The 57013-nt window shown below is 34.5% G+C and carries 63 protein-coding genes (2 of these 63 only partly in view); 24 read left to right on the top strand and 39 right to left on the bottom strand.

Annotated features, from left to right (window positions below; genetic code table 11):
• The 5 genes from ACM55H_RS16260 to ACM55H_RS16240 form a co-directional block, all read right to left on the bottom strand.
• Nucleotides 1–556 carry the 5' portion of a hypothetical protein gene (locus ACM55H_RS16260; RefSeq protein WP_416837512.1) on the bottom strand. 146 nt of this gene lie to the left of the window's left edge, so only the first 556 of its 702 coding nucleotides appear in the window; it begins with the start codon at nt 554–556; its stop codon lies off the left edge, out of view.
• A 56-nt stretch (nt 557–612) separates the two neighbouring features.
• Entirely contained in the window at nt 613–2439 is a 1827-nt protein-coding gene (locus tag ACM55H_RS16255) for an ABC transporter ATP-binding protein (protein ID WP_416837511.1), read from the bottom strand.
• A gap of 80 nt (nt 2440–2519) precedes the next feature.
• A complete protein-coding gene (locus tag ACM55H_RS16250; protein ID WP_416837510.1) occupies nt 2520–4247 on the bottom strand; it encodes a phospho-sugar mutase in 1728 nt (575 codons plus the stop codon).
• Nucleotides 4248–4517: 270 nt separating this feature from the next.
• Nucleotides 4518–5477, bottom strand: a complete 960-nt coding sequence (locus tag ACM55H_RS16245) for a glycosyltransferase family 2 protein (RefSeq protein WP_039109116.1) — start codon at nt 5475–5477, stop codon at nt 4518–4520.
• A gap of 6 nt (nt 5478–5483) precedes the next feature.
• A complete protein-coding gene (locus ACM55H_RS16240; protein ID WP_416837509.1) occupies nt 5484–6017 on the bottom strand; it encodes a DUF4199 domain-containing protein in 534 nt (177 codons plus the stop codon).
• 241 nt (nt 6018–6258) lie between these two features.
• On the opposite strand from ACM55H_RS16240, the gene ACM55H_RS16235 reads away from it, so the two are divergent.
• Nucleotides 6259–6510 (top strand): type B 50S ribosomal protein L31, encoded by a 252-nt coding sequence (locus ACM55H_RS16235; RefSeq protein WP_039109118.1) that lies wholly within the window; start codon nt 6259–6261, stop codon nt 6508–6510.
• Nucleotides 6511–6675: 165 nt separating this feature from the next.
• Nucleotides 6676–7851 (top strand): GlmU family protein, encoded by a 1176-nt coding sequence (locus tag ACM55H_RS16230; protein WP_416837508.1) that lies wholly within the window; start codon nt 6676–6678, stop codon nt 7849–7851.
• Nucleotides 7852–7899: 48 nt separating this feature from the next.
• Here the strand turns inward: ACM55H_RS16230 and ACM55H_RS16225 are convergent, their stop codons facing one another.
• The gene (locus tag ACM55H_RS16225) at nt 7900–8433 is read right to left on the bottom strand and encodes a murein L,D-transpeptidase catalytic domain family protein (RefSeq protein WP_416837507.1); all 534 of its coding nucleotides are present in this window, start codon (nt 8431–8433) and stop codon (nt 7900–7902) included.
• Nucleotides 8434–8828: 395 nt separating this feature from the next.
• On the opposite strand from ACM55H_RS16225, the gene ACM55H_RS16220 reads away from it, so the two are divergent.
• On the top strand, nt 8829–10463 hold the full coding sequence (locus ACM55H_RS16220) for an ABC-F family ATP-binding cassette domain-containing protein (RefSeq protein ID WP_416837506.1): 1635 nt from the start codon (nt 8829–8831) through the stop codon (nt 10461–10463).
• Between the two features lie 228 nt (nt 10464–10691).
• Nucleotides 10692–12020, top strand: coding sequence for a hypothetical protein (locus ACM55H_RS16215; RefSeq protein ID WP_416837505.1), 1329 nt, complete (start codon nt 10692–10694; stop codon nt 12018–12020).
• 71 nt (nt 12021–12091) lie between these two features.
• On the opposite strand, the gene ACM55H_RS16210 is transcribed toward ACM55H_RS16215, so the two are convergent.
• Together ACM55H_RS16210 and ACM55H_RS16205 are read right to left on the bottom strand one after the other, a co-directional pair.
• On the bottom strand, nt 12092–12376 hold the full coding sequence (locus tag ACM55H_RS16210) for a GNAT family N-acetyltransferase (protein ID WP_416837531.1): 285 nt from the start codon (nt 12374–12376) through the stop codon (nt 12092–12094).
• 24 nt (nt 12377–12400) lie between these two features.
• A complete protein-coding gene (locus tag ACM55H_RS16205) occupies nt 12401–13123 on the bottom strand; it encodes a pirin family protein (RefSeq protein WP_416837504.1) in 723 nt (240 codons plus the stop codon).
• Between the two features lie 112 nt (nt 13124–13235).
• On the opposite strand from ACM55H_RS16205, the gene ACM55H_RS16200 reads away from it, so the two are divergent.
• Entirely contained in the window at nt 13236–13919 is a 684-nt protein-coding gene (locus tag ACM55H_RS16200; protein ID WP_416837503.1) for an alpha/beta hydrolase, read from the top strand.
• 28 nt (nt 13920–13947) lie between these two features.
• Nucleotides 13948–14841, top strand: a complete 894-nt coding sequence (locus tag ACM55H_RS16195) for a lytic transglycosylase domain-containing protein (protein ID WP_416837502.1) — start codon at nt 13948–13950, stop codon at nt 14839–14841.
• 62 nt (nt 14842–14903) lie between these two features.
• On the opposite strand, the gene ACM55H_RS16190 is transcribed toward ACM55H_RS16195, so the two are convergent.
• On the bottom strand, nt 14904–15419 hold the full coding sequence (locus ACM55H_RS16190) for a hypothetical protein (protein ID WP_039109123.1): 516 nt from the start codon (nt 15417–15419) through the stop codon (nt 14904–14906).
• A gap of 164 nt (nt 15420–15583) precedes the next feature.
• Here ACM55H_RS16190 and rpmH point away from each other — a divergent pair, with 164 nt between their 5' ends.
• A complete protein-coding gene (gene rpmH, locus ACM55H_RS16185; RefSeq protein WP_007136275.1) occupies nt 15584–15745 on the top strand; it encodes a 50S ribosomal protein L34 in 162 nt (53 codons plus the stop codon).
• Between the two features lie 154 nt (nt 15746–15899).
• Nucleotides 15900–18752 carry a carbamoyl-phosphate synthase large subunit gene (gene carB, locus ACM55H_RS16180; RefSeq protein WP_416837501.1) on the top strand — a complete coding sequence of 951 codons (2853 nt, stop codon included), beginning with the start codon at nt 15900–15902 and terminating at the stop codon, nt 18750–18752.
• A gap of 118 nt (nt 18753–18870) precedes the next feature.
• Here carB and ACM55H_RS16175 read toward each other — a convergent pair whose 3' ends face one another.
• From ACM55H_RS16175 to ACM55H_RS16130, 10 genes are all read right to left on the bottom strand, one after another.
• Nucleotides 18871–19515, bottom strand: a complete 645-nt coding sequence (locus tag ACM55H_RS16175; RefSeq protein ID WP_416837500.1) for a hypothetical protein — start codon at nt 19513–19515, stop codon at nt 18871–18873.
• Nucleotides 19516–19922: 407 nt separating this feature from the next.
• Nucleotides 19923–20678 carry a hypothetical protein gene (locus ACM55H_RS16170; protein ID WP_416837499.1) on the bottom strand — a complete coding sequence of 252 codons (756 nt, stop codon included), beginning with the start codon at nt 20676–20678 and terminating at the stop codon, nt 19923–19925.
• A 371-nt stretch (nt 20679–21049) separates the two neighbouring features.
• On the bottom strand, nt 21050–21943 hold the full coding sequence (locus tag ACM55H_RS16165; protein WP_416837498.1) for a dienelactone hydrolase family protein: 894 nt from the start codon (nt 21941–21943) through the stop codon (nt 21050–21052).
• Between the two features lie 77 nt (nt 21944–22020).
• The gene (locus ACM55H_RS16160; RefSeq protein ID WP_416837497.1) at nt 22021–22629 is read right to left on the bottom strand and encodes a YkgJ family cysteine cluster protein; all 609 of its coding nucleotides are present in this window, start codon (nt 22627–22629) and stop codon (nt 22021–22023) included.
• A gap of 126 nt (nt 22630–22755) precedes the next feature.
• Nucleotides 22756–23712, bottom strand: coding sequence for a DUF6695 family protein (locus ACM55H_RS16155; RefSeq protein ID WP_416837496.1), 957 nt, complete (start codon nt 23710–23712; stop codon nt 22756–22758).
• Between the two features lie 17 nt (nt 23713–23729).
• Nucleotides 23730–24338 carry a sterol desaturase family protein gene (locus ACM55H_RS16150; protein ID WP_416837495.1) on the bottom strand — a complete coding sequence of 203 codons (609 nt, stop codon included), beginning with the start codon at nt 24336–24338 and terminating at the stop codon, nt 23730–23732.
• A gap of 86 nt (nt 24339–24424) precedes the next feature.
• Nucleotides 24425–24862: a VOC family protein gene (locus tag ACM55H_RS16145; protein ID WP_416837494.1), complete on the bottom strand. Its 438-nt coding sequence runs from the start codon at nt 24860–24862 to the stop codon at nt 24425–24427.
• Between the two features lie 74 nt (nt 24863–24936).
• Entirely contained in the window at nt 24937–25347 is a 411-nt protein-coding gene (locus tag ACM55H_RS16140; protein ID WP_416837493.1) for a hypothetical protein, read from the bottom strand.
• A 161-nt stretch (nt 25348–25508) separates the two neighbouring features.
• The gene (locus ACM55H_RS16135; RefSeq protein WP_416837492.1) at nt 25509–26153 is read right to left on the bottom strand and encodes a dienelactone hydrolase family protein; all 645 of its coding nucleotides are present in this window, start codon (nt 26151–26153) and stop codon (nt 25509–25511) included.
• Nucleotides 26154–26195: 42 nt separating this feature from the next.
• A complete protein-coding gene (locus ACM55H_RS16130; RefSeq protein ID WP_416837491.1) occupies nt 26196–26831 on the bottom strand; it encodes a phosphoribosyltransferase in 636 nt (211 codons plus the stop codon).
• 272 nt (nt 26832–27103) lie between these two features.
• On the opposite strand from ACM55H_RS16130, the gene ACM55H_RS16125 reads away from it, so the two are divergent.
• From ACM55H_RS16125 to ACM55H_RS16095, 7 genes are all read left to right on the top strand, one after another.
• Nucleotides 27104–28066 carry an ion channel gene (locus ACM55H_RS16125; RefSeq protein ID WP_416837490.1) on the top strand — a complete coding sequence of 321 codons (963 nt, stop codon included), beginning with the start codon at nt 27104–27106 and terminating at the stop codon, nt 28064–28066.
• A 74-nt stretch (nt 28067–28140) separates the two neighbouring features.
• Nucleotides 28141–29037, top strand: a complete 897-nt coding sequence (locus ACM55H_RS16120; RefSeq protein ID WP_416837530.1) for a MerR family transcriptional regulator — start codon at nt 28141–28143, stop codon at nt 29035–29037.
• Between the two features lie 36 nt (nt 29038–29073).
• On the top strand, nt 29074–30543 hold the full coding sequence (locus ACM55H_RS16115; protein WP_416837489.1) for a phytoene desaturase family protein: 1470 nt from the start codon (nt 29074–29076) through the stop codon (nt 30541–30543).
• A gap of 2 nt (nt 30544–30545) precedes the next feature.
• On the top strand, nt 30546–31385 hold the full coding sequence (locus tag ACM55H_RS16110) for a phytoene/squalene synthase family protein (RefSeq protein WP_416837488.1): 840 nt from the start codon (nt 30546–30548) through the stop codon (nt 31383–31385).
• Nucleotides 31386–31432: 47 nt separating this feature from the next.
• A complete protein-coding gene (locus ACM55H_RS16105; protein WP_416837487.1) occupies nt 31433–31873 on the top strand; it encodes a sterol desaturase family protein in 441 nt (146 codons plus the stop codon).
• 163 nt (nt 31874–32036) lie between these two features.
• Nucleotides 32037–32498, top strand: a complete 462-nt coding sequence (locus tag ACM55H_RS16100) for an SRPBCC family protein (RefSeq protein WP_416837486.1) — start codon at nt 32037–32039, stop codon at nt 32496–32498.
• A complete protein-coding gene (locus tag ACM55H_RS16095; RefSeq protein ID WP_416837485.1) occupies nt 32498–33793 on the top strand; it encodes a cryptochrome/photolyase family protein in 1296 nt (431 codons plus the stop codon). The genes ACM55H_RS16100 and ACM55H_RS16095 overlap by 1 nt, the downstream gene beginning before the upstream one ends.
• 83 nt (nt 33794–33876) lie before the next feature.
• Here the strand turns inward: ACM55H_RS16095 and ACM55H_RS16090 are convergent, their stop codons facing one another.
• The 9 genes from ACM55H_RS16090 to ACM55H_RS16050 form a co-directional block, all read right to left on the bottom strand.
• The gene (locus tag ACM55H_RS16090) at nt 33877–35295 is read right to left on the bottom strand and encodes an SDR family oxidoreductase (RefSeq protein WP_416837484.1); all 1419 of its coding nucleotides are present in this window, start codon (nt 35293–35295) and stop codon (nt 33877–33879) included.
• Nucleotides 35296–35494: 199 nt separating this feature from the next.
• Nucleotides 35495–36094, bottom strand: coding sequence for a GTP cyclohydrolase I FolE (folE, locus tag ACM55H_RS16085; protein WP_416837529.1), 600 nt, complete (start codon nt 36092–36094; stop codon nt 35495–35497).
• Nucleotides 36095–36147: 53 nt separating this feature from the next.
• Complete coding sequence (locus tag ACM55H_RS16080; protein WP_416837483.1) at nt 36148–36831, bottom strand: SDR family NAD(P)-dependent oxidoreductase; 684 nt, start codon at nt 36829–36831, stop codon at nt 36148–36150.
• A 50-nt stretch (nt 36832–36881) separates the two neighbouring features.
• A complete protein-coding gene (locus ACM55H_RS16075; protein WP_416837482.1) occupies nt 36882–37166 on the bottom strand; it encodes a TIGR03643 family protein in 285 nt (94 codons plus the stop codon).
• A gap of 55 nt (nt 37167–37221) precedes the next feature.
• Nucleotides 37222–38706 carry a cryptochrome/deoxyribodipyrimidine photo-lyase family protein gene (locus ACM55H_RS16070; RefSeq protein ID WP_416837481.1) on the bottom strand — a complete coding sequence of 495 codons (1485 nt, stop codon included), beginning with the start codon at nt 38704–38706 and terminating at the stop codon, nt 37222–37224.
• A gap of 7 nt (nt 38707–38713) precedes the next feature.
• Complete coding sequence (locus tag ACM55H_RS16065) at nt 38714–40018, bottom strand: DASH family cryptochrome (RefSeq protein ID WP_416837480.1); 1305 nt, start codon at nt 40016–40018, stop codon at nt 38714–38716.
• On the bottom strand, nt 39994–40128 hold the full coding sequence (locus ACM55H_RS16060; RefSeq protein ID WP_082014130.1) for a DUF2256 domain-containing protein: 135 nt from the start codon (nt 40126–40128) through the stop codon (nt 39994–39996). The genes ACM55H_RS16065 and ACM55H_RS16060 overlap by 25 nt, the downstream gene beginning before the upstream one ends.
• The gene (locus ACM55H_RS16055; protein ID WP_416837479.1) at nt 40128–41435 is read right to left on the bottom strand and encodes an ABC1 kinase family protein; all 1308 of its coding nucleotides are present in this window, start codon (nt 41433–41435) and stop codon (nt 40128–40130) included. Before ACM55H_RS16055 ends, ACM55H_RS16060 begins: the two co-directional genes overlap by 1 nt.
• A complete protein-coding gene (locus ACM55H_RS16050) occupies nt 41435–42094 on the bottom strand; it encodes a TetR family transcriptional regulator C-terminal domain-containing protein (RefSeq protein WP_416837478.1) in 660 nt (219 codons plus the stop codon). Before ACM55H_RS16050 ends, ACM55H_RS16055 begins: the two co-directional genes overlap by 1 nt.
• Nucleotides 42095–42213: 119 nt before the next feature.
• Here ACM55H_RS16050 and ACM55H_RS16045 point away from each other — a divergent pair, with 119 nt between their 5' ends.
• Complete coding sequence (locus ACM55H_RS16045) at nt 42214–43128, top strand: TIGR01777 family oxidoreductase (protein WP_416837477.1); 915 nt, start codon at nt 42214–42216, stop codon at nt 43126–43128.
• Between the two features lie 2 nt (nt 43129–43130).
• Here ACM55H_RS16045 and ACM55H_RS16040 read toward each other — a convergent pair whose 3' ends face one another.
• The 4 genes from ACM55H_RS16040 to ACM55H_RS16025 form a co-directional block, all read right to left on the bottom strand.
• Entirely contained in the window at nt 43131–43670 is a 540-nt protein-coding gene (locus ACM55H_RS16040) for a YceI family protein (protein ID WP_416837476.1), read from the bottom strand.
• A 188-nt stretch (nt 43671–43858) separates the two neighbouring features.
• Nucleotides 43859–44407, bottom strand: coding sequence for an acyl-CoA thioesterase (locus ACM55H_RS16035; protein ID WP_416837475.1), 549 nt, complete (start codon nt 44405–44407; stop codon nt 43859–43861).
• Nucleotides 44408–44412: 5 nt separating this feature from the next.
• A complete protein-coding gene (locus ACM55H_RS16030; protein ID WP_416837474.1) occupies nt 44413–44778 on the bottom strand; it encodes a 6-phosphogluconate dehydrogenase in 366 nt (121 codons plus the stop codon).
• Entirely contained in the window at nt 44775–46154 is a 1380-nt protein-coding gene (locus ACM55H_RS16025) for a DNA recombination protein RmuC (protein WP_416837473.1), read from the bottom strand. The genes ACM55H_RS16030 and ACM55H_RS16025 overlap by 4 nt, the downstream gene beginning before the upstream one ends.
• 137 nt (nt 46155–46291) lie before the next feature.
• Here ACM55H_RS16025 and ACM55H_RS16020 point away from each other — a divergent pair, with 137 nt between their 5' ends.
• Nucleotides 46292–46933 carry a Pr6Pr family membrane protein gene (locus tag ACM55H_RS16020; protein WP_416837472.1) on the top strand — a complete coding sequence of 214 codons (642 nt, stop codon included), beginning with the start codon at nt 46292–46294 and terminating at the stop codon, nt 46931–46933.
• Between the two features lie 33 nt (nt 46934–46966).
• On the opposite strand, the gene ACM55H_RS16015 is transcribed toward ACM55H_RS16020, so the two are convergent.
• Nucleotides 46967–47332, bottom strand: coding sequence for a hypothetical protein (locus ACM55H_RS16015; protein WP_416837471.1), 366 nt, complete (start codon nt 47330–47332; stop codon nt 46967–46969).
• Nucleotides 47333–47503: 171 nt separating this feature from the next.
• Here ACM55H_RS16015 and ACM55H_RS16010 point away from each other — a divergent pair, with 171 nt between their 5' ends.
• The 3 genes from ACM55H_RS16010 to ACM55H_RS16000 all read left to right on the top strand — a co-directional run bounded on the left by ACM55H_RS16010 (nt 47504) and on the right by ACM55H_RS16000 (nt 50355).
• On the top strand, nt 47504–48079 hold the full coding sequence (locus ACM55H_RS16010; protein ID WP_416837470.1) for a pseudouridine synthase: 576 nt from the start codon (nt 47504–47506) through the stop codon (nt 48077–48079).
• Between the two features lie 58 nt (nt 48080–48137).
• Entirely contained in the window at nt 48138–48587 is a 450-nt protein-coding gene (locus ACM55H_RS16005; RefSeq protein ID WP_416837469.1) for a tRNA (cytidine(34)-2'-O)-methyltransferase, read from the top strand.
• A 157-nt stretch (nt 48588–48744) separates the two neighbouring features.
• A complete protein-coding gene (locus ACM55H_RS16000; protein WP_416837468.1) occupies nt 48745–50355 on the top strand; it encodes a class I SAM-dependent methyltransferase in 1611 nt (536 codons plus the stop codon).
• Nucleotides 50356–50411: 56 nt separating this feature from the next.
• Here ACM55H_RS16000 and ACM55H_RS15995 read toward each other — a convergent pair whose 3' ends face one another.
• From ACM55H_RS15995 to ACM55H_RS15970, 6 genes are all read right to left on the bottom strand, one after another.
• Nucleotides 50412–51089 carry a hypothetical protein gene (locus ACM55H_RS15995; protein ID WP_416837467.1) on the bottom strand — a complete coding sequence of 226 codons (678 nt, stop codon included), beginning with the start codon at nt 51087–51089 and terminating at the stop codon, nt 50412–50414.
• On the bottom strand, nt 51058–51267 hold the full coding sequence (locus ACM55H_RS15990) for a hypothetical protein (RefSeq protein WP_416837466.1): 210 nt from the start codon (nt 51265–51267) through the stop codon (nt 51058–51060). The genes ACM55H_RS15995 and ACM55H_RS15990 overlap by 32 nt, the downstream gene beginning before the upstream one ends.
• Before the next feature lie 247 nt (nt 51268–51514).
• A complete protein-coding gene (locus ACM55H_RS15985; RefSeq protein WP_416837465.1) occupies nt 51515–52297 on the bottom strand; it encodes an ABC transporter ATP-binding protein in 783 nt (260 codons plus the stop codon).
• Nucleotides 52297–53328: an iron chelate uptake ABC transporter family permease subunit gene (locus tag ACM55H_RS15980; protein WP_416837464.1), complete on the bottom strand. Its 1032-nt coding sequence runs from the start codon at nt 53326–53328 to the stop codon at nt 52297–52299. Before ACM55H_RS15980 ends, ACM55H_RS15985 begins: the two co-directional genes overlap by 1 nt.
• A gap of 104 nt (nt 53329–53432) precedes the next feature.
• Complete coding sequence (locus tag ACM55H_RS15975) at nt 53433–54575, bottom strand: ABC transporter substrate-binding protein (RefSeq protein ID WP_416837463.1); 1143 nt, start codon at nt 54573–54575, stop codon at nt 53433–53435.
• 90 nt (nt 54576–54665) lie between these two features.
• Nucleotides 54666–54926 carry a hypothetical protein gene (locus tag ACM55H_RS15970; RefSeq protein ID WP_416837533.1) on the bottom strand — a complete coding sequence of 87 codons (261 nt, stop codon included), beginning with the start codon at nt 54924–54926 and terminating at the stop codon, nt 54666–54668.
• Here ACM55H_RS15970 and ACM55H_RS15965 point away from each other — a divergent pair.
• The 4 genes from ACM55H_RS15965 to cobT form a co-directional block, all read left to right on the top strand.
• Nucleotides 54844–55050: a DUF5522 domain-containing protein gene (locus ACM55H_RS15965; RefSeq protein ID WP_416837528.1), complete on the top strand. Its 207-nt coding sequence runs from the start codon at nt 54844–54846 to the stop codon at nt 55048–55050. The genes ACM55H_RS15970 and ACM55H_RS15965 overlap by 83 nt on opposite strands.
• 2 nt (nt 55051–55052) lie before the next feature.
• On the top strand, nt 55053–55568 hold the full coding sequence (gene cobU / locus ACM55H_RS15960) for a bifunctional adenosylcobinamide kinase/adenosylcobinamide-phosphate guanylyltransferase (protein WP_416837462.1): 516 nt from the start codon (nt 55053–55055) through the stop codon (nt 55566–55568).
• On the top strand, nt 55565–56209 hold the full coding sequence (locus tag ACM55H_RS15955; RefSeq protein ID WP_416837461.1) for a Dph6-related ATP pyrophosphatase: 645 nt from the start codon (nt 55565–55567) through the stop codon (nt 56207–56209). The genes cobU and ACM55H_RS15955 overlap by 4 nt, the downstream gene beginning before the upstream one ends.
• Nucleotides 56210–56367: 158 nt before the next feature.
• Nucleotides 56368–57013 carry the 5' end (the start) of a nicotinate-nucleotide--dimethylbenzimidazole phosphoribosyltransferase gene (gene cobT, locus ACM55H_RS15950; RefSeq protein ID WP_416837460.1) on the top strand. Its footprint extends 1037 nt past the window's final position, so 646 of the gene's 1683 nt are visible here — the first part of the coding sequence; it begins with the start codon at nt 56368–56370; the stop codon falls past the right edge of the window.

The following is a 57013-nucleotide window of genomic DNA, read 5'->3' as shown; positions in this document are numbered from 1 at the left end:
CATTGATTTTAAGTCCATCGTTGATTTTAATAGTATTGTCAGCAACATCCGAAATGATACGTACTTCCCGTTCGTATTGAAAACTCTTTCTTTTGAATAAAAAAGGAAAGAACATATCATCAAAGGGGATGTACTCCTTTTTGTAGTCGATATAATTTACTTCTCCAATGTATTGATTGAAATTAACCTCAGGATGAAGTGCATTTTGTAATCTCCCAATCGTGGATTGAATTGCCAATCCTTCGCTGTTTTGCGTGAAAATTTGCCACATCGCAAAGGATTCGTATTCGTTGATATGCCAACTGCTAATGGCTACTTTTTCCCGATGTGTTTTGTAAAAATTGAGAAATTCAGGATTATCAATCGATAGTTTTTTTATTTCTTCAAATGTGGGTTCGCTAAAAGTACCTTCATATTGATCCTCAAATTTATCAGACCGTGACATAAAAAGCTTTTGAGACATTAACAAGTCAAGAAACTTAGACAAGTCAAGGTATTTCCAAACAATAGTATTTGGATCTTCTGGAAGTTTTATGTTTGTGTTATTAAGATACATTTTTTAGCTTTAAGATTTTACGCACATTAAAACATAAAAGTACCATTCTTTAACCACTATTCGAATGATTGCATGGTTACTAATTTGTTATAAGTTCCATTTAACGCAATTAGCTCTTCGTGTTTGCCTTGTTCCACAATTTTTCCTTTTTGCATCACTACAATCAAATCTGCTTTTTGAATGGTAGAAAGACGGTGAGCAATAACAATGGAAGTTCGGTTTTGCATCATGTTTTCCAGAGCCACCTGTACAAACTTCTCGCTTTCAGTATCTAATGCTGAAGTTGCTTCATCCAGAATCATAATTGGAGGGTTTTTCAAAACGGCTCTTGCAATTGATAAACGTTGTTTTTGTCCACCGGAAAGTTTGTTTCCGCTGTCGCCAATGTTAGTGTGAATTCCTAACGGTAGCTCGTTCACAAATTCATATGCATTGGCAATTTTCAGTGCTTCAATGATTTCATCGTCTGTTGCGCTATGTTTGCCAAGGGAAATATTTGCTTTTATGGTATCGTTAAATAAAATGCTGTCTTGGGTAACCAATCCCATTAAGTCACGCAGCGAATGGATATTCATCTCCTTTATATCAACTCCATCAATAGAAATTGTCCCTTCATTTACGTCATAAAAACGAGTTAATAAATTAGCAATGGTACTTTTTCCACTTCCTGATTGACCAACTAATGCTACAGTTTGTCCTTTTTTTACTTCCAATGAAAAATGCTTTAAAACATTCTCGTCTTCGTATTTAAAGTTAATGTCTTTAATAACTATGTTAGTGTCAAACGAATCCTTCTTGATAGCATTTACCTTGCTTTTAATGGTGTTTTCCTGGTCCAGAATTTCCAAAACGCGTTCTGCAGCAGCATTTCCTCTTTTTACAGCATACGAGGCTTTCGATATTGATTTTGCGGGTGTAAGAATGTTATACGCTAATCCCATATAAGCAATAAACGATGCTCCGTTCAAAGTTTTTTCAATCAAAACCATGTGTCCGCCATACCAAAGTAAAATAGCAATTACCATAATTCCCATAAACTCACTGGCTGGAGAAGCTAGATTTTGGCGATTGCCAATGCTATTAGATAATGTAAAAAAGCGTTGCGTCGATTCTTGAAAAATGCGATTGAAATAACGCTCAGAATTGTATCCTTTTACCACTTTCAATCCGCCTAAAGTTTCTTCAATAGTAGATAAAAAGATACCTTGTTCTTGTTGTGCTTTGGTTGATTTCTTTTTCAATTGCTTTCCTATCAATGAAATCACATAACCCGAAACCGGAATGAAAATAAACACAAAAAGTGTCAGTTTCATACTTATGGTAAACATGGTGGTAATGGTAAAAATAATGGTTAGCGGTTCTTTTACAATAAGTTCCAAAATAGAAAGAAAAGAAGTTTGTACCTCATTTACATCTGCTGAAATCCGGGCAATTACGTCTCCTTTTCTTTTCTCTGAAAAAAAGGCTAACGGTAAATCAATGGTTTTTTTGTACATCGCATTTCGCATGTCTCTCAAGACACCATTTCTTAAAAAGGTGATGAAAAACATGGCCATGTAATCACTGAGATTTTTTAGTAAGAAGATTACAATAATCACAGCAACCATAATAGATAGGGTATGGCCTACTCCAAAAGTATCAGTTGTATTGGTAATATAATAGCTTAGATAATCTTCGCCATATTTTTTAAGTTCCCAAATTCCTTTGTAAGTTGGAATTACTGTATTTCTTTTGGTTTGGTCGAATAAAACCTGCATCATAGGAATTAGAGATACAAAAGAAAGTGTACTGAAAAGAGCATATAAAACATTGAAAAATATGTTTAGATACGCATACTTTTTATACGGAATTATAAAAGGGAATATTTTTTTAAAATTGATCATTTATGTTGTTTTTTACCATTAAGACCCGACAAGATTTTTAAAGCCTGTCGGGTCTGTCAGAAAAATTTATTTGCATTCAATTAATTCAATTGCATGGCAGCGATAATGTTTTTTATTTTTTCATTTAAAACAGCTTCCACCTTAGAGAAATTTTCAACAGCATCCAATGCTGTATTTACACTGATATAGAATTTTATTTTAGGTTCAGTTCCACTAGGTCTGGCGCAAATTTTTGACCCGTCTTCCGTATAATAAATCAAAACATCTGCTTTTGGCATATCCATGATTTCTTCTTCGCCGGTTAGTAAGTTTTTGGCAACAGATGATTTGTAATCTTCTAACATGATTACTCTTTGTCCGTTAATTTCTTTTACAGGATTTTCACGTAAAGAAATCATCATCTGATTGATTTCGGCTAAGCCTTCCATTCCTTTTTTAGTGATAGAAATCAAATGTTCCTTGTAAAAACCATGTGCTACATAAAGTTTTAATAATTCTTTATAAACAGTACTTCCTTTGGCTTTGGCCTGAGCCGCAACTTCGCAAATTAATAAAGTTGCTGCTACGGCATCTTTATCACGAACCGCATCGCCAACCATATATCCAAAACTTTCTTCACCACCACCGATGAATTTTAGTTCCGGGAAATCTTTTATCATTTTGGCAATCCATTTAAAACCGGTCAAACCCACTTTAAATTGTACCCCATAAGCCGATGCCAATTCCATAATCATAGGTGTTGAAACGATAGTCGAACCTACAAATTGTTTCCCATTGATTTTTCCTGCTTTTTTCCATTCTTCCAATAAAAAAGCGGTCATCAAAATCATGGTCTGATTTCCGTTCAACAAAGTCATTTGTCCTTCATTATTTCGAACAGCAACACCTAATCGATCGCAATCTGGATCAGTACCAATTACAATATCAGAATTTGTTTTATCCGCTAATGCCAATGCCATTGCCAGTGCTTCCGGTTCTTCTGGATTAGGAGATTTTACTGTTGGAAAATCACCATTTGGAACCCTTTGTTCTTCAACAATATGCACGTTAGGATAACCAGCTTGCGCAAAAGTATCTGGAACAAGTGTAATTGATGTACCGTGCAAAGAAGTAAAAACAATATTTAAGTTTTCTTTGGCTTCAGCTGGAGTGCCAAAACTGGCATTTTCGATAGTTGATTTAATAAAAGCTTCGTCAACTTCGGTATCTATGTATTCTATCAAATCTTCATTTGCAGTAAATTTGATTTGATCGTAATTTAAATTTTCAATAACATTAATGATTCCTTCATCTTCTGGCGGAACAATTTGGCCACCATCTTCCCAGTACACTTTGTAACCATTATATTCCGGTGGGTTGTGAGAAGCAGTAAGAACAATTCCGCATTGGCAGCCTAAATATTTTAGGGCAAATGACAATTCTGGTGTTGGTCTCAAACTAGAAAATAAATAAACATGAATGCCATTTGCAGAGAAAACATCTGCAACTAATTTAGCTAAAGTGTCACTATTATGACGACAATCATAAGCAATAACAGCTTTTATGGGTTGATTAGGAAATGATGTATGCAAATAATCCGAAAGACCTTGTGTGCTTTTTCCTAAGGTGTATTTATTGATGCGATTGTTTCCTACGCCCATTATACCGCGCATTCCACCAGTTCCAAATTCAAGATTTTTATAAAAACTTTCTTCCAGTTCTTTTGGTGAAGTAGTCATTAATTCTTTGATTGCTTCCTGTGTTGCTGTGTCAAATGTTGGAGTAAGCCATTCATTTACTGCATCCAAAATGTTTTGTTTGATATCCATTTTTGTATGTTTTTAGGTTTTAAATTCTTAGTTTAAAATTTTAATATAGTTGCTTCGGTAAATTAAATTAATTTTTTTAGGAGCTATTCCTGCTATCCGCTGTATCTTTTTCTTGAAAAAAGAAAAAGGATGTCGCTGCTATCAGGGCTAGTTTGTGTCCTGATGAGAAATAGTTCACGTAAATTTCAGTAATTCTCCGGATATGCAATTTGCAAAATCAAACAATACAATTTACATTAAATTCGTGTTTTTTTTAATCTTGAGTGAAAATTATAAAAAATTAACTTCAGTTGAAACTTTATAACGCTCTTCATTGTTTTTTGTTCGCAAAATTATTTCGCCAAGAAATCCGGCCAAAAATAATTGGGTACCTAATACCATGGTTGTTAAAGCAATATAGAACCAAGGATTACTGGTTACTAAATTATAGGTCATGCCATTATACATATGGTACAGTTTTGAAACACCAATATAACCCGCCAATAAAAAACCAATTATAAACATTAATGAGCCCATGGCTCCGAATAAGTGCATTGGTCTTTTCCCAAAACGAGAAAGAAACCAAATGGTAATCAAATCGAGAAAACCATTAATGAAACGTTCCATTCCAAATTTAGTTTCACCATATTTTCTGGCTTGATGTTGTACTACTTTTTCGCCAATTTTGCCAAAACCGGCATTTTTTGCCAAAACCGGAATGTATCGGTGCATTTCACCCGAAACTTCAATGTTTTTCACCACTACATTTTTGTAAGCTTTCAGTCCGCAATTAAAATCATTCAATTCAACCCCTGAAGTTTTTCTGGCTGCCCAATTAAATAATTTTGAAGGTAAGTTTTTAGCAACTACGGAGTCGTAACGTTTCTTTTTCCAACCGGAAACCAAATCAAATTTACCATTGACAATCATTTCATACAATCCGGGAATTTCTTCTGGACTGTCTTGTAAGTCGGCATCCATAGTGATGATGACATCGCCTTTGGCTTTTGCAAAACCAGCATGTAGGGCTTGTGATTTTCCAAAATTTTTCATGAAACGAACGCCTTTCACATGAGGGTTTTCATTTGCAAATTGTTCAATAATAGCCCAGGAATCATCCGTACTTCCGTCGTCCAGAAAAATGATTTCATAGGTGTAATTATTCACTTGCATCACTTTAATGATCCAAGTGTAAAGTTCCTTAAGTGATTCCTCTTCGTTAAGAAGTGGTATGAGTATAGATAAATTCATTCCTGTTTATTCTTGTGATGAAGATTTACTTTTAAAAAATGCGGCCATAATCAATCCTAATATAGCGCAAAAAAAGAGGTTGAAAATAGACCCTTTTAATTGTTCAACGATGGAATAAGGATCTGTTTCTTTTAGTTTTAAAATGGTTTCATTTAAAGAAGATGCAGCTACTCCAAATTTTTCAGAAGTGCTAATCAAATATTTTATGGTTAAATCCAGTAAAGCAGTTTTTACTGATGGATCTATGAAATTGAATAAAATGATTTTAAAAGCGAGAGAAATAAGTACCCCAATAGCAGCTGTAATAAAATAGGTAGTAAAAGCTTCTTTAAAAGGGAATATGCCGTTTAATTCTTTTTTTGTTTTAGAAAGCGATAGAATTGGAACAATGATAAAAACAGAAAAGCTTAAAAGGGTAGTCCACCAAGCAATGAATAATTCTATGTCTACTGCATACATTAAAGCAGTAATTAACGATAATATTACTCCTGTAATTATCCCAAATGTAATTCCGTTTCTTTTTATAATTTCATTAACCATTAGTAGCTGTTTATTTATTAATCCACAAATATAGCAATTCCCAATATATTCGAGGATAAAAATCGCTTTTTACGATTATATAAAAAAAGTGATGCAAAGATTTGATTATTGGAAAAAAATTGTAAATTTGCAAACTCAAAATAATAATGTAAAACAAAAAGTTATAATGAGTTTATACCTTTTCTGTTAGAAGAAAAGCTTCAAAACAAGTTGTAATTAACAAATAAAAAAGATTAACAAGATGAAAAAAGGAATTCACCCAGAAAATTACAGATTAGTTGCATTTAAAGACATGTCAAATGACGAAGTTTTTATTACTAAATCTACTGCAGATACAAGAGAAACATTAACAGTTGATGGTGTTGAATACCCAGTTGTAAAAATGGAGATCTCTAGAACTTCACACCCTTTTTACACAGGTAAATCTAAACTTATTGATACTGCAGGACGTATCGATAAATTCAAAACTAAATACGCTAAACACGTTAAATAATTTTAACTTGTTTTCAAATACAGTAAAGCCTTCCATTTGGGAGGCTTTTTTTATTTTTATCTATTTGAAAACTTTGTAACTTTGGTGTCAATATTATTAAAACGGTAGATTGATAAAATTAATTTTCGAATCAACAAATAACCGAATCAACAAATAAACAATTTTATGAATTACATACTTTTTGACGGTCCTGCTCGAAATGCATTATTGCCTTTTACTTTCACGCGTCCCGTTGCGGATATCCTTATTGGAATTATGACTATTCGTCAAAAATGGGAAATGCGTTTGGGTTCTACCACAACTACATTGACAGAGGAATATCTGTCCGAAAAATTTCCAATGGTAGAGTTAGAAGAAAATGTAATGATAAATGCTTCCTTTCTTCCTAACGATGTTTTGGCTGAAATGGTTAGTAATTTAGAATCAAATCAGGCTATTTTCAAAGGTGACGAAGTAATTGCTTTTCATACTAATGAAGATCAGGAAGAAGTAGATTTTGATACGTATGAAATAATAGAATATCAAGATGATTGCTTAACTGTGGAACATACTTGGGATATTTTTTCCAAAAATGATGCAGCAATACGAGAGGATTTTGAATTCTTAACCGAAGATAGAAAATCGCAACCCATTCCAAAAAGCGTTAATGTAATTGCACCGGAAAATATATTTATAGAAGAAGGAGCTAAGTTAGCGTTTGTTACTTTGAATGCTTCTACGGGTCCAATTTATATTGGCAAAGATGCTGAAATTATGGAAGGCACCGTAATTAGAGGTCCATTTGCCTTGTGCGAAAATGCAACAGTAAAAATGGCAGCTAAGATATATGGAGCAACAACTGTAGGTCCGTATTCCAGAATTGGCGGAGAAGTAAATAACGCTGTTTTATTTAGTTATTCGAATAAAGGACACGATGGGTTTTTAGGAAATTCTGTTCTTGGCGAATGGTGTAATATTGGTGCGGACAGTAATAATTCGAACCTGAAAAACAATTACGAAGAAGTGAAATTGTGGAGTTATGAAACCGAAGGTTTTGCTAAAACAGGACTTCAGTTTTGTGGATTGATGATGGGGGATCATAGCAAGTGCGGAATTAATACCATGTTCAATACAGGAACGGTAATAGGGGTAAGCGCCAATATTTTTGGAAGCGGATTTCCTCGTAATTTTGTGCCGAGTTTTTCTTGGGGTGGCGCTTCGGGTTTTACTACTTACATAACCAAAAAAGCTTTTGAAACGGCTCGATTAGTAATGGCTCGAAGAAATGTTGACTTTGATGAAAGAGAAGCAGCTATTTTAGAACATGTTTTTGAGGAATCAAAAAAATGGAGAAAAGACTAATTTTCACATCAGATAAAAATGTAACAAGCCTCAATCTAGAGGCTTTTTTTATTGATAGGCATAAAGGAGTGAACCATTTTTTATCAGGTCAATTAGTTTATTTGCATTACAGTCCGGAACGGAAAAGCATCCCCAACTGAATTTACTGTACATCCTTTTTGATGAATGAACCACAATATTTCTTTTCAAAGCATTGGAGTTCTTGTCGTTTTCTAAACCATCTAGCTTCAAAGAATAGCCCCACATACCATTATAGGTTTGTAAAGTAACGTAACAGCCTAATGAAGTCGCATTGCTTCCAATAGCATTGCTAAATAAATTAGGAGTTAATCCTGTACCTGAGCCAGAACCATGATCAACATTACTGGTCAGCAGTATTTTGCTATTTTTCAAATCAATGACATACAGTCTTGCTTCCTCTATTGATTTTGAAAAATCGATTAGGGTTATAATATCTTTATTTTTGGCTTTAAAACCCCATTTTGTTTCTATTTCTTTTGCCTTCTTTACAATTTCTTCGTTGTTTTGAGCTACAATGAAATTAATCGTGCATAAAAGAATTATTGTTAGTGTTTTTTTCATGAACTAGTTTTTAAAATATTTTTCCGAGCCTAAATAATTCGGGTTTGTAGTTTCATCATCAGTATTATTCTCTAAACTATTCTCGCTTTTTACACTATTTAAGCGATAATTAACATCTTCGGTATTATTTATCTTTTATTGTTGTTAAGATTTTATTCGGTTTAATTACAGTGTCTTTTGTGTATTTAAGCATCTGGATATCAAATACAAAACTATAAAAAAATACTATTATTGTTCTCTGTTTGAATTTTATATTTCATGGATTAAAAACTTAAATTGTTATAAATTATTTCAATTGTCCAATTCTTTAATTAACCTATATTTGCACTTTCAAAAAAATGTTCAATAGCGTATGAAACTTTAAATAGTTGAACATTAAACTTTAAACAAAAACAATGATTACAGTTAATGATATTTCTGTGCAATTTGGTGGTACTACACTTTTTAGTGATGTCTCTTTTGCTATAAATGAAAATGATAAAATAGCCCTTATGGGTAAAAATGGAGCTGGAAAATCGACGCTTCTTAAAATTATTGCGGGTCAAAGTAAGCCTTCAACCGGTAATATTTCGGCGCCAAAAGATGCTGTTGTGGCTTATCTGCCTCAGCATTTATTGACTACGGATGGCGCGACAGTGATGGAAGAAACTTCTAAAGCTTTTGGTGAAGTTTTTGGAATGAAAGCAGAAATAGATGAAATCAATGAGCAATTGACGATTCGTACGGATTATGAAAGCGATGCGTATATGAAATTGATTGAAAGGGTTTCGGACTTAAGCGAGAAATTTTATGCAATCGAAGAAATAAATTATGAAGCTGAAGTAGAGAAGATACTAATTGGTTTGGGTTTTGTTCGAGAAGATTTTAGCCGACAAACTTCTGAATTTTCAGGAGGATGGAGAATGAGAATAGAGTTAGCCAAAATCCTTTTGCAAAAACCAGACTTAATTTTACTGGATGAGCCTACCAATCACATGGATATTGAAAGTATTCAATGGCTGGAAGATTTCTTGATTAATTCAGCCAAAGCGGTTGTGGTAATTTCTCACGATAGAGCTTTTGTAGATAATATTACGAATCGTACTATCGAAGTTACCATGGGACGTATTTATGATTACAAAGCAAAATACTCCCATTATCTTGAATTAAGAAAGGACAGACGTATGCATCAACAAAAAGCATACGATGAGCAACAACGAATGATTGCTGATAATAGGACTTTTATTGACCGTTTTAAAGGGACATTTTCTAAAACTGATGCGGTTCAATCCCGCGTTAAGATGTTAGAGAAATTAGTTATTGTTCAGGTTGATGAGGTTGATACTTCGGCATTAAAATTAAAGTTTCCTCCCGCAGTACGCTCTGGACAATATCCTGTGATTGTGAAAGACTTGTCTAAATCGTATGGAGCTCATGTAGTTTTTAAAGATGCTAATGTTGTTATTGAAAGAGGAGAGAAAGTTGCTTTTGTAGGGAAAAATGGAGAAGGAAAATCGACGATGATTAAAGCAATCATGAAGCAAATTGAGATTGATGGCGGAAGTTTAGAGATCGGTCACAATGCGCAAATTGGTTATTTTGCGCAAAACCAAGCTTCTTTGTTAAATGAAAACGCAACTATTTTTGAAACTATTGATGATATTGCTGTGGGAGACGTCCGTACAAAAATCAAAGATATTTTAGGGGCTTTCATGTTTCATGGAGATGATGTAACCAAGAAAGTGAAAGTACTTTCCGGTGGTGAGAAAACCCGTTTGGCAATGATAAAACTATTATTGGAGCCAGTAAATTTATTGATTCTGGATGAGCCTTCGAATCACTTGGATATGAAAACCAAAGATATTATCAAAGAGGCGTTACGCGATTTTGACGGAACATTGATTTTAGTTTCTCACGATAGGGATTTCTTGGATGGATTAGTAACTAAGGTTTTCGAATTTGGAAACAAGAGAGTAGTGGAACATTTTGAAGATATTGCTGGTTTCTTAGCACATAAGAAAATGGATAGTATGCGAGAGATAGAGAAATAATGTTGAGATAACAAATTTCTATAGAATAAAAAGGTATGCAAATTATTGTATGCCTTTTTTTTTATTCAATTAATTTATAAAAATTATTATTTTTTTCGAAGTAAATAAGTGGTTTGTCTATTTTTTATATTTTTTAAAAAATAGTTAAAGTATTTATAATGAGGTTTTTAGTTTTATTTTTTTGTACCTTGTAGTATGTTTTAGTATCAATGTATAAAATTTAAAACCATGAAAAAATTAATTTTATCATTTGTGTTCTTAATGACATGTACATTAAGTTTGCCTGTGTTTTCTCAAATAGAAAATGAACCTATAGCTTTAGGTTTGCCGGGTGATAACCTAAATTTGTATGCTGTATTAGACATTTTTCAAAGATCAAAAACATTAGAGGAATTTGAAAGAGCGCTTAACAGCAAAGATACAAATATCAATAATCTGGATTTGAACAATGATAATTTTATAGATTATATTCGGGTAGTTAGTTACAGAGATGGTGACTCTTATTCTATTGTGCTTCGTGTGGCGATAAATAATTCTCAATATCAGGATGTTGCTGTTATAGAAGTTAATAAAGACAGATTTGGAAAGGTTCTTATTCAAATTATTGGTGATGAAGAGCTGTATGGCAAAAATTATATTGTAGAACCTGGTTCAGGAAATACTTCAACTCCAAATCCGGGTTATGCGGGTAATAGAAGAGTTATAGTTGATAATTATGGAAATGATATTTTTTATGTTAATGATTGGCCAATCATTATTCATTTATTTTCTCCATCATTTGTGATTTACATTTCTCCATGGCGTTGGGGATTTTATCCATCTTATTGGCGTCCTTGGACTCCAGTTTTTTATTATAATTATTGGGGGTATCACCGTCATTATTATGATGATTATTCTTATCGCAGAGTAACATCTGTAAGATATCCTGTTCCTTATTCTTATTATTATTCCAGAAGAAATAGCTCTCCAATAGTAAGAAGTAATAGGAATAATGATACGTATAGACGGACTTATGAAGGAAGAACTTTTAGAAGACCAGATGTACCTGTACTTCCAAGAACTCGTCAAGCAATGCCAAGAACTCGCCAAGAAAATCTTCCGGCAACGCACCCAGTTCAACCAAATCAACAACGGAATGAACGACCTACTGCACCAAGAACTCACCAAGAAAATCTTCCGGAAACGCGCCCTGTTCAGCCAAATCAACAACGGAATGAACGGTCCAATGCGCCAAGAACTCGACAAGAAAGTCTTCCGACAACACGTCCGGTTCAACCTAATCCACAACGGAATGAACAACCTAATGTGCCAAGAACTCGCCAAGAAAATCTTCCGGCAACGCGCCCAGTTCAGCCTAACCCGCAACGCAATGAACGGCCTAATGCGCCAAGAAACCACCAAGAAAGTCCTTCGGCTCGTCCAGCTCAGCCTGCAACGCCAACGAATCGTCAGCAAATGCCAGGAAACCGTCCCGTTCATCCTACGGTTCCTATGAATCGTCAACCTATACCAGGAAATAATAATCCAGGGCATGGTAGAGAAAGAGAGAGAAATTAATTTAAGAAATGCTTTATTTTGATTTTAAATATAAAAAAACGAGGCACTGTTTATTGACGATGCCTCGTTTTTTATAATCGTATTCCGGGAGGGAGTAATTCTTTATAAACAGGATTTTTTTTGAAAAACACCACTATTTTAGGAAGGATAGGAACAACTTTTAATTTTCGTTCAATGGCAATTTCCATGATGTTTTTTAGAAAATTAGAAATGAATTCTTCATCATCGAATGATTCGGGAGTATTGATTTTTGTCAAAAATATTTTTTTCTCCTGGAACGAATATTCAACAGAAACCAACCCTTCTTTCACTTCGGTTTCAAATTGTCTTGCAAAAGTATTGTCTTTGATTTCCATAGTGATTGCTGCCTTCATACTAATTTAACTGTGATTCATTGGTACTTCTACCAAAAGTATTTTTGATTGGGTTATAATCTTGATTTCAAATTGATCGAAATCAGTTATTCCCATGGCATCTCTTGCCTTCAAAATTTGGTTGTTGACTTCTATTTCGCCTTCAATTAAAAATAAATAAACTCCGTTTTGAGGAATTTTAACTTCGTATGTCGTAGTGGTGTTGTTAGCGAAAATACCTAAATAAAAGAAGGTTTTCTGGTAAACCCAAAGCGCATTTCCGTCATTACTGTCTTTTGGCGAAACAATATTTACAAAGGTATTGATTTGATTCTCAATATCAAATGATTTCTGGTCGTATCTTGGTGTAACTTCTTCTTTGTCAGGGAATACCCATAACTGTAATGTTTTGGCATTATCTTTTTGACTGGCATTCATTTCAGAATGTTCCACTCCGGTACCGGCACTCATTACTTGTACTTCTCCAAAACGAATTACGCCTTCATTTCCCATACTATCCTTATGCATCAGTCCGCCTTCAAGTGGGATGGTAATGATTTCCATATTGGCATGTCCGTGTGTACCAAAGCCTGTTCCTCCTGCAATGGTATCGTCATTTAAAACGCGTAACATTCCAAATTGCACCCGTTCCGGATTGTGATAATTTCCAAACGAAAAGGAGAAATTGGCTTTAAGCCAACCAAAATCTGCTTTGCCTCTTGTGTCCGATTTAAATAGTTGTGTAGTCATAAATTATTGATAATATAAAGTGGTAATTCGGGTAGTTTCCGATAAAAAAATTATTTTTATACAAAATTCGCCATAAAAAACGGAATGCTGTTATAAAATCGTTAAAACAATTATGAGTAAAATACCAGTTTATTTAATGCCGGGATTAGCGGCCAGTACTGCAATTTTTGAACGGATTGCACTTCCGTCAGATACCTTTGAGATACATTTATTAGAATGGGAAATCCCAATGGATAATGAATCTTTAACGGATTATGCAAAACGAATTGCCGAGAAAATCCAACATAAGAACCCTGTTTTGATTGGAGTTTCCTTTGGTGGTATTTTAGTTCAGGAAATGGCAAAATATATTGATGCTCGGAAAGTAATTATCATTTCGAGTGTGAGAAGTAATTTGGAATTTCCTCGCAGATTAAAAATTGCCAAAACCACTAAAGCCTATAAACTGATTCCGATGAATCTGATTTTAAATATGGAAAGTTTGGCTAAATTTTCCTTTGGAGAAAAAGTAAATCAAAGATTGAAATTGTATGAAAAATTTCTTTCCGTTCGTGATATTCGTTATTTGAATTGGGCAGTAGAACAAGTTATTCTTTGGGACAGAACAGCTGTTGATGAAAACGTGATTCATATTCATGGCGATATGGATGATGTTTTTCCAATAAAAAATATCAAGAATTGTGTTGTTGTTAAAGGAGGAACGCACATTATGATTTTGAATAAATACAAATGGTTGAATGAAAATTTGCCTTCCATTATATTGGAAACAAAAAAAGAAGCAAACGTACTTTTGTAATTACTCAAAAGACATAAAAAAAGAAAATATGAAATTGATAAATAAGTTTACGCTACTCTTTACCGTAATTTTTGCGAGTGGAATATTTATTTTTGCCACTGCAAATCCGGACGAAGTTAAAGATTTAAAAAGAGAATCAGTGTCAGTTTTTCCAGTAAAATTGGATTTTGCAGGAGAAGAAACACCATTGAAAATATCGGATGTTAAGGAACGTTTGGACAGAGAATTGTTGGTAAATGTAAATCTGCATGCGTCAACCATTTTGGCTATAAAAAGAGCCAATCGTGCTTTCTCTGTAATTGAACCTATTTTGAAAAAAAACGGAATTCCAGATGATTTTAAATATCTGGCGGTTATAGAAAGTGGTTTAGTAAATGTGGTTTCACCAGCAGGAGCTAGAGGCGTTTGGCAATTCATGCCGGACACTGCCAAAGAAAGAAAAATGGAAGTCAATGATAATGTTGATGAACGCTATGATTTAGAAAAATCTACAGAAGCGGCTTGTGGTTATTTTTTGAGTGCCAAAGGTAAATTTGGTAGTTGGACTTTGGCGGCAGCTTCCTATAATGGAGGAATGACAGGTGTAAATAAGCAAATAGACATTCAAAAAGTGTCTAATTATTATGATTTGTTGCTTACGGAAGAAACGTCTCGTTATGTTTTCAGGATTTTAGCGTTGAAAGAGATCATGAAGAATCCGGTAAAATATGGTTTTTCCATTGCTTCGGAAGATTTATATGCAACTTTACCAACTAAGAAAATTGAAATTGACAGTTCGATTACTGATTTGGCCAGTTTTGCAAAAAGTCAGGGGATTAACTACAAGATTTTGAAAATACACAATCCTTGGCTCAGGGAAACGAAATTAATAAATGATACTGGTAAAAAATACCAAATCGAAATTCCTTTAAAGGGATATTAATTTGAAGACAAAAAAAAGGGTCAAATGTGTATCATTTGACCCTTTTTCGATAATTGTAAAAATTATATTTTCTTCATTTGTTCTTTCATCATCGTAATCTGATCTTTCAACATATTCTGTTTGTCTAATTTTTTAGCTTCATTCAATAGGGAGGTAGCTTCTAATTTTCGGCGACGGGTCATGGCAACTCCGGCTAAATTCAATTTGGCTACCGCCAAATCCATATCCATTGATAATCCTAACTCGATTGCTTTCTTGAAATATTTCTCTGCTTGATTGATATTCGTTTGCGAAAGCATGATTCCGTGTAAGTAATTGAAATATCCTTGTTGTTTTTGTACTAAAGCAGTTTCTGGGTTTTTGATGTAAGCCAACCATTTTTTAGCCCCTTCAAAATCCTGTTTTCTTAGTTTTAAGAAGGCAAGTAAGATGAATTCGTTTTTGAAGTAAAGAAAAATAGGAATTGCACTCAATAAAATAAGGAATATTCCGTTGCCGATATTTCCTTCTGTAAATTGCCAAATGCCAGTAGCTATAATAAGTCCGGCGATAATAAGTTTAATATTTCTGTGAAACATAGTGTGTTTATTTTAAGATCACAAATATAGTAAAAGGAATTGAAAATATTTTTACAAAACTGCTTGTGAGAAAAAAAAGTCTTTGTATATTTGCACTCGGTTTTAGAATAACGGTTATTCGAAAATAGGAAGACATATAAATAAGATTTTAAAGATACAAAGCAATGAGCAAAAGAACGTTTCAACCATCGAAAAGAAAAAGAAGAAATAAGCACGGATTTATGGACAGAATGGCTTCTGCTAATGGAAGAAAAGTTCTTGCGCGTAGAAGAGCTAAAGGAAGACATAAATTGACTGTTTCTTGTGAACCAAGACACAAAAAATAATGTTTTTATAAACATACATAAGGCGTTACTTTTTTTAGTATCGCCTTTTTTTATACCTTATCGTTAAAAATGTTAAGTTTTAATGCTAAGGACTTAAAGTTGAGTAACTTTAATCTTTGAAAAAAATAACTACACAACACAATACTACCATACAATGCCAAAAGACACATCCATAAAATCAGTTTTAATAATAGGTTCAGGCCCAATTGTTATTGGTCAAGCATGCGAATTTGATTATGCAGGATCACAATCTGCACGTTCTATTCGTGAAGAAGGAATTGAAGTGATTCTAATCAACTCCAATCCGGCTACGATTATGACCGACCCAAGTATGGCCGATCACGTATATTTGAAACCATTAACGACCAAATCCATTATTGAAATCCTTAAAGCACATCCTCAAATCGATGCCGTTTTGCCTACTATGGGAGGACAAACCGCTTTGAACTTGTGTCTGGAAGCTGATGAAAAAGGAATTTGGGCTGATTTTGGAGTAAGATTAATCGGGGTTGATGTCAATGCCATTAATATTACCGAAGACAGAGAGCAGTTCAAACAATTGCTTGAAAGAATTGGAATTCCTGCCGCACCGGCAAAAACAGCGACTTCTTACCTTGAAGGAAAAGAAATTGCACAAGAATTTGGTTTTCCATTAGTAATCCGTCCTTCCTTTACTTTAGGTGGAACTGGAGCTGCTATTGTTTATAAAAAAGAAGATTTTGATGAGCTTTTAACCAGAGGTTTAGAAGCTTCACCAATTCACGAAGTTTTAATTGATAAAGCTTTAATGGGTTGGAAAGAATACGAATTGGAACTTTTGAGAGATAAAAACGATAATGTTGTGATTATCTGTTCTATCGAAAATATGGATCCAATGGGAATTCATACCGGAGATTCCATCACGGTTGCACCAGCAATGACATTATCTGACACGACTTTCCAAAAAATGCGTGATATGGCAATCTTGATGATGCGTAGCATCGGGAACTTTGCTGGAGGTTGTAACGTGCAGTTTGCCGTTTCACCTGACGATAAAGAAGACATCGTAGCGATTGAAATCAACCCTCGTGTGTCTCGTTCATCTGCTTTGGCATCAAAAGCAACAGGTTATCCTATTGCAAAGATTGCTTCCAAACTGGCTTTGGGCTACAACTTAGATGAATTGCAAAATCAAATTACCAAATCAACTTCGGCTTTGTTCGAACCCACTTTAGATTATGTGATTGTGAAAATTCCACGTTGGAACTTTGATAAATTTGAAGGAGCTGACAGAACTTTGGGGCTTCAAATGAAATCCGTTGGTGAAGTAATGGGAATTGGACGTTCGTTCCAAGAAGCATTGCACAAAGCGACTCAATCATTGGAAATCAAAAGAAATGGTCTAGGAGCTGACGGAAAAGGATATAAAAACTACGAACAAATTATCGAGAAACTGACTTTTGCGAGTTGGGATCGTGTTTTTGTGATTTATGATGCTATCGCGATGGGAATTCCATTGAGCCGCATTCATGAAATTACTAAAATCGATATGTGGTTCTTGAAACAATATGAAGAACTTTATACATTAGAAAAAGAAATTTCTAACTATAAAGTAGAATCTTTACCAAGAGAATTGTTGCTTGAAGCGAAACAAAAAGGTTTTGCCGACAGACAAATCGCACACATGGTAGGTTGCCTAGAAAGCCAAGTTCACAATTTACGTTCAGAAATGAACATCAACCGTGTATTCAAACTGGTTGATACTTGTGCTGCGGAATTCAAAGCAAAAACACCTTACTATTACTCGACTTTTGAAGCCGAAATAGAAAAAGCAAACGGAGAACGTTACGTTGACAACGAAAGTATTGTTACGGATAAAAAGAAAATAATTGTTCTTGGGTCAGGCCCAAATAGAATTGGACAAGGAATCGAATTTGATTATTCTTGCGTTCACGGGGTGCTTGCAGCCAAAGAATGTGGGTACGAAACGATCATGATCAACTGTAATCCAGAAACAGTTTCGACTGATTTTGATACAGCGGATAAATTGTATTTCGAACCAGTTTTCTGGGAACATATCTACGATATTATCCAACATGAAAAACCAGAAGGTGTAATCGTACAATTAGGTGGGCAAACTGCCTTGAAATTGGCCGAAAAACTGTCTAAATACGGAATAAAAATCTTGGGAACCAGTTTTGATGCTTTGGATTTAGCCGAAGACAGAGGACGTTTCTCAGAACTTTTAACCGATTTAAAAATTCCTTTCCCACAGTTTGGAATTGCAGAAACTGCAGATGAAGCTTCTGCTTTGGCTGATACTTTAGACTTTCCATTATTGATTCGTCCTTCTTATGTGTTGGGTGGTCAGGGAATGAAAATTGTAATCAACAAACAAGAATTAGAAGAACACGTAATCAATTTATTGAAAACGATTCCAGGAAATAAATTGCTTTTAGATCATTATTTAGCAGGTGCAATTGAAGCCGAAGCTGATGCGATTTGCGATGGTGAGAATGTGTACATCATAGGAATTATGGAGCACATTGAACCTTGCGGAGTACACTCAGGAGATAGTAACGCGACTTTGCCACCATTTAACTTAGGGGAGTTTGTGATGCAACAGATAAAAGACCATACGAAAAATATTGCGTTGGCTTTGAGAACCGTTGGTTTAATCAACATTCAGTTTGCGATAAAAGACGATCTTGTTTACATCATTGAAGCAAATCCTAGAGCATCTCGTACGGTTCCATTTATTGCGAAAGCTTACGGAGAACCTTATGTGAACTATGCTACCAAAGTAATGTTGGGTCATAATAAAGTAACCGACTTTAATTTCAACCCACAGTTGAAAGGATTTGCCATCAAGCAACCGGTTTTCTCTTTCAGCAAATTCCATAATGTGAACAAAGCATTAGGACCAGAAATGAAATCAACAGGGGAAAGCATCCTGTTTATTGATGACTTGAAAGACGATCAATTCTACGAATTGTACTCTAGAAGAAAAATGTATTTGAGTAAATAAAAACTTGAGTTTGTTATATTTAAAAAGCCCCGTTTGGGGCTTTTTTTGTTTTTAGGGTTTTCGAAGTTGGAAGGTTTTGAGAAATTAAAGTTCTCGAACAGAAGATATAAGTCTGCAATTAATAATTTATAGAAGAAGTAAGTGTTTCAAATTTTTGAGGATTTAAGGATAAACTTCCGGATGCGAGAATATCACAAGGATTGCAATATGGAGGATATCCCGTTTTATATACTACCCAATCAATTTTATTTGTTTCATTACCAAATAACCTGAAATCTATAATTGAATCTTTTGGCGCTTTAAAACTTTTGAAACTTTCAATATTTAATTCTCCCGTAGTTTTTAAGACAAAAAGACTTGTGCTAGGAAAAGTTGTATTTGTTTTGAGTGAAATTTTTGCCCAAGCTTCCGGTTCCATCGCTATTTCTTTTATCCTTATGTTCCTATCCCAGTATTGCGTTTTTTTTGAAATAAATCCTTTGTCAGCTTTTATATATACTTCTTTAGGAATTCTGGTTTCCCCTTTTTCATCAGTGGTAAAAACAGATAAAAATCGTGTTAAACATCCAAACTCAATATCATATTCGCAATAATACAAATTGATTTGTACTCCTTCTAAAGGCAGATTCGTTTTGTATTCTTTTACTTTTATGGTATAAATAGTGTTGTCTTCAGTGTTGTTTTCATGGGAATAGTCAGATGATGAACAAGAAGCAAGTAAAGTAAAAGTGCAAATTAATAGATATAAAGATTGTTTTTTCATAGCAAAATTTTTAAGATTGTGATAAAATGAGGCTATCAAACTACTATTAAAATTACGAAATTATATTGAATTATTAATTTAATTATCTTAAAATCAATGTTTTAGTATGGAGTAAATAAAATGGTTTTGTTTATTGATGACTTGAAAGACAATCAATTCTACGAATTGTACTCTAGAAGAAAAATGTATTTGAGTAAATAAAAACTTGAATTTGTTATATTTAAAAAGCCCCGTTTGGGGCTTTTTTTGTGGGATAGTTTTTTGTGTTAGTGGCTCATTGCTGTGGGTACAGTTTGCAAAACTGCGCTAACGATTGTGTTATATAAACGCTATCGGGCGATTGCCCAAATCCGTTGTAGTAGCTGTTACAAGCAGTAGGTTTTTTACCGCTTTGTGCCGTTTGAATGTCAACTTGGAATTTTAAATTCAATACCAATTTTTGCCCAAAAGTCAATTTTTGTTTTCAAAGGCAATGATTGGGCATCATAAATTTCTTCAAATTGTTTATATTTGTTTTTGAGATTTAAAATCAAAATTGCTTCATAAATTATTGTACAATTTAATGTATGATAAACGTTGTCGTTGATTTTTTGTGGACTTTGGAATAACTCTTTCAGTTGCATTGCTTCAATTTGTTCGCAATGGGCGTAGTTAGAATAAAACTCCCAATTAGAAAAATGAGAATTTTGTTCGAGTCCACTTTCTGAAACAATTTCTTTCCAACTAATTTCTTTAGCCCGACCACTATTGATTATGTTTTTTCTTTTATAATCTGGTAGCGATAGGAAGTATGTGTTTAGTTTTATTCCATTTTCAAGATCGTCAATAGTAGTTTTTTCAGATGCTTTTTTTGCAATGCTGTCAGGATGCGTTGCAATATAATTTTGTCTAGTTTTTAGTCCGCTCCATTCGTATAAAAAATATCGAAAAATTCCTTGTGATTCATCCTTGTAGTTAAAATACAAATAATTTAACAATAAAAATGTTTCAATGGTCGCTCTACTAAGTAAATAAAGAGCAGATACATTATATGTTTTATGTTCGCCATTGTTGTCAGGTCTATTAAAACTTATACCTTCAAATTCTTTTATTAAAGAAGAATTAAGTAATGAGAATTTAAAAAGATGGGTTGCCAAATAGGGTTGCCAAATGGGACATTCCATTTTCTCCGAATGCAATGTGTCAATAAATTTACAAATAAACCATTAAAAGATTTATAGTCTGAAATTGTCGCTTCAATATCTTTTTGATCAATTTGTCTAGCAACCTCTAAAATGATTTTGTTTCTGTCAGTCACTTTTTAACGGGGTGTTTTTGTGTTACGAAATTTCCTATTGCTTGTAACTTGTATATAGTACTGACAACTCAGACATATCATCCCAAAATTAGGTAGATAAGTCTGACAAATGTCAGATTTTATTTATTTTCAAATATAACCAAATTTCTACCGTCTTTATATTTATGCAGTATTTTCTTTAAAAAAATCACAAAAAAAGCCCCAATCACGGGACTTTCTAAATATCAGTATTTAAACTTATTTCTTCTTCAATTTCTCCTTAAAAAAATCAATGGTTCTTGTCCACGATAAAGTGGCGGCGGCTTCATCGTATCTGGGTGTGGTATTATTATGAAAACCATGATTCACTCCGGGATAGAAGTACGCGGTATGTTCTACTTTGTTTTTTTTAAGGATGGCTTCAAAAGTTGGCCAACCTTCATTTACTTTGGTGTCTAAACCTGCATACTGTGCCATGATAGGGGTTTTTATTTTTTCGGCTTCTTCAGCAGTGGGTTGTCCTCCGTAATAAGGAACTACCGCATCTAAAGTAGGAATCTTGACCGCCATCATATTGGCAATCCAACCACCAAAACAAAATCCTACCACGCCAATATGTCCATTACAATCTTTGTGGGATTTTAGGTATTCGTAGGCTGCAATGAAATCTTCGAGCATTTCTTCACGGGTACGTTTTTTTTGTAATTCCCTTCCGGCATCATCATTTCCGGGATATCCGCCCAGAGGCGATAACGCGTCTGGTGCCAAAGTGATAAATCCTTCAATTGCGGCTCTTCTGCCTACATCTTCAATATACGGATTCAGTCCGCGGTTTTCATGAACTACGATGATTCCCGGTAATTTCTTTTTGGTGTCGGTCGGTTGGGATAAAAGCCCTTTAATTTTTCCTCCGCCTTTAGGAGAATCGTAGGTGATAAATTCTGATTTCAACCGTGGATCTCCGGGTTTTATCAAAATAGAATCCACGTAATTCGGCGTCATAAAGCTCAGCAATGATGGAAGTGTAAGACTTCCTACAGCAAATAGCGATAACTTTTCAACAAATTGTCTTCTTTCTATTTTATTATGTGCATAGTCATCGTATAAGTCAAATACTTCCTGACTGATATCTTCTTTGGTTAGCTGTTTCATAAAATTTATTTTAATTCAACTAATTTAAGGAAAAAAGCGATTGTTTTAATCGGTGTATGTGTTACTTGACTTTTATTCTATGCAATATTCTCCAATCCACCTGGAAACGGTCTATAGGCGTAATAATGCAAGACTTCTTCAATGGCTATTTTTAAGGCTTCGTTTATGGGGAGCAAAGTAGTGGCTAGCCTATTGTCAATTTGAGAAAGTTGCATGTAATAATCCGAAAAAATGGGCACGTATAATCCTTTGCTAATGGCTTCTTCTGTATCCTTGTAGTTTTGTTGTTGTTCTTCTTTGATTATTTTGCAAGTTGCCAATCGCAGTTTGCCATATTTGTCCCTGCTCGCGGCATACCCAAAAAGCCTGCAAATCAATCCGCGATAGCGATAGTTGCTACAGCTTCCGTTACTACGGTCCAAGACAGCAAGCGGTCGGTATAAATGACAGTTGCTATTGGATTTATTGTTCAATTCCACTAACATTTCTTCGGCTTTACCGTTTAAAAACAGATACAATGCCCATGGTAAAAATTCTAAAGGAGATGCAACTATGTCTGGAGTAGAACAGCATTTGCCACAGCCAGTGCGACAATGTAAATTAGTTTCTGATTGGAAAGCACTAATTTCATTTTCAAGACGGTCGAATAATTCTTCAACCAGCCGAACCTTATGTTCTATAGACATTGATTTTTGTGTAAGGTAGTCTATTAAAAAGGGGTAACTGTATAATTAAGTTTTTCTTATCGTTTATAATTTATAAGGTTGATTTTCAATTGCAAAGCTATAAAACAGGAAGGAAGTATTAACGAATCATTCTTCTCTTAAAAATTCAAATACTTCATCATCTTGAATGATAGTCACTTTGCTGCAATGAGACAAGTGTGAAAAGGAATAAGGCTTTCTGATATTGAAGAATCCACTGCCGCCTAGCCTGAATTTTCCAGTACATTCTGGAACACCTATTGATGAATACCGATTTATTAAGTATCCTTCGTCAATTGGTTTCAACCAAAACCAACCTCCTGCGACTTCGCCACCCAACCATTGACTGTCTTTGGGAATGTTTTCAGGTCTCGTTGGTGCCGGTAGTGTGCCTTTTACGTTTTCTTTAGTATATACTGTATTGGAGTGATGGTGTTGTCTTTTTGGATTATCAGCAGCAATTTCCGGTATAATGACTTTATCCGAAAGGCAGTTGATATTGGTGATGGGCATGGGTTTGAGACGCCATAAATAGCGCAGTTTAAAACGGTATTTTAGCGCAGGGGCTCCAGCCAAAATTCCGTTTCTAACAAACCGACAACAATTGATTCCATTAATTACAAATGGACCAAAAGGAATCGCTTCTTTATTTTGCAGTTCTTTAATTTTGGATTTGGAAGATTCAATATTTACAGGACAATAGGATGCATATAACGGTCCCATACCAAAAGTCGTTTCGTTGTTTTGTATTTCATTCAAGAGTTCTTTAATATTTGCTATTTTATTATTGATAAAATGAGCTTTGGTATGAATTTCAAGATTTGCATCTGTAGTAATATCCCGAATCCGTCCATGCTGATACGGAGCATGGTATCTGCCACAATCAAAATAAGAACAATTTCCCGAGGCAACATCTACTAATATCAATGAGGCATGACCTACTTTATATTGAAAATTTTTGTTATGACCCAACCAGCGCATTGGGGTATCATACCAGGAACCGGGCTGTTTGCCAATAAATTCAGGCCAGGCAATTGCTATCGCCATTCCGTTATGTTTAGCCATTTTAAAACGTTTTGGGGTTATTCAAGTTTTTTATCTTCCGGCATTGTTCCAAAAATAATGTCCCAAAAGGGAAATGTAAGACCAAAAGCTACCGTTTCATTTTTGTAATGGTGTAGAAGATGGTGTTTCCATAGATAACGAAAAAAGTTTTTGGGAGGTTTGGTTGTATGTATGAAATAATGTAAAGACAGATAGTACGAATACCCCATTAAAAAACCTGGAAAAAATATAAACACATACTTGCCAATAATAAGCCAGAAAATAAATATAAATAAGCCAGCGAGTGGTATGGATAAAGGAAGAGGCAAAACCAATCGTTGTTTATCCCGAGGAGTAGTATGATGCATTCCATGAATTTTGAAGATCAATTTCTTAGGGTTTTTATATTCTGCCGAATGATAAATAAACCGGTGTATTAAATATTCGGCAAGTGTATAAACAAAGGTTCCCGAAAAAAATAAAGCTATATAGCTAAGTATAGATAGCTTTATTTTGATTATACCAAATAGGAGTATGCTCAGCGATATAAGTGCTAAAGTGGCGATTACAAACAAAGCATTGGTTTTTGTAAGACTTTCCAAAATTGGATTTTCAAAAAGTCGTATGGATTCCTTTGATTTTTTCATATTTGTTTGTTTTTAATGCTTCCAGCACTGTAAAATTGAAAATATTCAATGTTTTTATTTTGTCGAAAAGAGTTATGAAATCATTTTCATTCTCCTTGGTTTTTCTCAAAATCTACCATCCAATTCACGCCAAATTTATCAGTAAATGTCCCGAAATAGCCTCCCCAAAAAGCATCTTCCATTGGCATTCCTACTTTTCCACCCGCTGAAAGTGCATTAAACAGTTTGTCAGCTTCCTCTTTACTTTCTGCACCGATGGAAAGCGAAAAATTATTCCCGTAAACGGTTTTAGCTCCAAACGATTCGAAGCTGTCACTTCCCATTATGGCTGTTTCTTTACTAATGGGTAAGGAAATGTGCATTATTTTTTCGGCCTCTCCGGGAGGACAGGTTTTGCCCTCTTGCATGGGCATATCTTTAAATCTTCCAAAATAAGAGAATTCACCTCCAAACACTGATTTGTAAAAATTAAACGCTTCTTCGCAATTCCCATTATAGGTGATGTATGTGTTTACTGTTGCCATGATACTTGTATTTAAATGTTTGATTGTTTGTTTTTTAATTGATTATATAGTTTTAAAAGAGGAATAAGCAGGCATTAAAAAGTGATTTTTACAGATAGTGCCGGTTGTGAGTTTAGAACTAATGAACCTTGCATGGGGTTGAAAACGGGTTGGCTAATTAAAGAAATAGTTGCCGCTTTTCGAGCATTATTTCCAGACATTATAAAAAAAGGAATGCTTCCCAAGCCAGAAACTACACCTCCCAACATAATAAAACCATAGGCATCTGTTGTTGAATTAGAACTACTATACCAGCTATCGCTAAAACCAATTACGCCTACTACTGTCATAATAGTTCCACCTGAAAGCAAAATCCAACCTGTGGTTTTTTGGTTTTTACTTTTCTTCAAGTAATATTCTTTAGAAAATTCATTACTTGGTATTGTCTGACTAAATGCATTTACTGTAAAAAGTAAAAGCATTAGAAAAGTAATCGTCTTTTTCATGATAGTACGTTTTTTTTTGCCTACTCTTTCAATATGCAGTTTTCGGCTTAGCTGTTTTTATATTTAAGTAAATGAAAAAAATATTTAGGATAATTTTAAATCAAAAGAACAATGATAAATGACTGTAATTATTGGAAAGTATAGGTCAAAATTTTACGCTCTTACCAGTCTTTTTTTGTCAAATATCTTTTGTACCAGACAATCGCTAAATCAGCTACTTCCTGTAATTTTCCTGGCTCTTCGAATAAATGGGTCGCTCCCGGAATTATTTTCATTTCTTTTACGGACCCCAATTCATCATAAGCCATTTTATTCATTCCAATAACCGGAACATCTTCACCGCCTACAATTAGTAGTGTAGGAGCGGTTACTAATGGTAATTCGGTTATAGCTAAATCAGGGCGACCGCCTCTCGAAACTACTGCTTTTATTTTGTTTCCAAAATGAGCTGCAGCCCGCAATGCTGATGCAGCTCCAGTGCTGGCTCCAAAGTAGCCTATGGGTACATTTTTTGCTCCTTTATTGGACATAAGCCATAATGTAGTTTCTATCAGTCGAATGGATAATAAATCGATATTAAACCGGTTTTCGTAAATGCGATCTTCTTCTTCCGTTAGTAAGTCAAACAGGAATGTGCCTATTTTTTGTTGCTGAATCAGTTCTGCGACCATTCTGTTTCGGGAACTGAATCTACTGCTGCCGCTTCCGTGTGAAAAAACAATAATCCCAATTGCATTTTCAGGAATTACTAAATCCCCTTTCAACGTGACAGATGACAAAGGGATGTCCAAATCTAATTTCTCCATAATTGATTTTTTTAAAAAATAAACAATAGTAGATTTGTAATGCTATTCAATAGGGCTTGCAACATTCAATATTTTAACTACTTCCTCATCTTCGACTTGATCGAATTCTTCGTAAAATCCTCCAACTCCTCTAAAAGATTTTGAAGCAATCAGATAGATAAATTCATCAGTATTTCTCTCAAACATGGCTACGGTACCATATGGCAATACAGGAACGGCTACGATAATTTTTGCAGGTTTTTGTTTTCGCAACATTTTTATACTGGCAAGCAAGGTATTCCCTGTTGCTATACCGTCATCTACTAAAATTACGTTTTTGCCTTTTATATCCATTGGTTCTCTATTACCCATGTAGAGTTGGTATTTCTCTTTTAATAATTTTCGAAGACGAGTAATTTCTTCATCTATATACACATTGGAAACACCAGGATGCTCATCAATAATCATAGAATCCAGGGATACGGCACCTATAGCAAATTCCTTATTATAAGGATGTCCAATTTTTTTTGAAAGTACAATGTCTAAGGGGAGATGCAATTTTTTTGCTATTTCATGACCAATGGGAACACCGCCTCTGGGAACGGCAAGAATGATTGAATTGCTATTCTGATACGTTTTTAATTTTTCAGCTAGCAATAATCCCGCTTCAATCCGGTCTTTTAATATCTCGTTATACATAACATTCCGTTTTATATAAAAATAGAAAATTTAACATAAAGGTACTGATTTTCAGTTACTTTGATTTATTTTGATAAATTTATTTTATACTTTTTCAAAATATTTCATAGCTTAAATAGGAAGAAATCAATTTAGACTGAATTTTATAGTTTAAAAAGATGGGGTATGAAATTATTTCCAATCAAATTAAAACGGGTCTTTAAAAGACAAAAGGCACATCGTTTTTATAAAAGGATTTTTGCTATTTTTACTTCTTACCTAATGGAGAAAAAATGGCATTGTTAAAAAACATAAATGTAAAGGCTAAAGCGGATAGGAATACTGGTTTTGGAACTAATGCGAATAGTTATGGAGGTCGTTTTGTAAATAAAAATGGAACTGCAAACGTAGAGAAGAAAGGCATGCATATTTTACATCGGATTAGTTGGTATCATACTATGATTAATATGCCACGATGGAAATTTATGCTAATTCTTTTACTGTTTTATGTTGGTATGAATTTTTTATTCGCCTTTGTTTATTATCTCATTGGAATTGAGCATTTGGATGGGATTGATGCCTCCGGGTCGGATTGGGTACAATTTGGACAGGCATATTTCTTTAGTGCGCAAACTTTCACTACAGTGGGTTATGGGCATATTAGTCCCACCGGTTTTATGACCAGTTTAGTTTCGGCTGCTGAAGCCTTAATTGGTTTGTTGAGTTTTGCAATTGCTACGGGTTTATTCTTCGGGCGATTCAGCAAACCCACTGCATTTTTGAAGTTTTCTCAAAATGCCTTGATTGCACCTTATGGAGAAATAAAGGGCTTAATGATTAGAACTACCCCTTTTAAAAATACTAATTTCACTGATGCTGAAGCCAAAATGACTCTTGGAATGAGCATTGAAGAAAATGGTATAATGACTAATAATTTCTACTCTTTGGAATTAGAATTGGATAGAATAAATGCTTTAACCTTAAGCTGGACTTTGGTTCACCCAATTACCGAAAATAGTCCGCTTTATAATTTTACGGCAGCCGATTTTGAGAATACTCATGGTGAAATTCTTGTTTTCATCAAAACCTTTGATGATATGTTCAGTAATACGGTTGCAATCAGAACGTCATATACCTTTAATGAAGTAGTGTATGGAGCCAAGTTTGAACCGATGTACGCCCGAAGTACAGATAATTCTAAAACAATCCTGAATTTAGATAAATTGGATGCATTTGAGAACGTTACTTTAGAATAAAACAATAGTTTTCTGATTATTTCAAATTTATAGGAAAAAATATTTTACATTTGTTTATTAAATTTAGACAAATGATGAACAATATAAAAAGTGTGTTTAGTATAAAAGATCTTGAAAATCTTTCTGGAATAAAAGCACATACCATACGAATTTGGGAGAAAAGATATGACATATTGCAACCCATGCGTACGGATACAAATATTCGTTTGTATGATTTGGCTAGCTTACAAAAGCTTTTAAATATTACTTTGTTGCATGATTACGGGTATAAAATATCCAAAATTGCGACTTATCCCCAAGAAAAAATACCGTCTCTTGTAAGAGAAATTATTTCGACAAAAAACGCTAAAAATCATGCAATCAGCGCGTTTAAGATGGCAATGATGAACTTTGATCAAGAGCTTTTTTTTAATACTTATAATTGGTTAATTGCCGAAAAATCGTTCAAAGAAATCTTTCATCACGTTTTTATTCCTTTGATGAATGAACTTGGATTGTTGTGGCAGTCTGATACGATTACTCCGGCACACGAGCATTTTGTAAGTTATTTAATTAAGCAAAAACTACTGGTAAATACGGAGAAATTGCAGGTTTTGAAACAAACCAAATTTGATAAGGTATTTGTTTTGTCGCTTCCTTTGAATGAGATACATGAATTGGGATTGATGTATTTGAATTATGAAATCCTTTTGAATGGATATAAAACGATTTACTTGGGAGAGAGTATGCCTATTGAAAATTTGAAAGATTTGAAAAAACATTTTAATTCCATCGTTTTTGTGTCCTATATGACCGTTCAGCCTGAACGAGATTCCATAAATGAATACGTGGCTAAAATGACTCATGAATTGATAGACGATAACACAGAGTTATGGCTTACCGGTAGATTGGTCGAATTTATTAATAAGGAAGAACTTTCTGATAAAATATCAATTTTCGATTCCATTTCTGAATTAATAGATCGAATTTAATTTTTTGTTTAATATTTTTGTATATTTGTTAAACAAATGAAGAAAAAAATTACAATTATAGGTTCAGGATTTTCAGCTTTGGCGGCATCCTGTTATTTGGCAAAAAGTGGTCATGAAGTTGTTGTTTTTGAAAAAAATGCGACAATAGGAGGCAGAGCAAGACAATTAAAAAGAGAGGGGTTTACGTTTGACATGGGACCAAGTTGGTATTGGATGCCAGATGTATTTGAACGTTTTTTTGCTGATTTTGATAAAAAAACCACCGATTACTATGAGCTCGTAAAATTATCTCCGGCATACCGAGTGTATTATGGTGTAGATGATTTTATCGCAATTGCAGATAATTTAGCGGATATTATATTTGCTTTTGAAGCCATTGAAAAAGGAAGCGGCAAAATACTAAATGAATTTATGGCCGAAGCCAAAAGCAATTATGATATTGCCATCAAAGATTTAGTATACCGTCCCGGGGTTTCTCCATTGGAATTGGTAACTAAGGAAACCGCTTTGAAAGTGGGACAGTTTTTTAGTAACATCAGTAAAGAGGTCCGCAAGAAATTTAAGAACGAGCGCTTAATTCAGATATTGGAATTTCCGGTATTATTCCTTGGAGCAAAACCATCTGATACGCCATCGTTTTATAGTTTTATGAATTATGCTGATTTTGGTCTTGGAACTTGGCATCCTAAAACTGGAATGTTTGATGTGGTGCGTGCGATAGAAAGTTTAGCAAGAGAATTAGGAGTTACGTTTCACACGAATTCAAATATTGAAAAAATAATCGTCGAGAATAAAACGGCAAAAGCTTTAGTTGTAAACGGAGAAACGATTGCGTCCGATTTGATTTTGAGCGGTGCTGATTACCATCATACGGAAACATTGCTGGATAATGAACATCGAGCGTATTCCGAAAAATATTGGGACAGTCGTGTTTTTGCACCCTCGTCATTATTGTTTTATGTAGGGTTTGATAAAAAAATAGAAAATATTTCACATCATGCCTTGTTTTTTGATGTTGATTTTTATCAGCATGCGAAAGATATTTATGATGAACCGCAGTGGCCAAAGGAACCTTTGTTCTATGCAAACTTTCCTTCGTTGACTGATAAAACTGCCGCTCCGGAAGGAATGGAAAGTGGTTTTTTTCTCGTTCCGTTAGCGCCAGGAATTACAGATACAGAGGAATTAAGAGAAGAATATTTCAATAAAATAATGGATCGTTTTGAAGCCTTAACGCAACAAAGCGTGAAAAAGAATATTATATTTAAGCAGTCGTTCTGTAAAAATGATTTTGTCTCAGAATACAATTCGTATAAAGGAAATGCTTACGGAATGGCGAATACTTTATTGCAAACCGCTTTTTTAAGACCGAAATTAAAAAGTAAAAAAGTAAAGAATCTATATTTCACGGGACAATTAACCGTTCCCGGACCGGGTGTTCCGCCCGCATTGATCTCAGGAAAACTAGTGTCGGAATTAATAAATAAGCAATTTTTAGAACAATAGCCATGAAGCAATTATTCGATGATGTATCTTTCAAATGCAGTAAACTGGTTACCAAAAACTACAGTACCTCATTTTCATTGGCGGTATATATGCTTTCGCCAATCATCAGGGATGCGATATACAGCATCTATGGGTTTGTTCGTTTTGCTGATGAAATTGTCGATTCATTTCACGGTTTCGATAAGGAAGAATTGATTAATGATTTCGAAAAAGAATATTACAAATCGTATAATTCTGGGATAAGTCTGAATCCTATTTTGAATTCTTTTCAGCATACGGTTAAGAAATACAACATTACTGATGACTTGATTCAATCTTTTTTGAAAAGCATGAAATTGGATTTAGTAAAATCAGATTACAACAGCAAAGCCGAATATGAAGAATATATTTATGGCTCTGCAGATGTAGTTGGATTGATGTGTCTCAAAGTTTTTGTCGCTGGAAAAAACCATAAATACGAGCAGTTGAAAGACGAAGCGATGCGATTGGGTTCTGCTTTTCAGAAGGTTAATTTTCTGAGAGATTTGAAGGACGACAATCTGGTTTTGAACCGAAATTATTTTCCGGGAGTCGATTTGAATTCATTCGATGAAAATGCCAAAAAAATGATCATAAAGGAAATTCAGGAAGATTTTAACGTGGCGTATCAAGGAATTCTGAAACTGCCTATCGAAGCTAAATTTGGAGTTTACACTGCATTTGTCTATTATAAAAAACTCTTGAAAAAACTTGAAAACACGCCTTGTCATGAAATTGGGAATGCCAGAATTCGCGTTTCAAATTATACGAAAGCGGGGCTCTTGGCGCAATCTTTTGTAACTTACAAGTTGAAATTAGTATAAAGCAGTGCTTACTTTTAAAACCTATATTTTAAATAAATAACAAAATAATGATTTCCTTTTTAATCTTTTTAGGTGTTTTTCTTTTCATGGAATGTGTAACCTGGCTTACGCATAAGTATGTCATGCACGGTTTGATGTGGTATTTTCATGCCGATCATCACCAACCTAAATATGCCAATGTTTTCGAAAGAAACGACGTTTTCTTTGTGATTTTTGCCATTCCCAGCATCGTTCTTTTTTACTTTGGAGTTGAAGGAGGGATGAACTATTTATTTTTCATTGGACTGGGGATCACATTTTACGGATTCTGTTATTTCATGATTCACGATGTCTTGATCCATCAACGATTTAAGTGGTTCAAAAACACCAATAACAAGTATTTAATAGGCTTGCGAAAAGCCCACAAAGTGCATCACAAACATTTGGGCAAGGAACACGGTGAGTGTTTCGGGATGTTATTTGTGCCTTTCAAATACTATAAAATCTAGCAATTTTATTTGGGCGTGACCCGATGAAAAATCGGGTCGGGCTGTACGTTCCCGCTTTTTTATAGCTGGCAAAAAAAGCCAACTATAAAAAGAGCTCCACTACCATCCCTCACGCAACCCGCAGTTCAATACAATTTCCGATTAAAAACAACAAGTACCACAGATGAAACTTTATAAAAAAGAAACCGTTCAGCATGTAAATGCAAGTTTAGAAGAATGTTGGGCTTTTTTTTCCAGTCCAAGTAATCTTCAAAAAATCACACCGAAAACTATGGGTTTCGAAATCACTGATTTTGATAATAAATCCATGTACGCAGGGCAAATAATACAATACAAAGTGTCTCCACTTTTGGGATTGAAATTGCCTTGGGTAACTGAAATCACATTCGTAAAAGAGAATAGTTATTTTATCGACGAACAACGTTTTGGACCTTACGCGTTGTGGCATCACAAACACTTTTTCGAAGCTACTGAAAACGGAGTGAAAATGACTGATTTGGTTCATTATGCGTTGCCTTTGGGTTTCATTGGTCGCATTATGAATACACTTGTCGTAAAAAATAAATTGAAAACTATTTTTGATCACAGACGTGTTATGGTGGATCAACTATTTAATTCTAAATAATGGCTAAGCAAGAAGTATCTTTTTTTTGGTTCAGACGCGATTTACGTTTAGAAGATAACGTTGGATTATTCCATGCTTTGAAGTCTAAATATCCTGTCATTCCATTGTTTATTTTTGATGATTCCATTTTAGATAGTTTACCAAAAAATGATGCCAGGGTAGGTTTCATTCACGAATCACTTTCGAAAATAAATACGCAATTACAAGAAATAGGAAGTTCTCTTTTGGTAAAAAAAGGAAAAACTATTGACGTTTGGCAATCACTTTTAGAAGAATTCAATGTCGCAGCAGTCTTTTTCAACAAAGATTATGAACCGTACGCCATAAAACGAGACACCATTATTTGTGAAATGTTGGAAGCCAACAATACCATTTCCTATTCTTTTAAAGACCAAGTTATTTTCGAAGAAAAAGAAATCACAAAAGCCGATGGATTGCCTTACACGGTTTACACTCCGTTTAAAAATAAATGGTTAGAAAAATACAAATCAATGGCTCCGGTTCCAGAATACGATGCCACGGATATGTTTTCTAACTTCCATAACAATAGGTTTACTTTTCCATCTTTGGAACAAATAGGTTTCGAAGAAAGTCTAATAAAAGTAAAGCCACACAATTTAAAATTCATTTCAAATTATCAAGATGTAAGGGATTTTCCAGCTTTGGACAAAACCTCCTATCTTTCTCCACATTTGCGTTTTGGAACAGTAAGCATTCGGAAATTAGTCAATTGGGCATTTCATAAAAACGATGTTTTTTTGAGTGAATTGATTTGGAGGGAATTCTTCATGCAAATTTTATTCAGTTTTCCAAAAGTCATTACCCAGAACTTCAAATCTGCGTATGATGGGATTCAATGGCGTAATAATGAAGATGATTTCAAGCGTTGGTGTTCGGGAACAACTGGGTATCCTATGGTTGATGCGGGAATGCGTCAGCTGAATGAAACCGGGTACATGCACAACAGAGTCCGAATGGTGGTAGCGAGTTTTCTCTGCAAGCATTTATTGATTCAATGGCAATGGGGAGAAGCTTATTTTGCTCAAAAATTATTGGATTATGAATTATCTGCCAATGTTGGAAACTGGCAATGGGCGGCAGGGACCGGTTGTGATGCAGCTCCTTATTTCCGTGTTTTCAATCCGGAGATTCAGCAAAAAAAATTCGACGAAAAAGGAATCTACATCCGAAAATGGATACCAGAATTCGATTTAGGATACGGAAAACCAATCGTAGAGCACGCTATGGCTAGGGATAGGGCGATTGCAACTTACAAAGCCGGAATTTTGAAGTAAAAAAGATACAGATTGAACGGATTATGAATCTGTTCAATCTGCATTTCCTTTTTCTAGCAGGTATAGAAAAGGATATTTGTTTACTAATGGATTAATTTCTTCAGCATTCCCTCGAAAATAAATCCATGAAATGGCAAAACAGAATACCAGTATAATTTTCCCCAAATTCCTCTCGGTCTAAAAGTTGCCGCTTGATACAAAGTATTTCCGATAATTTTAAATTCTAACCAAGCTTCACCTGGCAGTTTCATTTCAGCAAATAAGATTAATTTTCCCTCTTCTTTATTGGCATACAAAACGCGCCAAAAATCCAAAGCATCCCCAGAATGAATGTCGTGTCGATTTGTTCTTCCTCTTCGGGAACCTACGCCACCGTATAATTTGTCAATAAAACCACGTAAATCCCACAACCAATCGCCATAATACCAGCCCGTATCACCACCGATGGACCAAATCCTGTTGATGGTAAAATCTCGGTCTAAGATTTCCATTTTACGTCGGTCGATGTAGCAATCCTTTTTTGGAACCTTTAAATATTCCGACATATTACTGCTAAAACGTCCGCTGACCAACGAATCTTTCCAGCTTGAAGCTACTTTGTCCTCGTCTACTTTTATCAAAGCACGGGAAAGCGCTTGTTTGTAGGACATAGGCGTAACATTCAGTAGCGTATTGATTCTGTTATCACTGCAAACGACTTCGACTTTCATGCTGCTGACCAGTGCTGACGCGAGTCTATACGATGTTGAGGTTACAAAATACAGCCAATACGAGGATAATTTTGGCGTCATTATAGGAATGGTAAATATCCATCGCTTTAGTTTTTTAGCCTCCGCAAAACCTAAAAGAATTTCTTTGTATGTTAAAATATCGGGTCCGCCAATGTCAAAACTCAGGTTGTACGTAACGGGGTTTAATAATGATTTAGATAAAAAATCGAGTACATCCGGAATTGCAATCGGCTGGCATTTGGTATTCAGCCATTTTGGGGTAATCATGATGGGAAGTTTATTCACTAAATCCCGAATGATTTCGAACGATGCACTACCAGAGCCCACAATAATTCCCGCTCTTAAAGTTGTCGTGGCAAAAGTTCCAATATTTAAAATTTCTTCTACTTTTTTTCTCGATGATAAATGTTTGGATAGTGATTTGTCATTGATGATTCCACTCAAATAAATAACTTGTTTTGCTTCGGTTTCATTCAAACGCTGTACAAAATTAAGTGCTGATAAACTTTCTAATTCATCAAAATTAGCAGCGGTTCCTGACATGGAATGAATCAGATAATAAGCGGCATCAATAGCATCCGGAATTGCTGTTAATGTTTCTAGTTTTAGAAAATCAACTTCAATCACTGTAACATTTTTTTGAAATTCGACCGGACAATAAAACCTATTTTTATCTCTCACACAACAGATTACTTTATGACCTTGTGCCACCAGAATAGGCATAAGTCGTTTCCCGATATAACCTGTTGCGCCTGTTAAGAGAATTTTCATGATTTTGTATTTAAACAATTATGCTTGTCCGAAATAATACTTAAATTTTTTTTGCCACGAATTACACGAATTAACTCTAATTCCAAATTAATCAATCAAAGGATCTGTAATAATCTGTTTAAGCCGTGTAATCTGTGTAATCTGTGTTCTATTTTTAGCTAATAAAAAACATTTCGAATGAACAAATAAGTAATTAAAATTAACTCAATTTATTAGAAACTAAACTGATAAATTCTTTTCTGGTTTTATCTTTTTCGAAAGCTCCTGTAAAAGAAGAAGTCGTGGTAACCGAATTTTGTTTTTGAATCCCTCGCATTTGCATGCACATGTGTTGGGCTTCAATCACAACCGCTACACCAAGTGGATTCAAAGCTTCCTGAATACAGTTTTTAATCTGGTCTGTCAATCGTTCCTGCACTTGCATTCTTCTGGCAAAAGCATCCACCACCCTTGGGATTTTACTTAAACCTACAATTTTGCCATTTGGAATATAAGCCACGTGTGCTTTACCAAAAAACGGTAACATGTGGTGTTCACACATCGAATATACTTCGATGTCTTTTACCACAATCATTTGTTGGTGATTTTCGGTAAATAGAGCCGATTTTAGTATTTCCAGAGGATCAAGTCCGTAACCATGTGTTAAATATTGCATGGCTTTGGCGACACGTTCCGGTGTTTTTTCAAGGCCCTCTCTGTTAACGTCTTCCCCTAAATTTTCAATTATTACTCTGTAATTATCAGCTAACGATTCTGTTATTTCAGTGTCGTATTGTTCAATTTTCTCGTAACTTTTCATTTCTTTTATCATGGTATGCTGTCTTTCAATTTTAATTATGGCTAATTATTTTTTTAGATTTTAAAAGTCACTATTCCGTAATCCATCTCGAATACTTGACCAGAAATTGATTTTGCATTTTCCGAAATCAGGAAGCCAGTCATACTAGCTACTTCTTCGGGTTTCAAATAGCCTTTCATCGGGTGGCGTTCCACCATATTTTCTTTCATTCGATCATTTCTCAAAATACCAGCTACAAGTGACGTTTCGGTAATCGTGGGAGCAATGGCATTGATGCGTACTACCGATGCTAATTCTGCTCCCAGCGATTTCACTAATCCTTCAATTCCTGCTTTTGCGGTAGCAATACTAGCATGAAACGGCATTCCTAATTTTGCGGCTACCGTGCTAAACAAAACAATCGATGGATTAGTTCCCCTTTTTAAAACAGGTAAATATTTCTGAATGGCTTTTACTGCGCCAATGACATTAATTTCAAAATCATTTCTAAAATCATCGATACTAAGACTTCCTATTGGTTTCAAATTGATGGAACCCGGACAGTAAATCAAGGTATCAATAGTTTCTATTTCCGGAAGTGCATCCTGCAAAACATCTGCAGAAAAGTGTTTCAGATTGGGATGTGTGATATCTGGAGCATTTCTACTGATGTTGTACACCATGTTTGTCTCTAATTGTTGCAACAAAATGGCACTGCCAATTCCCTTACTACCACCTATGATTACTATGTTTTTCATTTTTTATATGTTGTTGTTTTAATAGATTACGGTTCACTAAACCCTAATTTTTATCGCTTAGAAATCTTGTTGTTGTTAATTTGTCTTTGCATCGTACATTTAAAACGTCCTTCTCGAAAATCCCTCAATTTTTCATGTTTTGTTTTGCGGCCTTGCACTCTTTCGCGCCACATTCTAAAACTCGAACGTTTCATTTCGGTACGCATCAAGTCGATTACTTCTTGTTCTTTTAATCCAAATTGCATTAAAATCGCATCAAAAGTGGTTCGGTCTTCCCAAGCCATTTCTATGATTCGGTCTTTGTCTAAATCGGTAAGTTCTTTTTTTACAGTCACAATATTTTATTTATTTGAAATTGCTATTGATTTTTTTGAGATTGCTATTGAAAAATTATTCACTGTCGCCAATATCAGCCATGGTGTGTAATTTTAATATGCGTGAACTTTCCTCTTTTACCAATGGATTTTTCTTCATTTTCCATAAAAAATCACTGGCAAATTTCCTCGTTCGTTCCATATTTACAATTGGTTTCGGATAGCTGATGCCTATTTCGAAATCATTAAATTTCTGGTCTAAATAGGTCATTTTATACGGTTCATGTATAAATCCTCGTGGTAAATTGCGTAATTCCGGCACCCATTTTTTTATAAATTCACCATCAGGATCGTGTTCGTAACTGTTCTTTATTGGATTATATATACGTAGCATATTGATTCCGGTTTCACCAGCCTGCATTTGCAACTGCGGAAAATGAATTCCGGGTTCAAAATCAAGGAACATTTGTGATAAATGTTGTGTGGCTTCTTGCCAAGGCTGCCATAGATTATGTGTAAAAAACGATACTAACATGGCACGCATTCTAAAGTTCAAATAACCGGTTTCATTCAAGCAGCGCATGGAAGCATCTATTAACGGAAATCCTGTTTTTCCTGTTTTCCAAGCTTCAATATAATTTTCATTGACTTTCTTTTTCATCGAATGAAACCCTTTATTGACACTTTCAAACTCCATGATTTCTTCCATTTCAAATTTTTGAATGAAATGTGCCTGCCAAGTCAGTCTGGAGATAAAAGAATCAATTTGCTTTTTATGGCTGCACGTCAATCTGAACGTAGCTGCTTTTTGCAAAACTTGTCTGGATGATAGATTTCCCCAAGCAATGTATGGTGATAATCTGCTGCAACTTTTTCGAGCCAATAAAGGTTTCGAAATATGCGAACTGTAATTGTGATATCGCTCGTCAAAGAAGTTTTGCAAATATTTGCCAGCCATTGTGCTGCCGCCTTTTTGAAAAATAGTATCCGGAATAGTTTCTAAATTTGTCTTTTCTAATGCTTTTTCGAGTTCTGTTATTGCTTCCGTATCGAGAAAATTTTCTGCTTTAGAATCAAAAATAAATTGCGGTTCATTCATGTATTTTTCCCACTTTGAAACCCAGTTTGTTCGGTTTCTCAACGCTCTGAAAATTCCATTATTGGTGTTTTCTACCCAATTGATTTGATTGTTTTTACAAAAACGTTTGAAGGTTTTGTCTCTTTCATAAGTGATTTTTAAACCCGTTTCCTGATGCGAAAAAACCGTGTCTATTTTATATATTTCTTGTATGGTATTGAAAACGGGAAGCACTTCAGAAGACACCGCTAAAATATGTGTATTGGATTGTTCCAGTTGTTTGTTGATGTCTACAAGCGATTGCTTGATGAAATTCCAATGTCTCGGACTGTAATGCGAATCGTTTTCTAAAGATTTTTCGAATACATAAAGTAACAAAGTGGGTGTGTCAGTTTTTGTGGCATTAAAAATCGCTTCGTTATCCTGTAAACGAAGGTCCCTTTTTAACCAAACCACATTGATATGTTTCTTGTTTGTATTCATTTAATTTTTAAAATAATTGTTGTTGCAGCCATAATTTCTGGAATTTTGATTGTCCGTCATAATTGGCAGCTTGTAATTTAATATTGAATTTCCTATCCCTTGGGTCGTTACCAACTCCTGAAACATACATCCAATTCCCGTAATTGCTGTGAACATCGTAATCAATAAGCATCGCTTCAAAATACGCGGCTCCTATGCGCCAGTCTAGCAGAAGATTCTTTGCAAAATAAGACGCTACATTTTGTCTCCCGCGATTGCTCATCCAGCCTGTTTGTTGCAATTCAATCATATTAGCATTTACAAATGGCTCTTGTGTATTACCGTTAATCCAATTGTTTATGGCAGCTAGATTGTTTTTCCAATCGTATTTTTTATCTAAAATTCCTCCAATTTTGAAAAACGAATTCCCGTTTTTCATCGAAACGTATTTAAAATAATCCCTCCAAATCAGTTCAAAAATCAACCAATACGTCGAATCATTTTTCTCGACTTGTTGCTCATATTTAACAATCTCCCAATAAATAGTTTTAGCCGAAATAGAGCCATTAGCTAACCAAGGAGAAAACTTCGAACTAAAATCAGTACCAATTAATCCGTTGCGGGTCAATTTATAAACACTTAGTTTTTTGGTTTCCCAAAAATAATTTTTCAATCGTTTCAGTGCTTCGTTTTCACCACCTCGAAAAGGAAATGCCGTTCTGGAATCCATTTCAAAATCAGTAAATCCCAAAGTTTTCATCGTAGGAATTACAGTTTCGTTTGTGATCCAATTTTCTTTTGGTAGCGGTGTAACTGTAAATTCAGGTCTGACTTTTATTGATTTTTCACACTGATTCCTGAATTGTGTAAAAATATTTGGAATCGATTGAATCTCAAACGGAATAGCTGTAGGATGAAATAAGAACTGATTGTAAGTCGCTTTGAACGATACTGAGTCCGGAACTTTCAATTTTATATTCTCCAAAACTTCCATTTCCTCACTCGTCCATTCTTCTTGGAAGTAAACAGAATTGATTTCATGTTGAGCAATAATTTCCGGAATACAATCTTCTGGTTTTTGGTGATAAACCAAAAGCGGAATATTTAAATTTTCCAGATTTTGTTTCAATGCTGTTACTGATTCAATTATGAATTTGGCTCGGAATTTCTCTGTTTTCTTAAAACCAAATCTTGTTTGTTCAAAGTGTCTTGGATCAAAACAATAGACCGCAATTACAGTGTCATTTTCTTGTATCGCATTTGTCAAAGATTCATTATCATGGACTCTAAGATCATTTCTAAACCAAACTAACCCTTTTTGTTTCTTTTGCATTTTTCGCTACAATATTTGACTTCATCCCAAACTTTTTCCCATTTTTTCCGCCAGCTAAAAGGCCGGTTGCAAACCAAACACATTTTTGAAGGCAGATTTTCCTTTTTCACTAGTTGTATTTTTGATATTCATTGACAACAATTGTCGCTTTCAAATCAAACATTAAATTGTATAACCCAAAGAACGTTCTGTTCATATAAATGAAATGTTTGGAACCTCTATTGCCGTTCATTTTTCTAAGATTGGTGTCTTTTGAGAATCGTTCGCCCAATTGTGCGATGCTTTCAAAAAATGCTGCGTCCGAGAAATCAAAATTTTCGGTTTGAAAAGGTTTTGTGAACAGCGATAATAAATCGTAAAACATTTGAGTGAAATATTCCACTTCCTCTTTGGAGTCATCCACTCTAAGAATTTCTAATTCAAATAATTTTTGACTAAAAAGCTTCTTGTTATCAATCACTTCTTTGTTTATTAATTCGAAATAAGGAATATAGAAGTCATTTGGGATTTGTTTCATACAACCAAAATCCAGTGCCACTAATTGGTTTTTATCGTTCACCAAGAAATTACCCGGATGCGGATCAGCATGTACTTTCCTTAAAATATGAATCTGATACATATAGAAATCCCACAAGGCCTGACCAATTTTGTCCGCTATTTCTTGATTGTCATTTTTATTGGTAAATTCCGAAAGATGGATTCCTGTCATCCAATCCATCGTGATAATCTTCTCGGATGAAAATTTTGGATAGTAATTCGGGAAAACTAAATTGTCAATCTTTTTGCAGGCTTCAACAACTTCTTGGCTTTGTTTTAGTTCCAATAAATAATTGGTTTCCTCAATCAATTTGTCTTCGACTTCCTTGAAATACTTATCAGAATCTTTCCCTTGAAGGTTGAACATTCGAATCGCTATTGGTTTTACCAAAGCCAAATCAGATGAAATGCTATTGGCAACGCCAGGATATTGAATTTTTACCGCCAGTTTTTTGCCGTTTTTTACTGCAACATGAACTTGCCCGATACTTGCAGCATTAACGGAATTCGCATTGAACTCGTCAAAAATTTCATAAGGTGTTTTTCCAAAATTAGTCTTGAACGTTTTCAGTACTAATGGAGCCGAAAGTGGCGGAACAGAAAACTGTGAAAGTGAAAATTTTTCCACATAAGCCTGCGGCAAAAAGCTTTTGTCCATACTTAGCATTTGCGCTACTTTCAGCGCGCTTCCTTTCAAACTTTTCAGTCCGTCGTAGATGTCTTCTGCGTTATCTTCGTTGAGTTTGTCGCGAGTCAAATCAGAGTTTACCATTTTCTCTCCGTAATATTTGAGATAATTTACACCAACTTTTGCTCCAGTTTGCACCAGTTTTGTTGCTCTTTCAATTTTTGACGTAGGGATATAGTCTATGGTTTTCATTATTTGTTGTGTATTTTTTCTTTGAAAATAAATTTCCCAAAGTCTATTAAGCTATCTAGCGGAGTGATGTTCATCAATTCAAATGTGGCTTTTATTGACTTCTCAATATATAAGTCAGTTTTCTCAAAAGCAGGAGAGGAGTCCTCCAACCAAAATTTCAAAGTCAATAAAAGTTGTATCCAAGAAGTTTCTTGAATTGCTTTTTCCTGAAAGTTTTGAAATTTTTCCTGTTTGATTCGGTATTCATCAGAAATGATTCCTGCGACATAGTTTTTGAAACTGCTTCTCAAACTGGATAACAGCATTAAATTTTTCAATTCATTGTGATGCTGTTTCAAACTCATGGTTACATAACTTCTGTTCGCAGCTAATAACTCAAAGAAAGTAAAGTAAAAACTCAGCATTTTACTTTTCATATCATAGGTTTCATAGTCTTGGTCTTTCTGAAGTAATTCGACCGTTTTTTCTAGAAACATTTTGAAGATTTCTTTCTCTACACTTTCCATGGTTCCAAAAAAGTTGTAAAATTCAGCTTCTGAAAAGTTATTCAGTTTTGTGAAATTATAAACGGATTTCGGTTTGTCATTATTTTCCAATGTATAATTCATATACATAGAAACTATTTTCTCTCTTGTTATTGTTGATTTTTTAGTAGCCATTTTTGATGTATTTCAAATTAGAGTATAAAGGTAATGAATGTTTAACTAAAATCTAATAATGTTAAACAAAAATTAATGTTAATGTTTATATGGCTCAAAATGACTAGATTTGTTTTGTTATGAAAAAAAATATATTAATAAGCGGAGGTTCAGGATTTATCGGTAAACACTTAACTGATTTATTAATTGAGAAAGGATTCTCAGTTTCTATATTGAGTCGAAGTGATAAAAAAAACACAACCGATATTTCTTATTTTAAATGGGATGTTTCCAATCAAACGATTGATGAAGCAGCAGTACTAAATGCGGATTACGTAATCCATTTAGCGGGTGAAAATATCGCTGAAAAAAGATGGACTGCTAAACGTAAACTAGCTATTATTGATAGTAGGGAAAAGTCAACACAATTGATTTATTCTGTTTTGAAGAAAAACAATAAAAAACTGGATGCCTTTATTTCGGCTTCAGCAGTTGGGATTTATGGCGCTGTGAATGGAGAAGAAATCTGTACTGAAGAAACACCTTTGGCTCATGATTTTCTGGGTTCTACGTGTCAAAAATGGGAAAATGCAATAGATTTTATTGAAAACTTACATATTCGTACGGTAAAAATCCGAACGGGATTAGTATTAGGAAAAAATGATGGTTTTTTAAAGAAACTGATTCCTATATTTAAGTATAGATTGGGTTCGATATTAGGATCCGGAAAGCAATATATGCCTTGGATACATGTTGCTGATTTATGTAATGTATATCTTGAGGCGGTTGTAAATGAGGAAATGAATGGACCTTATAATGCAGCTGTAAACGACAATACGAACAATGCAATTTTTTCTAAAACATTGGCGCGAGTTTTGGGTTATTCTATTTGGTTGCCCAATGTCCCTGAATTTGTGTTAAAATTTGCGATGGGTGAAATGTCAAAAATTGTATTATACGGAAGAAGAGTGTCCTCAGAAAAACTGGAAAAATTAGGATTCCAGTTTAAATACAAAAACTTGGAGGAAGCTCTTAGGGATTGTTTAACTAAATAGCTTTATTGTAAAACACAATAAAGCTGCGTATTCACGTTTTTGGATATTTTACTTCGTACGATAAAAGGAATTTCGATTTTGAAATCATCAGTATTTAAAGGAAAATTAGTAATTAATTCGATTCCTTGAGTTCCTTTTTTGATTGTACCTGTAACAATGATTTTTTTTGATTTTCCATGCATCGTGATTTTCCCTATAATTTGATATTCAGTTGCATTTGAGTCAATATTTTTCAAATCAAATTTCTCAATTCTGCCTTTGAAAATAGCTTTGGGATATCGATGACTCTGCATGTAATTAGCATTAAAATGTTCCTCCATTAAACTTCTTTCAAATTGGAAATTTTTGATGATGGCAAAACAGGTTATTTCCCCTGTTTTGGTAATCAAAACACAGGCTGTTTTTTTATTTATTGCTTTTACTTCTTCAAAGAAAGGAACTGAAGCTTCAAAATTAATGATTCCTTTATCTGTCGTCATTTTTTCTTGCGCAATAGTAGTAGTAGCTATAAAAATCAGGAAAAGGAGCGTAATTTTTTTCATCGCCTTTTATGAATTAAACTACTTAAAGTTACGAAATTTCAAGGAAATAAGTTTACGATTAATGATAAATTATAGCATTAATATAAGCTTATTTAAGCCGTTTGTATGAATATGAAGTTCTAATTAATTTTTGTTTTTTTTTAAATTTTAAATCGATTGATTTTAGTGAAAAATAAGGTAGAAATAATCTAGCGTAACTCTAATTGTACATTGTATTTTTCAAGACTCGCCAGCGACTCAGCAGAACTATAATCAAACTTTTCTTCGTGTAGGTCTTTTTCCTTTTTTAAGGCTATTTGTTTGATGCAATTGCAAAAACGGCGTACTTCATTGAGGTTGGATAAGATTAAACCGGGAACCAGCACACTTTTACCTTCCTTATCTTTGGCGACCATTGTAAAATAAGAAGAATTACAATGTTTTATTTTTCCTGTTTGAATATTTTCAGCCTCAACCCGAATGCCTATAATCATAGAACTGTTACCAACATAATTTACACAGGCTTTCATCGTAACCAGTTCGCCAACTTCAATTGGTTTGAGGAAATTTACGGTATCAACAGATGCTGTCACACAATAATTTCCTGAAAATTTTGAAGCACAAGCAAATGCAATTTGATCTAAAAGAGACAAAATATAACCTCCATGAATCTTTCCGCTAAAATTGGTGTGTGACGGGAGCATCAATTCTGAAATACTGATATTTGACGAAGAGACAGTTTTAAAAGTAGTGTTCATAAAAATTATTTTTGATTAAAAGGGGAAGTTTCTTTTTGAACGGATGTAACAAAATATCTCGTTTCTCCCCACCAGGCAAATGTTCTGTATCGTTCAACATAAGTTAATTTTACATAATTTCCTTGAAGCCCTTTCAAATCTTCAATCACTTTTTTGTCACTGTCCAAAACAGAAAAACTAAAAATCTGAGCTCCGGAAATTCCCTGACTCAATTCGCCTTCCCATGTTTTTATGGCCATTCCTTTATGACTCAATTTTATGAGTTCACCAGAACGAATGCCTTCACTGTAAGGGACGTAATAGAGAAATGCAAAATAACAAATCAAGACCAGCGTACCGATTCCTAAAATAATCCCTAAAATTCGTTTCATTTTGTTTCGTTTAATAATTGATTTTCGTCTTTTTCTGCTCTGTTCAATATGCTTTCAGGAAGTGCTTTCTTCGCTTTGGCTCCCATCTTTTTCAATTTCTCAACACTTACGATTAAGTTTCCTTTTCCTTCCACCAGTTTATTCATCGCGCCACTGTATTCAATTTTGCTTTCGTCTATCTTCTTACCAATTTTGATTAAATCAGCTACAAAACCTTCAAATTTGTCATACAAAGCGCCCGCTTGTCGCGCAATTTCCAAAGCGTTTTCCTGTTGCTTTTGGTTGGTCCACATGCTGTCAATAGTTCGCAAAGTAGCTAATAAAGTGGCAGGCGTAACAATGACAATGTTTTTCTCGAATGCTTTGTTGTATAAAGTCGTATCCTCATTCAGTGCCATGGCAAAAGCCGGCTCTATTGGAATAAATAACAATACGAAATCAGGACTTTCTATTTGATATAAATCTTGGTAGTTTTTATTGCCCAATTGTTCTACGTGACGTTTGATGGAGTTAACGTGTTCTTTTAAAAATCCAACTTTTACATCGTCATCTTCCTCATTGATGTATTTTTCATAAGCGGTCAAAGAAACTTTAGAATCGACAATCATCTTTTTGCCGTCAGGCAGATTGATGACAACGTCAGGAAAAACTCGATTTCCATCTTCGGTAGTGAAAGCTTGTTGCACTTCATATTCACGGCCTTTCTCTAATCCTGATTTTTCAAGAACGCGTTCCAAAACTAATTCGCCCCAATTTCCCTGCATTTTACTGTCGCCTTTCAAAGCTTTCGTCAGGTTGATGGTTTCCTTGCTCATCTGGATATTCATTTCCCGCAAACCTAGAATCTGTTGGCGCAAAGCCGCATGATAATCAATGCTTTCTTTGTGGGTGTCTTCGACTTTCTTTTCGAACAAATGAATTTTATCTTGTAAAGGCGTCAAGATGTTTTTCATGTTTTCCTTGTTCTGCTCTGTAAATTTATTGGACTTTTCTTCCAATATTTTGTTGGCGAGATTCTCAAATTCCTTGGTGAATTTTTCTTGCAGTTTCTCCACTTCTTCTTTTTGTTCTTTGTTGCGTTCCCAAAGATTCTCAAAATCAACTTCTTTTTTAGAAAGCTGTATGGCTAAACTGTCTTTTTCACTTCGAATGCTTTCTTTCTCAGTATTGGCGTTTTCTAATTGCTTTTCAAAGGCTGTTTTATCAGTAGCAATTTGTTCTTTCAGTTGATTGAATTGGGAGGAAAATGAAATTAATTTTTCTTCTAAACTAATTTTTTTCGATTGGAATCGGGCGGAGAAAATGAGTTTACCAATGAAAATACCAATAGCGAGAGCAACGATGAAAATCAATAAAAACGGAAGCATATTTGACATAGAATTTCTTTTTGTAAGTTTGTAAAAATAAACAAAAGTTTGCTGGTTTCCTTCCGGAAATCAAAATAGTATCTCAAGTTTTAGCATTAAGGGATTTGTAAATAGAGTTGCCAATTAATTTTTATACTTTAAAAAAAATGCAGGATAAATCTTTAAAATTGAATTCTAGTTTTTTTGCAATTATTGCTATTGTCGGTTGGTTTGCTGTTGTATTGCAATTGTATCTTATCATTATCAATCGTGTAGTTTCACTTTCGGAAACGATTGTTCGGTTTTTTAGTTTTTTCACGATTCAATCGAATATTTTAGTGGCAGTTTGTTTTACTTTTCTTTGGCTGAAGCCAAAATCCAAATGGGGATTGTTTTTTTCGAAACCTAAATACACAACTGCAATTACGTTATACATCACCATTGTAGGACTTGTTTATAATGTAATTCTGCGATTTTTATGGGCTCCAACTGGTCTGCAAAAAGTAGTGGATGAGTTGTTGCATTTGGTTATTCCAATTTTGGTTTTACTATATTGGATTCTATTTGTCCCTAAAAAAGCATTGGAATTCAAAAACATCTTTCCGTGGTTGATTTTCCCTGCGATGTATTTGGTTTACACGTTAATTCGGGGTGCTTTTTTTAGTTTTTACCCATATCCGTTTGTCGATGTGATTCTTTTGGGCTACAATACAGTACTGCTTAACAGTTTTTTTATGTTGTTGGCTTTTCTTTTTTTTGGAACTTTATTCATAGGGATTGGGAAAATAAAAAAGGCCAATACGAATTAGATTCGTATTGGCCTTTTTAAACAAAATAAATTGTTATTCATCCAGTTTAATATTCCCTCTGTCTTCCTGATTATCAGGATGCTCATTAGGATAACGATTTGCAATGATGTCCGAGTTATGATCTTTATTTTCGACCATTTTCTTTGCTTGTTCTTCAGAAACATTCGCAATATCAGAACTTAAATTTATAGGAGTGCTATCCTCATTTTGTTCTAAAGTTCCGTCAATATTTCGCGCTCTTTGAACAATTTTTTGATTTCCATGTACATCAGTTTCCACTTCTGATTTCAAATGTGATACCTCAGGATTCGTATTTTGGGCTAGATTCTGACCGCTAAATCCTTCGTTTATATTTTGCTTATTATTTGTTTTTTTTGAACCTAAATCGTTGCTTTCCATACTCTTTAATTTTAAAGCTAATACTGTTAGCTTTTATAAGATTACGTCTTTTAAACGAAGGAATTCAATCATTTAACATAGCTTTTGGTTTACACCAATAAATGTATGGCGACACTATTTTAAATCCAGCGAAAACAAAACTATCTTTGCACGCACATCTAATACACTAAAATGTCTCATTCTCATTTCATCATTCATAAGCCTTACGGGTATCTGAGTCAGTTTATTTACGAATTAAAAAGAAAAAAGAAACTGCTGGGCGAATTGCACGATTTTCCCAAAGGAACGATGGCAATAGGGCGTCTTGACGAAGATTCCGAAGGATTGTTGTTGTTGACTACGGATGGTATGATGAGCGAAATCATTCGAAGTAAAAAAGTCGACAAGGAATATTACGTCCAAGTCGACGGCATTATCCATCAGGAAGCCATTGAGCAACTGCAAAAAGGGGTCGAAATAGGATTCAATGGCACCAAATACATCACTAAACGGTGTAAAGCTTTTTTAATTAATGAAATCCCTGCTTTTGGAACTAGAGGAAAAAAAATTCGTGATGAACGTCACGGTCCAACTTCTTGGGCTTCGATAACGGTGAATGAAGGGAAGTTTCGCCAAGTCCGAAAAATGACTGCCGCTGTTGGTTTTCCTACCTTACGTTTGGTTCGTGTTCGAATAGGAAACGTGCATCTCAATGATTTACAGGCAGGAGAAGTTTTGGAAGTGGAAGAGTTTCAAATAGAAATTTAAAGGATTTGATCTGAATTTTTCAATCTTTTAATTTTTCAATCTTTTAATAAAGTATAATATGTTAAACATCGTTTTAGTAGAACCTGAAATCCCAAATAATACTGGAAATATTGGCCGATTGTGCGTCGGTACCGAAAGCCGTTTGCACTTAATTCATCCTTTTGGATTTGTTATTAATGATAAAAACCTAAAACGTTCCGGTTTGGATTATTGGGTACATCTTGATGTTAGAGAATATCAAAATGTAGCCGAATGGAAAGCAGAGATTCCTGATTTATCCCGAGTTTTCCTGATGAGTTCTCATGCCGAAAAATCGTATCTGGAGAATGATTTTCAGGATGGTGACTGGTTGGTTTTTGGGAAAGAAAGTAAGGGTTTGAGCGAAGCTGTTTTGAACGAATTCCCCAATCATCTGACAATTCCAATGTCACCGTTAATTAGAAGTTTTAATATTGCAAATTCTGTTGCGTTTGTCATTGGCGAAGCAAAGAGACAAATTGGTTTGTAGAGACGTTGCATTGCAACGTCTGTACGAGGAAATTGCAACGTCTGTACCGAGAAATAGAATCATATTAGTTTTTTCTTTTTTAGACGATATTTTCATATATTTGAGTAGGTCATTCTGAATCTAAAATTGTGTTTTTTCTCCTTTAAAACTTACTTTTATGATTGATAAAGTTATCCTTAGAAGTACCATTTTCAAGCATTTAGATGGTTTGGTTACCGCTCCTGTTGCGTATGTTTTGTTTGAAAAAGGAGTGCTTTCCTATATTCTTGACAAAAAAGAAGTTACACTTACGGAACTTACGCAACATTTTAAAGCCAATGAAGGCTATCTCAATGTGGGTTTGCGTGTTTTGTGTTCGCAAGGATTCCTGGATTATCATATCAATACTGCCACAGACCAAATTAAATTTAGCATAAACGATAAAAGCGCCATCGCTTTTTCGATGTTCTATTTGTATGAGGATGTGCTTGATTTACTGCATTTCACGATGCAATTTCGCACTCGATTATTAGATGATATTCCATTTGCTCGATTGGGTTTAATTTTCGATTTGTATGCAACTAATTATGGAATTTCATTTTCGAATGATACGTTGACCAATGAAATTCAACATCAGATTTTAACGCATATAGAAGGTTGTTTGGTTGGACCAATATTGGTAAGACTGGGTATGAGCGGCATGTTCCATAAATATTTTATGGAGATTTCTTTCCGTCCTGAAGAATTTCATAAATCTCCCGAAAATTTCAAAATAATACTGGATTTCTTTGTTGATTTAGGTTGGTTTACCCAAAAAAAAGGCAATTATCAGTTTACTGAAAAAGGGTTGTTTTTTGCTAAAAGGGCTTCTGCTTATGGAGTGACAGTTTCCTATTTACCTACATTTAGTAAGATAGAAGAGTTGCTTTTTGGTAACCCAAATATACTCAGAATTATAGCTGAAGGGGAAGATGAAATTCATGTGGACCGAGAAATGAATGTTTGGGGAAGCGGAGGTGCGCATGACACTTATTTTAAAGTCGTAGACGAGATTATCATCAAGTTATTCAATTTACCAATAGAAGACCAGCCGAAAGGAATTCTTGATATGGGTTGTGGCAATGGAGCATTTATTGAACATATTTATACTGTAATCGAAAGACAAACCCTTCGCGGAAAAATGCTGGATGATTATCCTTTATTCCTTGTTGGCGCCGATTATAATCAAGCGGCGTTGAAAGTGACCCGAGCTAATTTAATCAAAGCCGATATTTGGGCCAAAGTAATTTGGGGAGATATTGGACAGCCCGATTTGTTAGCCAATGACTTATTGGAAAATTATAACATTGATTTGAAAGATTTACTGAATGTAAGAACCTTCTTGGATCATAACCGAATTTGGGAAATGCCAAAACAGGTTACCAAAGACAGGGTAAGTCATTCAACAGGAGCATTTGCGCATAGAGGAGAGCGAATCAGTAATAGTTTAGTCGAAGATAATCTATTGGAACATTTGAATAAATGGTCGCCTTACGTTCGGAAATTCGGGTTGTTAATGATTGAATTGCATACGATTGCTCCAAATTTGACTGCTGCTAATTTAGGAAAAACCGCTGCTACGGCTTATGATGCCACGCATGGTTTTTCAGACCAATATATAGTAGAAATTCCCGTTTTGCACAAAATTGCTGCTGAAGCGGGATTGTATCCGGATGCTAATTTCTTTAGGAGATTTCCTGATTCTCCCATTGCAACAGTGAGTATAAATTTATTGAAAGGAAATGGTTAGTATATTTTGAAAAAAAAATGAAAATGAGGAAGTTGAGTAAACTTCCTCATTTAGAATTAATTTCGGGCAACAAAATCACTTAATGTAACGTAAGTGTTTCCGCTCACCGCATCGTGATAAATATTATATTTCGTTGGATAATTCCCTGCTTTTTCAAAATGTTCCGGTTGAGAATAATTGGCACTAAAATCAACATCAGAAAGTAGATAATCTAAAGTAATCATTGGCTCCACAAAAATAAATTTACCATTGTAAGAACCATAAATCATAATTTTAGAAAATGGAAGATAAGCTCCTAAGTTTCCAGGTAGCCAGTGTTTTCCCATTTGGGGCTCAGCAGTTGCTGGACCAGGTGGAGTAAAATAATCGGCAGGCATGTAACCTATAGGAGGATAGTTGTTGAAAGCAGCATCTGTTTCTGGTGACCATGCCGGTATTGCGAGTTGCTCTTCAGCAGAAATCATGTAAAAATGAATGTCAAAATGGGGTACATCAAAAACGCCTGCAGGTTCGTGACCATGAGGATTCCAGTTAAGCCCGATATGATCAAAAGGGGTTAATTCTGTAGCTTTTAATTGCAATGGTACTACAATAGTTTCGCCATCTGGTGGAACAGTTTTACTATTATCAGTTTCCAGATTTTTAAAGGCTTCAGGAGTAATTTCAATTCCTATTTCGCTGGGATGACCATTTGAATCCACACTAATCCCAGGAACGTACTTTTCCGTATCCAAGAGCTACCTGAGGACCTTTAAAGACAGTAAGTTTACCGGAATTCGTTTTAGCGGTAAATGAGGAGGATACGTTATTTTGTAAATCAGCAGTAATCATTTCGTCCTGACTGCAAGAAAAAAGCAAAAATAATGACCCCAAAACGATAATTTTTTTTGGCAATGTAAACAAATTTTCCATAATTAAAATTTTAAAAGATTGTTTTTAATGCTGTAGATAAGTTGAGCTTTGGGGAAAAATAAAACGAAGAACAAAAATACAATAAATATCATAACTAGTTGATATTCAATTTATTTTATTTTAAAATTAATTAAATATCCTGTATTAATTGAGTCGTGAAGAAAAAGGATATTTTTTAGAAAACAGATTTTATAAAGTATAATTTTGTTGTAAAAACATTGTGTTTTAGTGAGGGAATTCTAAGAAACTAAACAATCATGAATTTTCCTTTTTCAGCGTCAAAAACAATATGCTCGTCTTTGAATAAGGTATTGAAACTTCCTTTTGCAATAAAATTACAAGGCTCGTCTTGAAGCACTGTTTCAGGTGTCATAATGATCATTTCATCACTCAATTGTATCGCCATATCAATATCATGAGTAGAAAATAAAATGCATTTTCCAGTTTCATTAGTAAGCTTTTTCAAAAGTTTGAATAAAGCCACCTTATGTAATAAATCCAAATGGGTAGTGGGTTCATCCAAAATTATTAACGGAGTATCTTGTGCCAAAGCTCGTGCAATTAATACTTTTTGCAGTTGCCCATCACTAATTTCATAATGTTTTTTTGTTGCTAAATGACTGATTTGTGTCAATGCCATAGCTTCATTAACTTTAACAATATCAATATCAGATAAAGTTCCCATCCAATTGGTGTAGGGCTGTCTTCCTAAAGCAATGAGTTCAAAAACAGTTAAATTACTGGGAGGCAATTTTTCGGTTAAAACGATGCTTAGGTTTTGCGCTAAGTCTAAAGGTTCATAAGAAGTAATCCTCTTTTCATTTAAAAAAACATCACCTAAAAGTGGTTTTTGGATTCGCGTTATCGTTTTTAAAAGTGTTGATTTTCCAATACCATTGGCACCGATTAAAGCAATCAGTTTTCCTTTTTTTAAAGCGATAGAAATATCCGAAGCCACTACGATTTTCTCTTTTTTATGAGAATAACCAATGCTGATTTTAGACGCTTGTAAGATGATTTTGTTTTCCATTAGGCAATCATTTTTCGTTTACTAACCAATAACCAAATCACTACCGGAGCTCCAATTATAGAAGTTACAGCATTGATTGGTAAAGTGATTTCTAATCCTGGTAGCTCTGAAATCACATCACAAATGAGCATAATCGAAGCTCCTAAAAGTAACGTACTCCAATACAAAACCGAATGGTTGCTGGTTTGAAATACTAACTTTGCTATGTGCGGAACTGCCAGTCCTACAAAGGCAATTGGACCTGCATACGCGGTGATGCTTCCTGCTAAAATACTTGTTGCAAAAATAATAATCAATCGTGTTTTTTTGAAATTCAAACCTAAACTGCGGGCGTAATTTTCACCCAATAATAGTGCATTAAGTGGCTTGATACTAAATAGACTTAATAATAAGCCAATCGCCACACAAATTGTTAGAATTAATATAGAAGACCAAGACAAGTTACCTAAGTTTCCCATGGACCAAAACGTGAATTTCTGTAATTGTTCAGCCGAACTAAAATACGTAAGAACGCCTACTATTGCACTGGTAAAACTACCAAACATTAGCCCAACAATTAAGATGGCCATTGTATCGCGTAGCCTTTGCGAAACCATCAAAACGGCGAGTAATACAACAGAACTTCCAATAGTTGATGCTAAAACTACTCCATACGAGGATAACAAAATTGTACTTAAAAAAGGAGGAAGTAGACTCGCTCCTAATATTACAAAAGCCACACCTAAACTGGCACCGGAACTCAGTCCTAAAACATAAGGCCCTGCCAATGGATTCCGAAACAAAGTTTGCATCAGTAATCCACTTATGGATAACCCCATTCCAACAAGAATAGCAGTGATGGCTTTGGGTAAACGATAATTGATGATGATATATTCCCAAGTAGACTTACTCGCTTGACCACCGGTTAAACTTGTATAAATTTCTTTAAAAGGAATCGGGATGGAACCAAAACTAATGTTTACAAAAAACAATAGAACTAGCCCCAAAGTAAGCAAGAAAAATAGAATCGTATTTCGTTTTTGATTGTTCAATTGTGGTTCGTTTATAGATGTATTATGATATTATATTTAATTTTTAAAATGAATTAAAATCCAGTTTTGGCTCCCTCTCCTTTGGAGAGGGTTGGGGTGAGGATTTAATTTAATTTTTGTGCAAAAGTAAAAGTATAATTTGGAAGCAATTCAGGATGGAAGATTTTGATATAATCTTTCAAGACTAAATCCGGTCTGCTTGGTGCTAATTCATAATAAATGGTTCCTCCTGTTGCACCTAATTTACTTTCAAAAGTATACACATTTTTAGATTTTGAAGCGTCAAACTGACTGTAATGCGGATTGCTATTTTCGAATTCAGCAATACTTTTAAAAGAACCTGTTGCAATCCAATATTTTGCTATTTTTGCTTTCTCTAATATTTTTTCAAAAGGTAAACTAAGACTTCCTGTTCCTTTAACATTTGCCCACAAATAATTCGCTTTGGCATCTTTCATAAATTGGGCTACCCAGCTATTTCCTCTCGCTACGTACCATTGCTCTTGATACATTGCTCCGTATAAAACGGTTGCTGTTGGTTTTTGGTTTGCAACCAATTGTATAGCATCATTGTAATTTTTAACGATTTCATCAAAAAGCGTTTTGGCTTCTTTTTCTTTTCCAAATAAAGCACCATAAAGCTTAATCCATTCTGCTTTACCAAGTGGAGTTTGTTCCATCCAGTCCGCTTGAATAAGTACATTAAGACCGCTTTTTTGTAAATTATCAATCATTGGATTGTTGTTGTCAACTCCAAAAGTTACAATTAAATTAGGCGACAGTTCAATGAGTTGCTCCATATTTAATTTTTCGTTTTGTCCTATGTTTTTAACGGCGCCGGCATCAATTAGTTTTCTGGTTTTTTCAGAAGAAACATAATCAGTATGGGGGAAACCTACCAGTGATTTTTCAACTCCCAGCATTTCTAAAAAAGGGATATTGGTAGTTGAGGTAACGACGATTGATTCTAAAGGAACTGAAATTGTGGTGTATTTTTGTAGGCTATCAGGAATGCTGCCGTTTTTTTCTTTTAATATATAAGTGAAGTTTTTATTGGCTTCAGGCCAAGGATTTGAAACTGTAACTATTGAATATCCTTCGTAGGTATTAATAGAAAGTCCCGAGGCATATTCGATTGTGTTTTTTGAATTTGTGCTTTCTTTTACGATTCCGTTTTCGTTTTTTTTACATCCAACGAAAGTTGAAAAAGCGAGAACAAAAAGGATTAATTTAAAGGTGAATTTCATGGTTTAATTTTTCGATAGCGACAAAGGTATACCAAATTTATAAAATTTCTTGTTTATTTTTAGCAGTAAAAAATTCAACAAATACTATCTTTACGAAATGAATAGCATTAAAGTCAAAAACTGTTCTACTTGCGGAACTCCTTTTAATTGTGGGGACACACCAGAAGGAAGGAAATGCTGGTGCAACAATTTTCCGCCCATTTTTACTCCGTCAGAAGTGGTGGATTGCTTGTGTTCCAGTTGTTTTAGAACTGCTTGCTCCACTAAAATTGACGAATATGTTGCAACAGTATCTTCTGAAACTGCAACGGATAATAAGGCCAAAGATTTACCCAAAACGACTAATCTCATAGAAGGAATCGATTATTATTTAGAAAATGGGAATTATGTTTTTAAGGCTTGGTTTCATCTAAAAAGAGGTCATTGTTGTGGTAATGGATGTCGACATTGCCCGTATGGATTTAAAAAAATATAAAAATGATATATTTAATAACTGGCGGCGAACGCTCCGGTAAAAGTAGTTATGCCGAAAATTTAGCAAAAGGATTGTCGGATAAACCAATGTATGTGGCTACAGCCAGAAAATGGGATGATGATTTCCAAAAAAGAATTGATCGCCATCAAAAAGACCGTGACGAACGATGGATTAATATCGAAAAAGAAAAACATTTGAGCGAAATTGATTTTTCGGGAAAAGTAGCTATCGTTGATTGTGTTACACTTTGGTTAACGAACTTTTTTATAGATACTAAAAATGATGTTTCCTTGTGCTTAGAACAAGCTAAAGCGGAATTTGATGCCATTGCCAATCAAGAAAATGCAACAATTATTATTGTAACCAATGAAATAGGGATGGGTGTTCATGCTGAAACTCACATTGGAAGAAAATTCACAGAACTTCAAGGTTGGATGAATCAATATATTGCTGCAACTGCCGATACCGTTGTGTTTATGGTTTCTGGAATTCCTGTAACGATAAAAGAAAAAAAATGAATTTTCTAACTTCTTGGAGTGGCGGAAAAGACAGTTGTTATGCAATGATGCAAGCAATTCAGCAAGGATTTATTCCAAAAGTGTTACTCAATATGATGAATGAAAACGGCAAAGTATCCCGTTCTCACGGATTGCCATTGTCTATATTGAATCAGCAAGCCCAAAAAATGGGATTGCCTCTGGAAGGAATTCCCGCGACTTGGGGTGATTATGAAGCCAAGTTTATTGCAGTTTTGAAAATGCTAAAAGCCAAATATGATTTGGAAGCAGCCGTTTTTGGTGATATTGATTTGCAACCGCATAAAGATTGGGAAGATAAAGTATGTGCGGCAGCTTCGCTAAAAGCAATTTTGCCTTTGTGGCAACAAGACCGAATTGTTTTGGTAAACCAAATGCTTGAAAACGGAATTGTAACGATGATTGTTTCTTGTAATACAATGATGGGAGAACATTATCTTGGGAAAATTTTGACCAAAGAATTAGCACAAGAATTACACGAAAAAGGAATAGATCCTTGCGGTGAAAATGGGGAATTTCATACTTTGGTAATAAATTGTCCGTTGTTTTCTGGAGCGATTGAACTGCCTGAATTCACTAGAATTACCTATGAGAATTATTGTTTCATCGTTTGGGAAGAATAACTTTTCAATAACAAAAAAAGCAATGCCAATATCAATGTCAAAATCAATGTCAAAATCAATGTCAAAATCAATGTCAAAATCAATTTTAAAGCAATGTTTTTTTATTTTATTTTGTAATTGCCATTGAATTTTGCCATTGAACTTTTAAATAAAAAAAGATGACCTATTTAGATGAAATTTTAAAATCCCGTCGCGACACACGTCATTTTACGGAGGATCAAGTACCGGATGCGGTTATTCAAAAAGCACTGCAAGCAGGACATTGGGCACCTTCTGTGGGTTTGACTGATGCCACAAAATACTATCTGATCAGGTCGGCTGAAATGAAGAAAGCCATTAAAGATTTGTTTTTAGATTATGATGAAAAAGCTGTTGCGCTCACGGATAACGAACAACAAAAACTAGCTTACAAAGCTCTCAAGTTAGAAGCAATAGAAGAAGCACCTCTTGGATTAGTGATTTGCTATGATCGTTCCGTTTTGAATAATTTTACGATTGGAACCGTTGGGAGTAATGAAGCTGTAAAGTTCAGTTCTGTTTGTGCGGCGCAAAATATTTGGCTATCGTTAACGGAACAAGGGTATTCCATGGGATGGGTTTCCATATTGAATTACTATCAGTTCAAGCAATTATTAGGTTTGCCTGAAAATATGGAGCCGTTGGGGTATTTTTGTGTGGGAAAACCGGCGACCAATTATGATAATCAACCCATGTTGCAACAATTGAATTGGAAACAAAAGCAAGAAATTCCATTGGTTGAGGAAATCACTGTTTTGCACGAAAGTAAGGTGGAGAAAGTTTTTT

The organism is Flavobacterium cryoconiti, from assembly GCF_048158645.1.
Taxonomy (GTDB): Bacteria; Bacteroidota; Bacteroidia; order Flavobacteriales; family Flavobacteriaceae; genus Flavobacterium; species Flavobacterium cryoconiti.
The sequence above is the reverse complement of the archived record's forward strand: the minus strand, read 5'-3'. Positions and strand labels throughout refer to the sequence as shown.

Bases quoted from the DNA above. Each gene is read 5' to 3' on its own strand.
- ACM55H_RS16255 (WP_416837511.1), bottom strand. From the start codon at position 2,439: ATGATCAATTTTAAAAAAATATTCCCTTTTATAATTCCGTATAAAAAG.
- ACM55H_RS16250 (WP_416837510.1), bottom strand. From the start codon at position 4,247: ATGGATATCAAACAAAACATTTTGGATGCAGTAAATGAATGGCTTACT.
- ACM55H_RS16245 (WP_039109116.1), bottom strand. From the start codon at position 5,477: ATGAATTTATCTATACTCATACCACTTCTTAACGAAGAGGAATCACTT.
- ACM55H_RS16240 (WP_416837509.1), bottom strand. From the start codon at position 6,017: ATGGTTAATGAAATTATAAAAAGAAACGGAATTACATTTGGGATAATT.
- ACM55H_RS16235 (WP_039109118.1), top strand. From the start codon at position 6,259: ATGAAAAAAGGAATTCACCCAGAAAATTACAGATTAGTTGCATTTAAA.
- ACM55H_RS16230 (WP_416837508.1), top strand. From the start codon at position 6,676: ATGAATTACATACTTTTTGACGGTCCTGCTCGAAATGCATTATTGCCT.
- ACM55H_RS16225 (WP_416837507.1), bottom strand. From the start codon at position 8,433: ATGAAAAAAACACTAACAATAATTCTTTTATGCACGATTAATTTCATT.
- ACM55H_RS16220 (WP_416837506.1), top strand. From the start codon at position 8,829: ATGATTACAGTTAATGATATTTCTGTGCAATTTGGTGGTACTACACTT.
- ACM55H_RS16215 (WP_416837505.1), top strand. From the start codon at position 10,692: ATGAAAAAATTAATTTTATCATTTGTGTTCTTAATGACATGTACATTA.
- ACM55H_RS16210 (WP_416837531.1), bottom strand. From the start codon at position 12,376: ATGGAAATCAAAGACAATACTTTTGCAAGACAATTTGAAACCGAAGTG.
- ACM55H_RS16205 (WP_416837504.1), bottom strand. From the start codon at position 13,123: ATGACTACACAACTATTTAAATCGGACACAAGAGGCAAAGCAGATTTT.
- ACM55H_RS16200 (WP_416837503.1), top strand. From the start codon at position 13,236: ATGAGTAAAATACCAGTTTATTTAATGCCGGGATTAGCGGCCAGTACT.
- ACM55H_RS16195 (WP_416837502.1), top strand. From the start codon at position 13,948: ATGAAATTGATAAATAAGTTTACGCTACTCTTTACCGTAATTTTTGCG.
- ACM55H_RS16190 (WP_039109123.1), bottom strand. From the start codon at position 15,419: ATGTTTCACAGAAATATTAAACTTATTATCGCCGGACTTATTATAGCT.
- rpmH (WP_007136275.1), top strand. From the start codon at position 15,584: ATGAGCAAAAGAACGTTTCAACCATCGAAAAGAAAAAGAAGAAATAAG.
- carB (WP_416837501.1), top strand. From the start codon at position 15,900: ATGCCAAAAGACACATCCATAAAATCAGTTTTAATAATAGGTTCAGGC.
- ACM55H_RS16175 (WP_416837500.1), bottom strand. From the start codon at position 19,515: ATGAAAAAACAATCTTTATATCTATTAATTTGCACTTTTACTTTACTT.
- ACM55H_RS16170 (WP_416837499.1), bottom strand. From the start codon at position 20,678: ATGGAATGTCCCATTTGGCAACCCTATTTGGCAACCCATCTTTTTAAA.
- ACM55H_RS16165 (WP_416837498.1), bottom strand. From the start codon at position 21,943: ATGAAACAGCTAACCAAAGAAGATATCAGTCAGGAAGTATTTGACTTA.
- ACM55H_RS16160 (WP_416837497.1), bottom strand. From the start codon at position 22,629: ATGTCTATAGAACATAAGGTTCGGCTGGTTGAAGAATTATTCGACCGT.
- ACM55H_RS16155 (WP_416837496.1), bottom strand. From the start codon at position 23,712: ATGGCTAAACATAACGGAATGGCGATAGCAATTGCCTGGCCTGAATTT.
- ACM55H_RS16150 (WP_416837495.1), bottom strand. From the start codon at position 24,338: ATGAAAAAATCAAAGGAATCCATACGACTTTTTGAAAATCCAATTTTG.
- ACM55H_RS16145 (WP_416837494.1), bottom strand. From the start codon at position 24,862: ATGGCAACAGTAAACACATACATCACCTATAATGGGAATTGCGAAGAA.
- ACM55H_RS16140 (WP_416837493.1), bottom strand. From the start codon at position 25,347: ATGAAAAAGACGATTACTTTTCTAATGCTTTTACTTTTTACAGTAAAT.
- ACM55H_RS16135 (WP_416837492.1), bottom strand. From the start codon at position 26,153: ATGGAGAAATTAGATTTGGACATCCCTTTGTCATCTGTCACGTTGAAA.
- ACM55H_RS16130 (WP_416837491.1), bottom strand. From the start codon at position 26,831: ATGTATAACGAGATATTAAAAGACCGGATTGAAGCGGGATTATTGCTA.
- ACM55H_RS16125 (WP_416837490.1), top strand. From the start codon at position 27,104: ATGGCATTGTTAAAAAACATAAATGTAAAGGCTAAAGCGGATAGGAAT.
- ACM55H_RS16120 (WP_416837530.1), top strand. From the start codon at position 28,141: ATGAACAATATAAAAAGTGTGTTTAGTATAAAAGATCTTGAAAATCTT.
- ACM55H_RS16115 (WP_416837489.1), top strand. From the start codon at position 29,074: ATGAAGAAAAAAATTACAATTATAGGTTCAGGATTTTCAGCTTTGGCG.
- ACM55H_RS16110 (WP_416837488.1), top strand. From the start codon at position 30,546: ATGAAGCAATTATTCGATGATGTATCTTTCAAATGCAGTAAACTGGTT.
- ACM55H_RS16105 (WP_416837487.1), top strand. From the start codon at position 31,433: ATGATTTCCTTTTTAATCTTTTTAGGTGTTTTTCTTTTCATGGAATGT.
- ACM55H_RS16100 (WP_416837486.1), top strand. From the start codon at position 32,037: ATGAAACTTTATAAAAAAGAAACCGTTCAGCATGTAAATGCAAGTTTA.
- ACM55H_RS16095 (WP_416837485.1), top strand. From the start codon at position 32,498: ATGGCTAAGCAAGAAGTATCTTTTTTTTGGTTCAGACGCGATTTACGT.
- ACM55H_RS16090 (WP_416837484.1), bottom strand. From the start codon at position 35,295: ATGAAAATTCTCTTAACAGGCGCAACAGGTTATATCGGGAAACGACTT.
- folE (WP_416837529.1), bottom strand. From the start codon at position 36,094: ATGAAAAGTTACGAGAAAATTGAACAATACGACACTGAAATAACAGAA.
- ACM55H_RS16080 (WP_416837483.1), bottom strand. From the start codon at position 36,831: ATGAAAAACATAGTAATCATAGGTGGTAGTAAGGGAATTGGCAGTGCC.
- ACM55H_RS16070 (WP_416837481.1), bottom strand. From the start codon at position 38,706: ATGAATACAAACAAGAAACATATCAATGTGGTTTGGTTAAAAAGGGAC.
- ACM55H_RS16065 (WP_416837480.1), bottom strand. From the start codon at position 40,018: ATGCAAAAGAAACAAAAAGGGTTAGTTTGGTTTAGAAATGATCTTAGA.
- ACM55H_RS16055 (WP_416837479.1), bottom strand. From the start codon at position 41,435: ATGAAAACCATAGACTATATCCCTACGTCAAAAATTGAAAGAGCAACA.
- ACM55H_RS16050 (WP_416837478.1), bottom strand. From the start codon at position 42,094: ATGGCTACTAAAAAATCAACAATAACAAGAGAGAAAATAGTTTCTATG.
- ACM55H_RS16045 (WP_416837477.1), top strand. From the start codon at position 42,214: ATGAAAAAAAATATATTAATAAGCGGAGGTTCAGGATTTATCGGTAAA.
- ACM55H_RS16040 (WP_416837476.1), bottom strand. From the start codon at position 43,670: ATGAAAAAAATTACGCTCCTTTTCCTGATTTTTATAGCTACTACTACT.
- ACM55H_RS16035 (WP_416837475.1), bottom strand. From the start codon at position 44,407: ATGAACACTACTTTTAAAACTGTCTCTTCGTCAAATATCAGTATTTCA.
- ACM55H_RS16030 (WP_416837474.1), bottom strand. From the start codon at position 44,778: ATGAAACGAATTTTAGGGATTATTTTAGGAATCGGTACGCTGGTCTTG.
- ACM55H_RS16025 (WP_416837473.1), bottom strand. From the start codon at position 46,154: ATGTCAAATATGCTTCCGTTTTTATTGATTTTCATCGTTGCTCTCGCT.
- ACM55H_RS16020 (WP_416837472.1), top strand. From the start codon at position 46,292: ATGCAGGATAAATCTTTAAAATTGAATTCTAGTTTTTTTGCAATTATT.
- ACM55H_RS16015 (WP_416837471.1), bottom strand. From the start codon at position 47,332: ATGGAAAGCAACGATTTAGGTTCAAAAAAAACAAATAATAAGCAAAAT.
- ACM55H_RS16010 (WP_416837470.1), top strand. From the start codon at position 47,504: ATGTCTCATTCTCATTTCATCATTCATAAGCCTTACGGGTATCTGAGT.
- ACM55H_RS16005 (WP_416837469.1), top strand. From the start codon at position 48,138: ATGTTAAACATCGTTTTAGTAGAACCTGAAATCCCAAATAATACTGGA.
- ACM55H_RS16000 (WP_416837468.1), top strand. From the start codon at position 48,745: ATGATTGATAAAGTTATCCTTAGAAGTACCATTTTCAAGCATTTAGAT.
- ACM55H_RS15990 (WP_416837466.1), bottom strand. From the start codon at position 51,267: ATGGAAAATTTGTTTACATTGCCAAAAAAAATTATCGTTTTGGGGTCA.
- ACM55H_RS15985 (WP_416837465.1), bottom strand. From the start codon at position 52,297: ATGGAAAACAAAATCATCTTACAAGCGTCTAAAATCAGCATTGGTTAT.
- ACM55H_RS15975 (WP_416837463.1), bottom strand. From the start codon at position 54,575: ATGAAATTCACCTTTAAATTAATCCTTTTTGTTCTCGCTTTTTCAACT.
- ACM55H_RS15970 (WP_416837533.1), bottom strand. From the start codon at position 54,926: ATGAGATTAGTCGTTTTGGGTAAATCTTTGGCCTTATTATCCGTTGCA.
- cobU (WP_416837462.1), top strand. From the start codon at position 55,053: ATGATATATTTAATAACTGGCGGCGAACGCTCCGGTAAAAGTAGTTAT.
- ACM55H_RS15955 (WP_416837461.1), top strand. From the start codon at position 55,565: ATGAATTTTCTAACTTCTTGGAGTGGCGGAAAAGACAGTTGTTATGCA.